Genomic DNA, 56,684 nt, shown 5'->3' on the forward strand with positions numbered 1-56,684 from the left:
CTCGCGCATGCGGACGCCCTTGCAACGATACATCCGCTGAACTTGCGCGGTACCGCGCGTCGCCTGAAGCAAGGCACGAGACTCGCCCTGGATTGGGCATCGGGACAGAAGCCGGAATCGAACAGGCGCTGACAGCAAATATGGCCCGCAGCCCGGTCAATGACGGGCAGCCGATTCCCGGCGGATCGAACCGGCGACGTGAAACCAGCGCGATTCAGGCAGTTTTCCGACGTGGACGCGCACCAATGGCGCTCTTTGTCTTGTAGCTGACGCCGTGCTGCTCAAGGTACTCGCGGATCAGTTGCCGAATCACCTGTGAGGGCGTCAGGTCCTGCGCTGCGCACAGTTTCTCGAACGCTTCCTTCTTCACAGGATCGATTAAAATCGTGAGCCGAGCGCTTTTCGTTTCCATGACGGGCAGAGTCCAGATATGTTAATTTGATTATAATACATCGAGATGACTCGAGTCATCTTCGTCGCGCGATAGCATGCCTACCTAAACGGTGTCGGCCATAAGCGTGAAATCGTCTGCACACAGCGGGTAATTTCGTTCATTCCGCCTGTTCATATCGGCTCCAGTTAAATCTTTTGCCGTACTCGATGCGCGTGGCCGTGGCATGAAGATTCAGCGCGTGCCGGGCCTGAAGCGCGCGCGCCCGATCGAGCATCGCCGGAAATGACGGAAGCCCGTCAGCCCCCTTCCACGCAAAAACGGTAAGGTTGTGCTCGCTCTCTTCCGACGGCGCCAAAGCAATTGCGCCGGCAAAGACTTCCCTGAGCGAGCGCAGGTAGCGATGGAAATCGGGTTCGTCCGTCACCAGATTGGCCACCAATACACCGTCGTCGCTTAGCCTGCGGCGACAGGCTTCATAGAATTCGCTGCTGCCCAGCCTCGCCGGCAGACCGTCGGCATTAAAGCCGTCGACCAGCAGCACGTCGGGCCGATGATTCGGAACGGCGACGTACTGTGCACCATCCGCGCAGACCACCGTGAAACGCCCATCGTCGCGCGGCACGTGGAACCGGTCACGCAGCGCGATGACATCCGGATTGATTTCGACGGCGGTAATCGCGGTATCCGGCAGATGGCGATAGCAGTATTTCGCCAGTGAACCGCCGCCCAGGCCGATCATCGAAATGCGGCATGGGGATGGCCGGAATAACAGAAAGCCCATCATGGTCCGCGTGTACCCCAACGCAAGCGCATAGGGATCGTGCCGCAGCATTGTGCTCTGGACCCCACGCGCATCAAAGTACAACGAAACAACCTGATCGTTTTCTATGACCAGCGGCCTGTTTGGATTTCTCTTTCCTATCTTGAGCATCTCTTGAGTGTCATCAGGTGCGAGTCATGGCGTGATCGGTTGGCGAGCGAGTGAAAAATGACAGACAGTGCCTCGAGCGCTGCTATTTCGTCGTGCCCTGTGACCCGGCTACGTAGGCGTGTACCGGGCTTCATCTTGAGAGACATGACCCCCACTCAATGCATGGAACTTGCGGCCCGCTGCGCAAGGAAAGCGCGCAACTGTGGGTCCCAGCTTTCATCTCCCACCGCAATGTCGACCTTCCCGACCCGCTTCATTTCCCGATCCAGATGAACCACCCGAAGCGACTTGGGACGCAGTGAAGCACGAAAGAACTGCCCGTCGTCGTCCAGAAACAGACAGGGCCGTTGTCTATATCGCGCCCCGAAAAGCGAGGTCGTGTCCTGGACATGGCGGGCCGATTCCTTCTGATAGACGAAGATGACATTGATCCCGCAATCTTGCAGGCTGTCGCAGATGTCGGAGAACCGGTACAGCATCTGGAATCCACGCTCGCCCGCACTGCCCACGCCGATGACAATCAGTCCGCGGCTGCCCATCAGGTCGCGCAAGAACCGATGCGTGTAGTCATGGGAGAGAAGAGAAATACTGGTGTCAATCATGTCAATCTTCCTTCGAGGCGCGGGCGAACACCCCGTCTCGCACGATCCGGGCATTCAGGTTCGGAAACATGAATGGCACCCGTCAACAACCGTCGTTATCGTATTAGATAACTTTAATGTGCATTACATTATCATACTATGTGCATGACGGTCGGGCAGCACATTCTTGCTCCCGGCGGTGACTCCCGCGCGCGGCGGCGCAAGCGCGACCGGAAAAAATAAAGGGGCCGCAGCCCACTGCCTCAGCCTCATCAGCGGTCGAGCCGGTAGATCCGGCTGCGAAGATCGTCAATCAACGGCACGATTGCCAGCGCGATCAACAGGGCCGCGAGCGGAGTCGTCGCCGCATACCCCACATGCCTGAACCCCACCGCCCCCGTAAGGCCTCCGACAAGGAACAGGACCAGCATCGTCCCGTGCACTTTCAGCTTTGCACGATTCGCCAGCACATGAGGCGCGGCAACGTCCTCCCGCGATGAATTCCAATAGAAGAGCTTGCCGAGCTCGATACCGATATCGGTCACGATGCCCGTCATGTGAGTGGTACGGATTTCAGCACCGGACAGCTTGGTGATCATGGCGTTCTGCAAACCCATGATGAAGCAGAGAAGCACAACCGTTGCAGGCACAAACAGCGTTTCCCACAACGCAAGATGGCTGCCGAGCACGCCGAAACACAGAAGCAGGCTGGCTTCGATAAACAGGGGCAAAGCGAACTGGCTATTCAGCCGCCTGCGCCGCCCCCAGTTGACGAGCACCGCCGAACAGGCTGCACCCAGCAGGAACGAGATCAGCGACCCGGCACCTGCCAGGACCAGCGAAAAGTCGCCCAGCGCAGCCTGGTCGGCAATCGCGGATACCACGCCGCTCATATGCGACGTGTATTGCTTCACCGCAAGAAAGCCGCCGGCATTGGTCGCGCCGGCCACGAACGCAAGCGAAAAACCGAGCTGCCGGTCGCCCCTGGCAGTCCGGTCCTTCCCCGTGAGGGTCCGGAAATAGTCTGCTGGCATCAGGTATCGACTCCTGTGTTTGCATGCACCGAGCCGCGCCGGCGCATGCAGGAGCCGGTGCGGCAAGCTGTTTCTGAAATTCCATGCGTGATGTGAGGTCCGTGTCGGCGATGGCCCGAACGGACGCGATGACTTTCCCACGGAGGTCGCCGGGGCGTCATCTGTGGAACCATCTCGATAAAGCTGCTAGGATGATAACGCTATTATCATAAACTGGTAACTCGATTCACCTGCCGGTCTGGTGATGCGGCGGAATACCTTCAGGACAAGCCTGGCGTCGCGGACGTAATCCCGCTCGATGGCTTCGACGCGTCCCTTCATCCGGCAAGCGGGCCGTCGAACCAGACGTTTAACAGCATCGGAGACAACGGTGGTGGAACACCTGCTGGTCATCCATTACGTGCTACTGGTCGTCGCAGGCTGGCTGGTCGTGGGCGCCCTCGGGCTCGCCAGCCTGCGGCGAACGCGGCTGGTGGCGCACGGGCTGTTTCCGGTCGGCGCAATGCTTGGCCTGGTTCTGTTCGGACTGGGATTGACTGGCGTTTTTGCCGGTCCTCAGGAAATCGTCCTGCCGCTCGGGTTGCCCGACCTCTCCTTTCATCTTCGGCTCGACGGCCTGTCAGCGTATTTCCTCGCTGTGTTGGGCGTGGTGAGCACCGGCGTGAGCGCGTTCTCGGCCGGCTATTTCCGCAAGGGTGAAGGCACGCCGCCCGGATTGCTCTGCTTCGAATATCACGTGTGCCTCGCGAGCATGGCGGCGCTGCTGCTCGCAGACGATGCGTACAGTTTCATGGTCGCATGGGAAACGATGACCGTGTCGGCGGTTTTCCTTGTCATGACCAATCACCGCATCGCGGAGATCCGCCGGGCCGCCTACCTCTACTTCCTGATCTCCCACGTCGGCGCGCTAGCGCTCCTTTTGTGTTTCGGCTTGCTGCAAGCCAATACCGGCGACTACACGTTCGCCAACATGCGTCAGCAGCATCTCGACGTATTCTGGGCCTCCGCCGCATTCCTGCTGGCGCTGTTCGGCTTCGGCGCCAAGGCGGGTATCTTCCCCCTCCATGTGTGGCTACCCGAGGCTCATCCGGCTGCACCATCGCCGGTATCGGCCCTCATGAGCGGCTTTATCCTGAAGGCGGGTCTCTACGGCATCCTGCGCACGGTGTTCGACCTGCTGCATATCCAGCTGTGGTGGTGGGGCGTTTTCGTGCTGGCGCTCGGACTCTTCACCGCCCTGTTCGGCGTGGTGTTCAGCGCGATCCAGACGGACATGAAACGGCTGCTCGCGTACTCGTCGATCGATAACATCGGTTTGATGTTCGTCAGCATGGGACTGGCGATCCTGTTTCGCGCGTACGGCATGAACACGCTGGCCGCGCTCTCGCTGACGGCCCTCTTCTACCAGATCGCAAGCCACGCGACCTTCAAGAGTCTGCTGTTTCTCGGTACAGGTTCCGTCCTGCATGCCACCGGCGAACGCAATCTCGGGCGTCTGGGCGGATTGATCCGCGTCATGCCGTGGACGGCATGGGCGGCGCTGGTGGGCGCATTTGCGAGCGCCGGGCTACCGCCGTTGAGCGGCTTCGTCTCCGAATGGCTGCTGCTGCAGAGCTTTCTGTTCACGCCGGGTTTGCCGAATCCGTTTCTGAACATGGTGGTGCCGCTCGTTGCGGCGTTGATCGCGCTGGTGGCCGCGCTTGCGGGTTACACGATGGTGAAGTTCTTCGGCATTGTCTTTCTCGGTCAACCGAGAGAGACGAAGCTGGCCGAAGCACGCGACGCGAGCCGCTGGGAACGGATCGGCTTCGTCTGGCTCACAGCAATATGCGTACTGCTCGGGCTTCTGCCGGTGCAGTTCGTGGCCGTGCTGGACCGCGTCACCCAGATGCTGGTGGGAACCGGCATCGGCGCAGCCGTCGCCCGCAATGGCTGGCTGCTGCTTGCGCCTACCAGCGTGGACCGGGCCAGCTATATGCCGGCGGTTTTTCTGCTGTTTTTCTGCGCGTGCTGCGGGCTCGCCTGGCTACTGGTCCGCCGTCTTTACCATGGACGCCTGAGGCGCGCGGCGCCATGGGCCTGCGGCTATCCGTTCGTGACCGCGCGCATGCAGGACACCGCTGAAGGGTTCGGGCAGCCCATCCGCGAAATCTTCACGCCGCTATTCAAAATAGAGCGCAGGCTGCCGTCGCCGTTCGACTCACACCCCGTGTATAGCGTCACCGTGACGGATCGCGCGTGGACCCTGATCTATGCGCCGCTGGAACGGTTGGTCATGCGCATCGCCGCACTCGCGGGGCGGCTTCAGACCGGCCGCATCGCCCTGTATCTGATGCATAGCTTCCTCGTGCTGATCGTGCTTCTGATGCTGGTGAGACGATGATCACGCTCTCCGGACTGATCTCGCAAGGACTCGAGATCCTGCTCGCACTCGCGGCCGCACCGTTGCTCACGGGCTGGGTCAACATGTGCCGCGCCCGGTTGCAAAACCGTCGCGCGCCGAGCATCTGGCAGCCCTACCGGATGCTTCACAAGCTGTTCAACAAAGAATCCGTGGTCGCCGGCCACGCCAGCCCGATATTCCGCGGTGCGCCTTACGTTGTCTGGGCATGCATGACGCTCGCGTGTGCGATCGTGCCGACGCTTTCGACCGACCTGCCACTCTCACCTGCCGCAGATGCAATCGCGCTGGTCGGCCTCTTCGCGCTGGCCCGCGTGACGCTTTCGCTGGCGGCGATGGACATCGGCACCGCGTTCGGCACGCTCGGCGCGCGCCGCGAAATGCTGGTGGGCTTCCTCGCGGAACCCGCCTTGCTGATGGTGCTGTTTTCGGCGTCGCTCATCACGCAGTCCACCTTGCTGACCAGCATCGTTGCCACGCTCAGTCATCGCGAACTGGCGATCTACCCGAGCCTTGCCTTCGCCGGCATCGCGTTCACGATGGTCTCGCTCGCCGAGAACGCGCGTCTGCCGGTCGACAACCCGACCACGCATCTCGAGCTCACGATGATTCACGAGGCGTTGATCCTCGAATATTCGGGCCGCCATCTCGCGCTCATGGAATGGGCCGCCAGTCTCAAGCTGTTCGCCTACTCCTGCATCGGTCTTGCCCTGTTCATTCCGTGGGGCATCGCCGAGGCCGGCAATCCGACTGCGCTGCTGTTCGCGATTCCTGCGCTCTTCATCAAGTTGCTGGTGGGCGGCGCGGCGCTTGCGGTCGTCGAGACGAGCAACGCGAAAATGCGTATTTTCCGCGTCCCTGAGTTTCTCGCGACGGCTTTCCTGCTGGCCGTGATCGGGATGCTCGTCCATTTTCTGCTGGGGGCGTGAATGCACGGATTCGCCACGCAGATCATCAACTTTCTGGCCGCCATCCTGCTGCTGTTGTCGTTTGCGATGCTCAGCCAGCGGCGGATCCTGTCGCTGATCCACCTCTACACGCTGCAGGGCATGACGCTCGTCTCCGCCAACCTGATCCTCGGATACGTCACCGCCGACACGCACCTCTATATTTCCGCGCTGTTGACCCTGGTGCTCAAAGTCGGACTGATTCCCTGGATTCTCTACAAGCTGGTGCAGCGCCTCAACGTCAGGACAGACGTCGAGACGCTCCTCAATATTCCCGCCACGCTGCTGATCGGTATCGTGCTCGTCATCGTCGCGTTCAACGTCGCCTCGCCGGTCAGCCAGCTCGCGTCATCGGTTGCGCGCGGCACGCTCGGCATCGCGCTTGCCTGCGTGCTGCTGTCGTTCATGATGATGATCACGCGCGCAAAGGCAATCCCTCAGGTGATCGGTTTCCTGTCGATGGAAAACGGCCTGTTTTTCGCTGCGGCTGCGGCAACGAACGGCATGCCGATGGTCGTCGAACTCGGCATTGGGCTGGACGTGCTGGTAGGCATTCTGATCCTCGGCGTATTCATGTTCCAGATCCGCGAGCAGTTCGACAGTCTGGACATTCACCACCTCGAAAAACTCAAAGATGACTGAGGCCTGGGTACTGCTGCTGGTTTTCGCCATCCCGCTCTTCGCAGGCGCAACGCTGGCGCTCGTGGGACAACACCATGCCGCCGCGGAACTCAACGTGGGGTTCAGTTTCCTGACCTTTGCAGCCGCCGCGCTGCTCGCCGTGCAAACGGTGGCGCACGGGCCCGCATTCGCGCTCGGCAAGCTCTTCTTCGTCGATCCGCTCAACGTATTTCTGGTTACGCTGACGGCCTTCGTCGGCTGGACCACGTCGATCTTTTCGCGGCCGTACATGCGCATCGAGCGGGACCGCGGCCGAATGAACGGCCCGCGCATGCGTCTTTACCACTGCATGTACCAGCTGTTCATCTTTGCGATGCTGCTCGCGCTGCTCACCAACAACATGGGCATCCTCTGGGTCGCCATGGAAGCCGCCACGCTCGCGACGGTGCTGCTGGTCAGCGTCTATCGCACCGCAGCCAGCCTCGAAGCCGCGTGGAAGTACTTCATTCTGTGCGGCGTCGGCATCGCCCAGGCGCTGTTCGGCACGATCCTGCTCTATCTTGCCGCGAGCCGGCAACTCGGCGGCGACGAAGCACTGCTCTGGACCAGCCTGAACGCGGTCAAAGGAAGTCTCGACCCGACCATCATGTCGCTCGCGTTCGTGTTTCTGCTGATCGGGTATGGCACCAAGGTCGGTCTCGTGCCCATGCACAACTGGCTGCCCGACGCGCATGCCGAAGGGCCTACGCCGATTTCGGCCGTGCTGTCCGGCCTGCTGCTCAACGTCGCGCTCTACGCGGTACTGCGCTGCAAGGTGCTGGCCGACGGCGCACTCCATAACGGCCTGGCGGGCAACCTGCTGATCGGCTTCGGGCTTGTTTCGGTATTGGTCGCGACGTTTTCGCTGTTCCGGCAAAAAGACGTCAAGCGGCTCTTTTCGTATTCGTCGATCGAGCACATGGGGCTGATGACGTTCGCCTTCGGGCTTGGCGGCCCCATCGCGACCTTTGCGGGCCTGCTTCACATGACGGTACATTCGCTGGTGAAGTCGGCCGTTTTCTTCACCGTCGGGCATGCGGCCCAGAAAGCCGGCACCCAGGTGATCGACGACATCCGCGGCCTGATACGTGTCAGCCCGACCGTCGGGTGGGGGATGATGCTCGGCACGCTCGCGATCCTGGGGATGCCGCCATTCGGCGTCTTCGCAAGCGAGTTCCTGATCCTGACGACCGCAATGCGCCAACTCCCATGGGCCACGCCCTTCCTGCTGCTCGCGCTCGCCGTCGCGTTCGCGGCAATCTTTGCGCGGGTGCAGGGCATGGTGTTCGGCGAGACGACCGTCAAGCCCCTGGAACACTCGCCGGCGCTGCTGCCGGTGTTCGTCCATCTCGGCATCGGCTTGATGCTGGGACTCTACATTCCGCCCTATCTTGCGACGTGGTATCGGCAGGCGGCGGCCATGATCGCAGGGTGACATATGCGCATCGAGGCACTCGGGCTTCCCAATCTGGTTCGCCTGTCCGCGTTCACGGGCAGGTCTTCGGCTTTTCTGGCGAGCGTGGATTCCGACGCATGGACAAAAACGGCAAGGACAGCGCGGGAGAGCGGCGGCCGGCTGATTTCCCTGTGGGGCGCTGAAGCGCTGGCGGGCGCATTCGTCATCTCCGCGGCGTATGCGCTGGAAGACGGCATTCTCTGGCTTGAATTGCCAGTGGAAAAACACGGCTACCCGGACCTGTCGACCATCTTTCCGTGCGCGGCACGGATGCAGCGAACCGTCCGCGATCTGCTCGGACTGCACGCAATCGGCGCAGCCGATACACGGCCATGGATGAATCATGGCAACTGGCCGAGCTTCTACCATCCGCTGCAAAAACTGGCCTCGGGCACCGAGCGATTCCAGTCCAGAGAGGAAGACTACCCCTTCGTCCGCGTCGATGGCGACGGCGTCCACGAGATCGCCGTGGGGCCGATCCATGCGGGCGTGATCGAGCCCGGGCATTTCCGCTTTTCCGTGGTCGGCGAAAAGGTGTTGCGGCTTGAAGAGCGGCTCGGCTATGCGCACCGGGGTATCGAGAAGCTGTTCGAACGGACGCCGCTGTTGCTCGGCCATCGGCTGGCGGGGCGAATCGCGGGAGACACGACAGTCGCCTTTTCGTGGGCTTATTGCATGGCGGTCGAACGCGCATTGAATGGATGGGTGCCGCCACGCGCGCAGTGGCTGCGCGCACTGATGCTCGAGCGCGAGCGCGTTGCCAACCATCTGGGCGACCTCGGCGCGCTCGGAAACGATGCCGGATTCGCATATGGACTCGCACAGTTCTCACGCCTGAAGGAAGACTGGCTGCGTCTCAACGACCAGGCTTTCGGGCATCGCTATCTCATGGACCGGATCGTCCCTGGCGGCGTATCCACGGATATCGATATCCGTTTCATCGCAGCGATGCAGACGCAGTGTGACCGGATCGATGCGGAAGTCCGCGTGATGCAGCGCATCTACGACGATCAATCGGGACTGCAGGATCGCTTCGCGGGATCAGGAATACTCTCCGCGGAAGTGGTGGAGCACTTCAGTGTGTGCGGACTCGTGGGTCGGGCAAGCGGCAAGAAAATCGACCTGCGCGTCGATCACCCCTATGCGCCCTATCACGAAGTTCAGACGCAAATGGTCAGCGACGCACGGGGTGACGTGGCAGCGCGCGTCGCGGTCCGCTTCGGTGAAATCTACGAGTCCATCCGGCTGATCCAGACCCTGCTCGCCGGCCTGCCCGACGGCGACATCGTCACCGCGCTCGAACACGACCAGCCGCCGTCGCGCGGCGTCGGCTGGATCGAAGGCTGGCGCGGTGACGTGTTTGTCGCCCTCGAGACCGGTGTCGACGGGACCATTTCCCGCTGCCACTGCCATGACCCGTCATGGCAAAACTGGCCCGCGCTGGAACATGCGATCATCGGCAATATCGTTCCCGATTTCCCGCTGATCAACAAATCGTTCAATCTGAACTACGCGGGACACGACCTGTAATGTGGCAACTTCTCAAACAGATCGCACGGACCGGCACGCCGGACGAACGCGCGCCGCAAGGCGACGACGCATGGCACACCGAAAGCCAGCAGATCCAGCAGGAGATCCTCGACGTGCTCGGCCGCGCGCTGTGCATCCGCGAGATCGACGGCGGTTCATGCAACGGCTGCGAACTGGAAATCCATGCGCTCAATAATCCTTACTACAACATCGAAGGCCTGGGTATCCGCTTCGTCGCGAGTCCCCGTCATGCGGACATGCTGCTCATTACCGGCCCGCTGACGCTGAACATGAGGGATGCCGTATGGCAGGCCTACGAGGCGACGCCCCACCCCAAGCTGGTTGTCGCCGCCGGCGAGTGTGCATGTACCGGCGGCATCTTCAGGGATAGCTATGCCGTCTGCGGGCCACTTTCCACGCTCCTTCCTGTCGACGTGACGATCCCCGGATGTCCACCACCGCCCATTGATATTCTGAGAGGTATTCGCACCGCGCTTCGGGTCAAACACACAACGCTCACGCCATAGCGTATCGACAGTCTTCGCAAAAACTCTCTCTCATGTCACCCGTCAAGTTCATTCTTCGTTACACCGCAGTGCCGCTGATGGCGATTATCGCCGTTGTGTGCTGGGCCTCGTTTCGTACATCCGGCGAAATCGATGCGCGCCAGTACGCGTCTCTCTCTGCTGCTTTTGCGAGTTTCCCTCCCGATCTCCGGCGCGACATCGCGGATGCGATGAAATCTGGGAAGCTGAGCAAATGGGACTATTCATCGCTCGTGCGGGAATCGCTGGACGATGGAATTGTTCTGGATTGGCCACAGACAGCCAGCACGGATGTCGCAGCAGAACGAGCGGCGCTCGCCGCGCTTGTCAAGGCGGACAGGTTCTGATTCGTACCAAGGCCGGTATTCCTGTTGCGCCGCTCCTGAGAGACCGGCGCAGGGTCGGGAGCCGCCCTTAGATCACGCCGAGCATGTCCTTCAACTTTGCCGCCCTCGACCGGCTCACGGGTACGGCTGTCCGTTGCGCATCGTCCATGACGAGGTTGACGCTCTCTTCAGCCTTAACCAGTTCCACCGCATGCGCAAGACTGACGATATGGCTGCGGTGGACGCGCAGATAAATGCTGCTATCCAGCCGGAGTTCCAGATCCGTTAGAGACAGATTGGAGAGGTAAAGATCGTCTTTCGTGACGATCGTCGTGTAGTGGCCGTCGCCCTGAAACCGGACGACGTCTTTCAGATCGATCAGGATGACACGATTCTTTTGATAGACCGGAATCTTGAATAGCCGTCGTGGCGCCGGATCAAGATTCCCCTGCCGGTACTCGGCCGGTTCAGTCGTGATATCGGTAACGTCGTAGAAGATCATGCATGTGCCGCATATTCCGTTACTGTCCGTCATTTTGGACACCTTGATCATCAGTATCCGGTCAGGAATATTGATCATCATCGCAACGGGCGCCGGCGACTTGACCGGGCAGCCGCCCGGATCCTGCGATTGCAGCAGGAAGCGCAGTTTGTCCCGGCTCTTCTCCGGGTGGAGATTGACCACGTCGATGCCGTACAGCCGGTCCTGTTTCACGCCCAAAGATTGTTCGCCCGCCGGCCCGAGTATCTGCACCGCCACGTCGTTAAACGCGGTCACATGCCCCTGCGCATCGAGCCAGACCATCCCCGGATTGAACTGTTCCAGCTTGTGCTGGAAGGTCTCATTGCGGCGTGGCTCGGGCGCGGGCAGCGTCGATGTCGGGGCTGGGTCCAGCGGGTTCATTCGGCGTCTCCTGCACAAGTAGGATTTTCTTCGCTTGCATGGCGATTTTTAACTTTTGTATGCCTTTTCCAAATTTCACGCAAGTTTTCCGGCAACTGGTGCAGGCAAAGCGGCGCTCGGGAAAATGGCATTGAATTGCTGCATTGCGTTGTGAAACGCTGAGTGGAGTGTACTGCTTCGTCAGTCGAGTAAACCAGTTCTCTTCTCGATCAGACACAGGCCGCAGCGATGCGATCAGCGGACACCACGTGACCGCTGGCCTCGTCTGCCTTGCCTTTCGACGCCGGCGGCCGGTAGCGACACGTCCTGAAAAATAAAGTCCGACTGGGGAGACAAAATGAAACGCCATCCGATTGCCAGATGCGTCACCGCAGTTGTATTGGCCGTGGCCGGCACAACCTGCGCGCAGGCAGAGCAAGGCGATATATTGGCCCGTTTCCGGGTATTGAGCATTGAACCGGATGTATCGACTTCGGGGACGTTATCGACGCTCGGCACGAACGTCAACAACTCCATCGTCCCGGAGCTCGATTTCACCTACATGGCGACGAATAACATTGGTGTCGAACTGATTCTCGGCATCACACGCCATACGGTGACGTCCAGTCTCGGCGAACTCGGCCGGGTCAGCCTGCTGCCTCCCACCCTCACGGTTGCGTGGCATTTCAATCCGCAAGGAATGATCCGCCCTTACGTCGGCGCCGGGTTGAACTATACGTTGTTCTACAACAATTCCCTGCAGGCGGGCGGTCAGGGCGTCGGGATCAGCAACCACAGTTTCGGGCCGGCATTCCAGGTCGGCGTTGACGTGCAGGTGACAAAGAAGATCTTTGTCAATGCGGACGTCAAGAAACTCTTCGTCAGGACGGACGCGACGCTCGGCGGCGCGCCTATCGGCACCCTGAAAATCGATCCCTGGATTATCGGCCTCGGTTTTGGCGTGAAGTTCTGATTTCCGGCGTACAGGTTTTCCCGCCCCCGCCCATGCTGGACGCGCAACGGACTAGCCGTATTTCACGCCGGTTAGCCGACCGTTGGCGCACCTATTCCGCCGTTGAAGAACTTGCGTTGAATTGCTGCGTCGTCCTGTGAAATGCTTACGACATACAGGCCGATGACGCGCCCGTTCGCCGACCGATAAAAACCAGGAGACCCACGTGATACCTCGTCCTTTCGAATACCACGCTCCCCGCAGTCTGTCCGAGGCCATCTCGTTGCTGAACGAGCATGGCGACACCGCGAAACTGCTGGCAGGCGGCCATAGTCTGTTGCCTATGATGAAGCTCCGGTTCGCCGAGCCGGGGCATCTGATCGATCTTGGAAAACTCACCGAGCTCAAGGGCATCCGCGAAGTCGGCAACGAGATCCGTATCGGCGCGATGACGACGGAGAACGAACTGGTCTGGTCGACCGTGTTGCAGGAGAAATGCCCGCTGCTCGTGGAGGGCGCGCGCCAGATTTCCGATCCGCAAGTGCGTTACCGGGGCACGATCGGCGGAGACATCTCGCACGGAGATCCCGGCAATGACCATCCCACGCTGATGATCGCGCTGGATGCGTCGTTCGTGCTCACCGGCGAACACGGCGAGCGCATTGTGGCGGCCGACGGTTTTTGCCTCGGCACCTACATGACGCAACTCGAAGCCGGCGAGATCATGACCGAAATCCGCATTCCGGTGCCCGCGCCGGGAACCGGCTATTGCTACGCCAAGCTCAAGCGCAAGACCGGCGACTTCGCCACCGCCGCCACGGCGGTCACGCTTCGCCTGCAAGGCGGAAATGTGAGCGACGTGCGCATTGTGCTGACCAATGTCGGGCAAACGGCGCTTCGCGCGACCGGCGCGGAACAGTCGCTGCTGGGCAAGCCGCTCGACGAGGCCGCCATCGACGCAGCCGCGCGGCTCGCCATGAGCATCTGCGAGCCGACGGAGGACCTGCGCGGCGATATCGAATACAAGACCGCGATGGCGGGCGAGATGACGCGGCGCGCGCTGCGCACGGCGCTCACGCGGGCTAAGCAGTGAGACGCGTACCGACACATATCAAGGGGACATGAGATGAGCAAAAAGGTCATGGTGTCGTTCAAGCTGAACGGTACGCAAACAGACGTGGTGGTCGAGCCGCGCGAGCTGCTGATCCACACGTTGCGGGAAAAGTGTCTGCATACAGGCCCGCATATCGGTTGCGAAACATCCCATTGCGGGGCGTGCACGGTGGACGTGAGCGGCATGTCGGTCAAGTCCTGCACCTTCCTGACGGTACAGGCCGACGAGGCGGAACTGCTGACGGTCGAGGGACTGGCCAAAGGCGGCGAGCTTCATGCGCTGCAAGAGGGCTTCATGCAGGAACACGGTCTGCAATGCGGCTTCTGCACGCCGGGCATGCTGACGCGCGCCTACCGTCTGTTACAGGAAAACCCGAATCCGACCGAAGAGGAAATCCGCTACTGGATGGCCGGCAATCTCTGCCGCTGTACCGGATATCAGAACATCGTGAAAGCCGTGCAATATGCCGCCGCCAAGCTGCGCGGCGAAGCGGTCCAGACTTCGCATCCGCTCATGGCGGAAGTGTCGGCACACTGATATCGGGAGAAACGCAATGGGAAATATCGACGCCAATCTCGATCGTCTCGCCGCGCTGGAAGGCATGGGCTGCTCGCGCAAACGCCGTGAGGATCCGCGCTTCATCCAGGGCAAAGGCACTTATGTCGACGACGTCAAGATGCCTGGCATGCTGTTCGGCGCCATGGTGCGCAGCCCGTACGCGCATGCGCGGATACTGAAAATCGATAAGTCGCGCGCGCTCGCCCATCCGGGCGTGCACGCGGTGCTGACAGCGGACGACCTCAAACCGCTCAAGCTGCACTGGATGCCCACGCTGGCGGGCGACGTCCAGGCCGTGCTCGCCGACGAGAAAGTCGTGTTCCAGAATCAGGAAGTCGCGTTCGTCGTCGCCGATGATCGCTACGTCGCGGCCGACGCGGCCGAACTGGTGGAAGTGGAATACGAGGAACTGCCCGTGGTGGTGGACCCGCTGAAGGCGCTCGAACCCGATGCGCCCGTGATCCGGGAAGACATCCGCGACAAGCAGACGGGCGCGCACGGCGCCCGCACGCATCCGAACCATATCTTCACCTGGAACGTCGGCGACAAGGACAAGACCGCGCGCGCGTTCGACAACGCGGACGTCACCGTCCGGCAGGACATGCTGTATCCGCGCGTGCATCCGTGTCCGCTCGAAACCTGCGGCTGCGTGGCGTCGTTCGACAAGGTCCGCGGCGACCTCACGGTCTATATCACCTCGCAGGCGCCGCACGTCGTGCGCACGGTGGTCGGCATGTTGTCCTCGATTCCCGAGTCGAAAATCCGCATCATCTCGCCGGATATCGGCGGCGGCTTCGGCAACAAGGTGGGGGTTTATCCTGGCTACGTGGTGGCGATCGTGGCGTCGATCGTACTGGGGCGGCCTGTCAAATGGATCGAGTCGCGCGCCGAAAATCTCAGCTCCACCGCGTTCGCGCGCGACTATCACATGACCGGCGAACTCGCCGCGGACAGCAACGGCCGGATCAAGGCGCTGCGCGTACACGTCACCGCGGATCACGGCGCGTTCGACGCCTGCGCGGACCCGACCAAGTGGCCCGCCGGCATGTTCCATGTCTGCACGGGTTCCTACGACATTCCCAACGCGTTCGTGTCGGTCGACGGCGTCTACACCAACAAGTTTCCGGGCGGCGTGGCCTACCGGTGTTCATTCAGGGTGACCGAGGCGGTCTATCTGATCGAGCGCATGGTCGACGTCCTCGCGCAGAAGCTCGGCATCGACAAAGCCGAAATCCGTCTGCGCAATTTCATCCGCAAGGAGCAGTTTCCGTTCTCCACGCCGCTCGGGCTCGACTACGATTCGGGCGACTATGAACCCGCGCTCAGGAAAGTGCTGGCCGCCGTCGACTACCCTGCCCTGCGCGCCGAGCAGGCCGCCCGCCGCGCGGATCCGAACGCGGAATGGCTGATGGGAATCGGCATCGTCACCTTCACGGAAATCGTCGGCGCCGGCCCTTCGAAGATGTGCGACATCCTCGGCGTCGGCATGTTCGACTCGTGCGAGATTCGCGTGCATCCCGACGGCTCGGCAATCGCGCGAATGGGCACGATCACGCAGGGCCAGGGCCACCAGACCACCTACGCGCAAATCATCGCCTCCGAGGCCGGCATTCCCGCTTCGGTGATCACGGTCGAGGAAGGCGATACGTCCACCGCGCCCTACGGGCTCGGCACCTACGGATCGCGCTCCACGCCGGTCGCCGGCGCGGCCATTGCACGGGCATCGCACAAGATCCGCGAGAAGGCCCGGCAGATCGCCGCTCACCTGCTCGAAGCGAGCCCGGACGACGTCGAGTTCGATCTCGACCGCTTCGTGCTCAAGGGGTCGCCGGAGCAGTTCAAGACGCTCAAGCAGGTCGCATGGGCCGCCTACAACAACGTGCCGGAAGGCATGGAAATGGGCCTGGAAGCGGTCGATTACTACGATCCGCCCAACTTCACGTTTCCGTTCGGCGCTTACCTGTGCGTGCTCGACGTCAATCGCTATACGGGCGAAACGCGGGTGCGGCGCTTCTACGCGCTCGACGACTGCGGCACGCGCATCAATCCGATGATCATCGAAGGGCAGATTCACGGCGGCCTCACCGAAGGCTTCGCGGTCGCGATGGGGCAGGAATTGCCGTACGACGAGGCGGGCAATCTGCTGGGCGGCACGCTGATGGATTACTTCGTGCCGACCGCGGTGGAAACACCGCATTGGGAGACGGATTTTACGGTGACGCCGTCGCCTCACCATCCGATCGGCGCGAAGGGTGTGGCGGAATCGCCGCACGTCGGCTCGATTCCGTGTTTCACCTCGGCCATGGTCGATGCATTCGCGCACCTGGGCGTCACTCACATGAACATGCCTCACAACGCGTACCGCGTGTGGCAGCAAAGCCGCTCGCTCGGACTCGCCCGGTAGTAGCGTGCGAGTCCGGACGGACGATCCGGACATACAGGGGATGATTCAATGAAAGTCGTCATCGAAAAGGTATTTCCTCTGGCAGCCACGGCGGATGCCGCCTGGCAGTGCCTGCAGAACATCGAGGCGGTGGGCGGCTGCATGCCCGGCGCGAAGATCACCGAGCGCGTGGACGCAACGCATTACAAGGGCACGGTCACCGTGAAGATCGGGCCCGCCGCGATGTCGTTCAAAGGCACGATCGAAGTCCTGGAACTCGACGCCACACAGCGCACCCTGCATCTCGTCGGCAAGGGTTCGGATTCGACGGGCACGTCCGGCGCATCGATGGATCTCGTCGCGACCGTGCAGGCGAGCGGCGCAACGTGCGAGCTGGTCGGTAAAAGCGAAGTCGCGATGAGCGGCAAGGCGGCCGCATTCGGCGGCCGGATGATGAACACGGTGGCCGACCAGATCCTCAAGCAGTTCGTCGCCAACTTCGCCGCATTAGCCCAGAGCGCGGATGCGCCGCAAGCCGCGCCGTCAGCCGATGATCCGGCTGCGGCGGCGGGAACCACCGCGCAAGCGGCAGCCGCCGCGCCCGTCCCAGCGCGCGCCGCCGAGCTGAACGGACTCGCGCTCGCGTGGGCGGTCGTGCGCGACTGGCTGCACGGACTGTTCTCCCGCAAGACGGCCTGAGCGACGAGGCCCGCCATGTTCACGGACCGCATGAGCAACGTGCTGGATTTGCAGCAGCGCCTCGAGCACCACGGCTACATCGCCGAGCGCAGCCTCGCGGCCACCTTGCTGCTGACGCTGGAAATGCGGCGGCCCCTGCTGCTCGAAGGCGAGGCTGGCGTGGGCAAGACGGAAGTCGCCAAGGCGCTCGCGCGGCTGTCGGACACGCGCCTGATCCGGCTGCAATGCCATGAAGGTCTGGATGTCCATTCGGCGCTGTACGAGTGGAATTACCAGCACCAGTTGCTCGCCATCAAGCTGCTCGAACAGGATGACCGGCCGCTCTCGAGCAAGGAGCAGGACATTTTCTCCGAGCGCTATCTGCTCAAGCGCCCTCTGCTGGAAGCGATCACGACAACGCCTGCCCCGGTTCTGCTGATCGATGAAATCGACCGCACGGACGAAGCGTTCGAAGCTTATCTGCTCGAGTTGCTGTCCGACTTCCAGATATCGATTCCGGAACTGGGCGTGATTCGCGCGTTGGAGCGGCCTATCGTGATCCTGACCTCCAACGGCACCCGCGAGATTTCCGACGCGCTGCGCCGCCGCTGTCTGTATCACTACGTCGACTACCCGGACTTCGGGAAGGAACTGGCGATCGTGCGCGCCCAGGCGCCGGAGATGCCGGCGAAACTGGCGCAACAGGTGGTCGAATTCGTGCAGGCGGTTCGGCAGATGGACATCCAGAAAAAACCCGGTATCGCCGAAACGCTGGATTGGGCGGCAGCGCTCCTGCGCCTCGGCGTGAGCACCTTCGACGAAGAAGGTATCGACCGGATCATGGATTCGCTCTCGGCACTGGTGAAGACCCGCGAAGACCAGGCGGGCTTCACGCGTCCGGTGGTCGAACGACTGGCGGCCGCATGCTAACCGATAGCCTTTGCGCCGCCGGCACGGCGCCGCAAGAACTGGCCGACGCCATGATGTCCCGCTATGTCGGCTTCGCGGGATGGCTGCGCGAAAACGGTTTTCACGTGACGAGCAGCGACATGGCTGCGGCGATGGACGTCGCGCAACGCACCGGACAATTCGATAGCCTGCTGTTGCGCTGGAGCCTGCGCGCATGGCTTTGCTCGCGCGCCGAAGAATGGCGGCGTTTCGACGCACTCTTCGATGCCTATTTTTTCGCGCCGAATCGCCACGCACTCGTCGAAACGCGTGTAGGCGGCGCAGGCAAACTGACGACCCATGGCGAAGGCGCGGCGCGCGATGGCAGCGAAGGCACGCCGCTCTCGCTGGTTGGCCACGGGGCCGACGGCGCCCAGGCGGATGGCAAGACCGCTGAGCACGGCATGAGCCGTGAAGCATCCCTCATGCACGCGGATTTTCGCCACCTGAATCAGCCCGACGAACTTTTCGCCATCGACGAAGCCATCAGACGCTTCGTGCAGCGGCTGCGCGGCATGCAGATGCGGCGCGAACGGCGCGCGGCGTCAGGCCGTGCCATCGACATGGCGCGCACCATCCGCCTGAGCGTGGCTCATGGTGGCGTACCGCTGGAACTCGCGTGGCGCCGCAAGCAGCGCGTCCGGCCGCGCATCGTCATGCTGCTGGACGTGAGCCGCTCGATGAGCCTGTACAGCTTCTTCTTTCTGCGCCTCGCGCGGGTGATCAGCGCGCGCCTGTCCGACGTGCATTGCTTCATTTTCCACACGCAGCTCGTCGGTATTGCGCAGGCGTTGCGCGACCCCGACCCGTGGCGCTCGCAGGAGCGGCTGCAACTGCTCTCGGCCGGCTGGGCCGGCGGCACGCGCATCGGCGACAGTCTCGACGAATTCAATCAGCGGCACGCGGCCGCGCTGCTGCACTCGCGCACCGCCGTCATGATTGTCAGCGACGGCTACGACGCCGGCGATCCGACGCTCCTGCAGCAGGCGCTGCGCAGGATGCGGCGCCGTTGCCGGTGCATCGTCTGGCTGAATCCCCTGGCCGGCCGTCCCGGTTTCACGCCGAGCAGCGTCGGCATGGCGGCTGCCCTGCCTTATCTCGACCTCATGACCAGCGCAAGCGATCTCGCCAGTCTCGAGCGCGTGCTGCCGCACGTGTTGTCCGTTTTGCAATGAGCCGCGCCATGAACGCCACCCCTAATTCCACCACTAATTCCGCCACCCCGCCCACGATCAATTCCGATGAGCTGATCCGGCTCGAACAAAGGCTGACCGAAGAAGCGCGCCTGTTCGCCGTGACCACCGTGATCCGGGCGCTGCCGCCCACGTCGACGTGGGTCGGCGCGCAAGCGGTGGTGGAAAGCGACGGCACGCTGCATGGCTGGATCGGCGGCGGCTGCTCCCGGGCGATCGTAATCCAGGCCGCGCAGGAATCGATGCGATCGGGTCAGCCCAAGCTGATTCGCATCAGCAATTCGGAGGTCTTGCCGGAGCCTGGCGTCGAACATCATGCGATGCCCTGCGCGAGCAACGGCACGATCGAACTCTTCATTCAGCCGTCGGTGCCCGCACCGGCGGTGCTCATACTCGGCTCGGCGCCGGCTGCCCTCGAAGCCTGCGTGCTCGCGCAACGGATGGGCTTGCGCGTTCATGCCGCCGCGAGCGTGACCGAGCCGTTTGCGCCGCTCGGCATCCCACGGGTCATCCAGGGTTTCGATGCCGACGCGTTGCGCCTGCTGAAGCCGCTATTGATTCTCGTCGCCACCCAGGGCGACAGCGACGAGGAAGCGCTCGAGGCCGCCTTGCGAACCTCGGCGGCAGCCGTGCTGCTGATCGCGAGCCAACGCAAAGCGGACAAGCTGCGCGACACGATGCGCGCACGCGGTATCACGGAAGAGCGGCTCGCTGCGCTGCATGCGCCCGCCGGACCTCACATTCATGCCCGCACCCCCCAGGAGATCGCGCTCGGCGCCGTGGCGGGGCTCGTGACGCTGCGCCGGATCCTGGAGCAGGCCGCAGCCGATACGACGGACCTGCACGCCGCCGGGGCCGACGTACTGCCCGTGCTGCCCGCGGTGCCGCCGTGCGAATCGATGGCGTCGGTCGAACCGCCCGCACGGTACGTCAATCCCGTATGCGGGATGGCCGTCGATATCGCATCGGCGAAGCACGTCGTCGAGGCCGGCGGACAACGCGTGTATTTCTGCTGCGACGGCTGCAAGCTGGAGTTCGAACGCACACCGGACAAATATCTGGCGATCGTCGAGGATCGACGACAACGGGAGGTCGTATGAACGCTACAACGGCACCGACATTCTCCGCCGTGATGCTGGCGGCGGGCACCTCGTCACGGATGCAGGGTCGCCACAAACTGCTGCTGCAGATCGATGGCGAACCCGCAGTCAGGCGTTCCGTGCGCGCGCTGCTCGAGGCAGGCCCCGAAGAAATCGTGGTCGTCACCGGTTTCAACGGTCGTGCCGTTATCGAGGCGCTCGACGACTTGCCAGTGAGATTCCAGTTCAATCCGTACTACGAACAGGGGCAAATGACCTCGGTCGCGGCGGGCGTGGCCGCGCTCAACGCGCCGTGCAACGTCGTTCTGGTGTGCCTCGCCGACCAGGTCCTGCTCGAGCCTCGCGACTACCGCGAGCTGATCGACGCCTACAGCACGATGCCCTACGGCTCCATTCTGGTGCCTTCGTGCAACGGGCAGCGTGGCAACCCGGTGGCGTTTTCGGCAAGCTATGCAACGGAGGTCGTCAGCGGACATGTGAACCCCGGCTGCAAAAAGCTGATCGCGGAGCATCCCGACGAAGTCTTCGTCCACGAAGCAAAGCATGATCGGTTTGCGTTCGACATGGATACGCCCGAGGACTACGCTCGCGTGCTCGCGCGGCTGGAATTTGCGCCAGAGCCGGTTCCTGACGGGCTGTCGACATGAAACCGCGTTTCCGGGCCATGCCGACGGCGTTCAGGCGAGCGCGGGATTCGAGTCCTGCGTGGGTAGCGGTTGTCGTCGGCCCGTGGCTTGCATTGGCTGCGCTTCGGCCGGGCGAAATAGAACTGCCGTGGCTTGCGCCCTGCCTCGCCATTGCCGGTTGGATGGTGCTGCGCCGTCTGCTATCCACCGATCCCGAAGCAGACGTGTCGCGAAACATGGTGCTGCTCGGCACGCTCGGCATGCTCGCGGGATTGGCTCTGGATGTCCGCGGCGCCGGCCTGGCGTTGATCACATCGCAATGCGGCTCGGGTGGCATGCCCGGTGTTCTCCAGGTTGCGTACCTGCACTGGAACGGGTTGCCCGCGATGCACATCGGCATGTTGTCCGCCGGAGTGAGCGCCGTGTCCCTGAGGGGACTGACAGGGCCTGGCACGCGTCCATCGCTGGGCGTCGACGTCCTGCGTCACGCGGCCTGTTCGGCATGGATGCTCGCCGGTATGACCGTCGGCTCGATGCTTTGCGAGCGTGGGGCGATGGGACTCATCGGAACGCCGGCATCGGGGCAACGCGCGATCGTCATGCTCGGCGGCATGTTCGCGGGAATGGTCTGGGGCATGGCCGCTCATACGGCATTCAATCGCGCCGGCAAACGACTGCGCGGAATCTCGCTTCTGGCCGCCTGATCGCCTATGGACAGCACCGATCACGCCGTCCTGAAGACCTGCATCGAATGGCTCGCGGCCGGGCGCCGCGTTGCGCTCGCAACCGTCGTACAAACCTGGGGCTCGGCGCCAAGGCCGCTGGGCGCGTGGGTCGCGATTCGCGATGACGGCCAGCTAGTCGGCTCGGTGTCCGGCGGATGCGTGGAGGACGATCTGATCGATCGCGTCAGTCACGACATCCTGGCCGCCACGTTGCCGCAGAGCGTCCTTTACGGCGTCTCCCGTGAAGAAGCGGCGCGCTTCGGCCTGCCTTGCGGCGGGACGCTGCGTCTGGTCGTCGAGCCGCATCCCGAAGCCGAGGTGCTGCGAATGCTGCTCGACCGCACGGCGGCCAAGAAACTCACCGCGCGCGTCCTGGATATGGACACAGGCATGTCCACCTTGTGCGACGCGGACCGTACCGACACGCTGTCTTTTGACGGCCACATCATGCGGGCAATTCATGGGCCGCGCTGGCGCCTCGTGCTGGTCGGCGCAGGCCAGTTGTCGCAGTATGTCGCCCAGATTGCGATCGGCGCCGACTACGAAGTCGTGGTGATCGATCCGCGTGAAGAATTCAGCGCAACCTTCGGCGTACCCGGTGTCACGATGTCGCGCGGCATGCCCGACGATGTCATTGCCGAACTGCAAATCGATGTTCATACGGCGATTATCGGTCTGACCCATGATCCGAAGCTCGACGATATGGCTTTGATGGAAGCGCTGAAATCACCGGCTTTCTATGTGGGTGCGCTGGGCAGCCGCATCAACACCGAAAAGCGCAAGGAACGTCTGTTGGAGTTCGATCTGACGCGGGCACAGGTGGAGCGGTTGCAGGGACCGACCGGCCTGTTCATCGGCTCGCGCACGCCGGCGGAAATGGCGATCTCCATCCTGGCAGAGATCACCGCGGCCAAATATCAGGTGCCGATCTTGCAGCGCCGGTCGATTCCAGAACGGCAACTGATAGAGCGCGCACGGTGCATCGATTCGCTTTCGACCGCGTAGCGAATCCGCTTAATCGGCGTCGGGCGCCGGTGACGGGTTCGTTACCAGGTACGTGAGCCCGTGCAGTTCGCCCAGGATACGCTGGCGCAATTCGCGCGTCGCATGTGGATGCGTCATCAACGCCCAGTAAGCCCCGGCCGTATCACCGTTGCGCCGGCCCGCGCGCCACAATTGACACAATTCGTTTTCACTGGACGCCTGATCGAAGCGCTTGATTTCTCCATCGTAACGATGGTCCAGCACCTCATGCAGGACCTCAGCGCCCTGTCCGCCTTCGGCGGCGATTTGCACCGCAGCATGATGCATCTCGAAGTCGCTGGCCCGATCCCGGTCGAGCCCGGCAAAGCGCGCAACGATATCGCGCAGATCGACGCGTGTGAGGCAGGTACCGATTACCGAACAGTGGATATAGGAATCGAGCTCGGCCAGTCGCGTACGCAGGGCGCCATTGCCGGGCGCCTGTCCGGATGCTGACTGATTCAGGTATTCCGCACTCGGCGTGGGCACACCATAAAATCGTTGAGCATGCATGAGCGTTCTCACCTCAGGTAGCCGGTGTCAATCGGAACATGACATCGTAATATACAGCCGAATATAGCGGCTTGTACAGATTACCTGAGTTGCGCGACAACGTTCATTCGTGACCAAACGCTCGACGCGAGCTTCCAATCAAACCATCTACCCGCGAAGGGGCGATCCAGAACCGGTGTCTGCCCAGCCGAATCTCGCGTTTGGGTGAGTCAGCACGTATTGGCCGGAATCCGTGTCGAGCGTAAACCCATTGATTCCGCCGGCAGTCTTTAGCACGAGCATGGCGGGCGGATCGTACCGTGCGTACCCTGCGGCCATCTGTTGATGGCCTGGCTCCACGACGTCGTGCGTCTTAGGCTCCGGCATGTTTTCGGGGCAGTGCAGGACCGAGAAAATAATACCCGCGGAAACCCCGATGCCGATGTCAGGCGAGCGGTCAATCCGATCGACCACCAGCAGATACCTGCCTTGCGGTGAGCGGCGTGGGATTGGACGGACCTTATCTCTGTCTTCCGCTGCTATTCGCACGAGGCATCGGGTGAGTTCGTCGACGCGCACGGAGAAATCCGCAGTGTCCGTATGCAATCTCTCCCGGCTTACCCGCTGAATGTTCTGGCGCGCCAGGTCAGCCGGCAACTCCTGCAACAACCCTCTGGAGACGGAGTCGGATATTCTGCTGCACGCAAGGGAGACATCAAGCAGCAGCGCGATCAGATCCGAATCAACGGTGCCGGAGCCATGCTGTTCCGCGATAACCAATCGGGCGAAGGTCAATTTCTCGGTCATGGGGACCCTCTCCAGAAATTGTATCGAGGTGCTATGGGTCTCAAAGCATCGCGTGTCTACGACGCTCCATCATTCGCAATACGATGGGCGTGAAGATCAGCTGCATCGCCAACTCCATCTTTCCGCCAGGCACCACAATCGTATTGGCGCGTGACATGAATGAGTCATGGATCATTGACAGAAGGTATTGGAAATCGAATCCTTTCGGATTTGCAAAGCGGATGACGACCAGACTTTCGTCAGGAGAGGGAATCTCCCGCGCAATGAAAGGATTGGATGTGTCGACGCAAGGTACCCGCTGGAAATTGACGTGAGTACGCGAAAACTGCGGACAGATATAGTTCACATAATCCGGCATACGGCGCAGGATGGTATCGGTCACGGCTTCGGTTGAGTATCCGCGCTGGGCCTTGTCGCGCCACAATTTCTGGATCCATTCGAGATTGATCACCGGCACCACGCCGATCAACAGGTCGGAATACTTGGCCACGTTCACCTTGTCCGTTACGACTCCGCCATGGAGACCTTCGTAAAACAGAAGATCGGTATCCTGCGGCAACGGTTCCCATGCCGTGAATGTGCCAGGCTGCTGATCAAACCCCGCGGCTTCCTCGGCATTGTGCAGATAAAAGCGGTGGCTCCCGATGCCGGCCTCGGCATAAGCCCGGAATAACTGCTCCAGTTCGCTGAACAGATTGGTGTCCGGTCCGAAATGGCTAAAGTTCATATCGCCGGTTTTCGCCGCTTCCGCCAGCCTCACTTTCATTTCAGCGCGGTCGTAACGATGAAAGCTGTCGCCTTCGATCACGACTGATTTCACCCCCTCGCGCCGAAAGATGTTTTCGAATGTGCGCGTCACCGAGGTAGTGCCAGCGCCCGAAGAACCCGTAATGGCAATGATAGGGAAACGCTCTGACATGATTCATTCCTCAAGCAGGGGTTCGAAACAGGCCACGCTCGTTGAATAGTGGGTCTGGCAATTCAATACCAGGCGGATCGGTGTAGTACCGCTCGATTCGTTCAACTTCGTTCTTCGAGCCGAGAATGACGCCGATGCGCTGGTGCAACGACGATGGCTGGACCGAGAGGATAGATTGCCGACCGGTGCTAGCCCGCCCCCCCGCCTGTTCCATGATGAAGGCGATGGGGTTGGCTTCGTACAACAATCGAAGGCGCCCCGCCTTGTCCAGATTCCGGTTGTCGCGTGGATACATGAAAACGCCACCGCGCATCAGAATGCGATGTGCCTCGGCGACCATCGAGGCAATCCAGCGCATGTTGAAATCCTTGCCACGAGGCCCCGTCTTACCAGCCAGGCACTCGGAAATGTAGCGCTTGACGGGCGCTTCCCAGAAGCGGCTGTTGGACGCGTTTATGGCGAACTCGTGCGTTTCCTCGGGAACCGTCAGGTTTGCATGCGTCAGGAAGAATTCACAGAGGTTCGGATCGAGCGTGAAGGCACTGACGCCGTTTCCAACCGTGAGTACAAACATCGTGCTGGGGCCATAGAGTGCGTAACCGGCCGCAACTTGCTGATAACCTTGCTGAAGAAAATCCTGCTCAATGACTTCGCTCTCTTTCCCGTCGATACAACGCTCAGGGGCGCGCAATACGGAAAAGATACTGCCCACGGACACGTTGACGTCGAGATTGGAAGAACCATCTAATGGATCGAATGCCAGCAGGTACTTGCCGCGCGGGTAATGCGGGGGAATGGGGTAGGGAAACTCCAGTTCTTCCGACGCCATCCCCGCGAGATGGCCACCCCATTCATTAACGCGCAGGAAAACCTCGTTGCTCAGCACATCAAGTCGCTGTTGCACTTCTCCCTGCACATTGATGGCGCCCGCGTCGGCGACCTGCACCTCTCCCAGTGCGCCAACGGCAATCGTGCGTGCAATCTGTTTGCAAGCCATCGCCACGTCGAGAATCAAGGCGTTGAAGTCTCCAGTCGCATCCGGATAGCGGCGCCGTTCTTCGATGAGAAATTGCGTCAGGGTTTTTCTCGGCAGGATCTGCATGATGCCTCTCCAAGGTGATCTGTTACCAGTCCGCTCTCGCTTCTGCGGGTAACGCCAGCCCGCCCCGCAATCGCCGTGTTGGCGAACGGCCGTGACTTTCATGTCAGATCTGACGTAAATACACGGCTGGCCAGAAGATCGGCGGGGGTAATCGTGGTAAGTGAATCGTCATCGGCGACACCGCCGGCGCTGTTAATCAACCGCGAGGCATGACGCAACCGCGCGCGATCAAGCGCATTGCGAACGCTGCGCGCGTTCGCAAAGTGAGGCATCGCCTTGCGTCTTTCCAGATAGTCGGCAAATACGTTCCGGCTACGCTCGTCGAACTTGTATTGCATCGCCTCAAGCATCAGATCACCAATCCGGCACAACTCGTCAAGGCTGTAATCCGGGAAATCGATGTGGTGCGCAATGCGTGATGACATCCCCGGATTGGATTCGAAGAAACGTTCCATCCGGTCCTTGTAGCCAGCCAGAATGACTACCAGATCCTCGCGGTTGTTCTCCATTACCTGCAGCAGCATTTCAATGGCTTCCTGCCCATAGTCGCGCTCGTTTTCAGGCCGGTACAGGTAGTAGGCTTCATCGATGAAAAGCACGCCCCCCATTGCCCTCTTCAGGACTTCCCGGGTCTTCGGCGCGGTATGGCCGATGTACTGGCCAACCAGGTCGTCACGCGTAACGGCCACGAGATGCCCTTTGCGGACGTAGCCCAGCCGATGCAGGATCGTGGCCATCCGCATTGCCACCGTCGTCTTTCCTGTTCCTGGGTTTCCGGTAAAGCACATGTGCAAGCTCGGCGCTCCCGAACTGAATCCTCGCGCCGCACGCAGCCTGTCCACGAGCAACAGCGCAGCGACGTCACGGATGCGCGCTTTCACGGGCGCCAGCCCAATCAGCTCGTTATCAAGCTGGGTCAGCATATCGGCGACGCCCGAAGTAGCGAGCATCGCGGCCAAAGTATCTGGCGCCTGCTGCTGGATAGTTTCTGGACTGGACATGTGCTCTTCCGGGAACGACGATGAGAAGGTGCCTGTGCCGCTATGCAGCGTGCGGGGAACCGTTGTCAATAACGGAAGCCTTCCGGGCGGGCCTGGACAGCGTAGCTCTCGAGCGAGTAGCGAATCGTGCGGCCTGGTTCCTCCTGCCTGACCAGGCGGAAGCCTGGTTCGGCGTCGGGTCGATTGACAATGAACGACATCACCACCGATTCGACGGTGTGTGTCGAGTCGAACGCCGTCACGCGGACGTAATGGTTCGGAAACGTCTTGCGGGCGCTGTTGATTTCGAGCAGGATGCCGGCGGCGTCGCGCAGGTCGAACAACGGCAGACCGAACATCTCCCAGTACGTGTTGCGTGGATGAGGATCGTCGGTATATTCGACGCCGACCGCCCATCCCTGGTCCAGGCAATACTCGAGCTGGCGGGTGATCTGCTCGTCGGTCAGTTCGGGCAGGAAGGAAAAGGTGCCTTGAGTAATACGCATGGTTTTCTCGCATCAGGTAGCACTATTTGTGTTTCGCCGTTCGCTGCACCGACACACGCCGATCCCGGCTCGCGCTCACGCCACGGAGACGCTCGGCATGAAATCAGAGGTATCGGTGGACGTGTAGTTAAACGTGACATCGCCCCACGTATCGAGTGCCGCCTGCAACGGCTTGCACCAGCGGGCAGCTTCGCGGAGGATCTCAGGACCCTCGCTCCTGATGTCGCGCCCCTCATTGCGAGCCAGGACCATCGTTTCGAGTGCGACGCGATTGGCCGTGGCTCCCGCTTGAATTCCTTGCGGATGGCCAATCGTGCCGCCGCCGAATTGCAGCACGACATCATTGCCGAACAGATCGAGTAACTGGTGCATTTGCCCGGCATGAATGCCGCCGGAAGCAACCGGCATCACCTTGCGCAAAGCGGCCCAATCCTGGTTGAAGAACAACCCGCGCGGCAGATCCATTTTTGTGTATGAATCACGGCACACGCTGTAGTAACCCTGCACGGTCATGGGGTCACCTTCGAGCTTGCCGACCGCCGTCCCGGCATGCAGATGGTCCACACCTGCGAGGCGCAGCCACTTCGCGATCACCCGGAACGATATGCCGTGATTCTTCTGACGCGTGTAGGTACCATGCCCTGCGCGATGCATGTGCAGGATCATGTCGTTCTGGCGGCACCAGTTGGACATCGACTGGATTGCAGTCCAACCGACAATCAGGTCGATCATGACCACGACCGAACCCAGTTCCCTGGCGAACTCCGCCCGCCGGTACATTTCCTCCATCGTGCCGGCGGTAACATTCAGGTAACTCCCCTTCACCTCACCCGTTGCAGCCGAAGCCCTGTTCACCGCATCCATGACGAAAAGAAAACGGTCGCGCCAATGCATGAACGGCTGCGAGTTGATGTTTTCGTCATCCTTCATAAAATCGAGGCCGCCTTTGAGGCCCTCATAGACAACACGACCGTAGTTACGGCCCGAAAGCCCGAGTTTGGGCTTGGTCGTCGCGCCAAGCAGCGGCCGGCCAAACTTGTCGAGGCGCTCACGCTCAACAACGATGCCGGTCGAAGGCCCCGCGAAGGTCTTCACGTATGCGACAGGAAAACGCATATCTTCCAGACGGATAGCTTTCAGCGGTTTGAAGCTGAAAACATTGCCGATGATGGAAGCGGTGAGATTGGCGATTGAGCCCTCCTCGAACAATGAGAGGTCATACGCCACGTAGCAGAAGAATTGCGCGGGATTATTCGGCACAGGGTCAACCCTGTATGCCTTTGCACGATACATATCGCAGGCCGTCAGACGGTCCGTCCAGACTACCGTCCATGTTGCGGTTGACGATTCGCCCGCCACTGCGGCGGCGGCCTCGACTGGATCAACGCCGTCTTGCGGGGTAATGCGAAATAGCGCAATGAGGTCGGTATCTTTGGGTTCGTAGTCCACATCCCAGTAGCCCATCTCGCGATACTTCATTACGCCGGCGTCATAGCGCCTGCGAGAGGGGATCGAAACGTCTCCAGCTTCCGGGGCATTCATCCTCAAGTCCTCTCACGTTGGCCTGTCGATGAAGCAAACGATAGGGGGATACAGAGGTAAGGTAAATTCAGATATATTTACCGGACGCATAAGGTCAACCTTAAGTAGGCATCCGATGTCGCTCATCCGCTCACTGACCCTTCGCCAGCTTCAGATTTTCGTGATTGCTGCAAGGCACATGAGTTTTGCGCGCGCCGCAGAAGAGCTTCATCTGACACAGCCCGCCGTGTCGATGCAGATAAAGCAACTGGAGTCCGTCGTCGGCTTGCCGTTGTTTGAGCGCGGTACGCGCAAACTGATGTTGACTGAAACGGGAGACCGTTTTCTGCATCACGCCTCCCGTATCCTGAGTGAGGTCAAGGATGCGGAGGATGGACTGCAGGCGCTCAAGGGTATGGATCAGGGCTCGATCTGCATCGGCCTGATCAGCACAGCCAAATACTTCGCGCCCAAGCTGCTTGCGCAATATGCCGCCCTCTACCCTGGCGTCGACGTGCGCATTGTCGAAGGTAACCGGGAAAATCTGCTGCGCCTGCTGCAGGATTATTCGATCGATCTTGCGCTGATGGGCCGCCCGCCGCGAGAGCTCGATACCGTGTCGGAACCGATCGCGCCCCACCCATACGTGATCGTGGCGTCCGCACATCATCCGCTCCGTGACGCCCGGCGTTTTGACTTTCAGGAGCTACGTCACGAGACTTTTTTGCTGCGCGAACCGGGTTCCGGAACACGAACCGTGAGTGAGCACATGTTCAAGAATCACCTGTTTACGCCAGCTAAAACGGTGACATTCGGAAGCAACGAGACAATCAAACAGGCGGTCATGGCGGGAATGGGTATCAGCCTTCTGTCGTTGCACACGCTGTCTCTTGAATTGCGTGTCGGTGAAATCGCATTACTGGACGTGACAGGAACGCCGATTGATCGCGTATGGCATATCGCTCACATGGCAAGCAAAGTGCTGTCCCCTGCCAGTAACGGCTGCCGTATGTTTCTGATGGAGCATACAGCGCCGTTTCTCAAGCAGGAGTATTCGTGGCTTACTCAGTCGCCGGGTTGATCGAGTGCCAGGAAGGTATTGAACGAAAGGTGGTCAAACAGGAGGAAGCAAAAAAAGCTTTGTATTGCTTCCCCGGCGATAAACGGCCGAACACCGGGGAAGCTGGCGCGCATTCGCGCCGCCGTCCGAACTGCTATTGCGAAAGTTGTGCGCTGACCGTGACGGATACCTTCAACTCCTCTTCCAGACCGCCAATGCGTCGGCCGCGCACCGGCGCGGCGGCTTCGTAATCGCGCGCCACCGCGAGCCGGCAGTAGATCTCGCTGGCGAACGCGGCGTGCGTGACGTCAACGGAAATCCAGCCATTGCCGTCGAGCCACACATCGACCCATGCATGGCTTGCCCCGTGAGGCACGTCGCCGGGTTCGATATAGCCGCTCACGTAACGCGCCGGAATGCCGCGCGCACGGCAGCAGGCCAGCATCAGATGCGCGTGGTCCTGACACACGCCGTTGCCGAGCGCGAGCGCCTGGGCGGCGGTGCTGGTGACTTCGGTAATGCCCGGGTTGTACTTCACGCGCTGCACGATCTGTTCGGACAACGCGATCAGATCGCTCGAACTCGCGAGGCTCGGCACCGTTTCAGCCAGCTCGCGGATCGCCGCGTCGGCCTCGGTAAGACGCGTCGAGCAGGTGAAATGCTCGAGCGGAATCGGGCCAACAGCGTCGCGCAAGCGGCCGTCGATTAGCGGAATCGTGTCGACTTCGCCCGCTACATGCAGACGGATCTCGCCGTGCGGCTTGTTGATGACGAGCGTATGCAGCACATTGCCGTAGGCATCGGTGGTCGCGTCGAGCTTGCCGGGCGCATCGATACTCCAGCGCCGCACCACCTGCGAGGCGCCGCTTGCCGGCGTCAAACGCAATTGCAGGATCGAATAATGGACCGTCGCTTCATAACGATAGGACGTGTCGTGGCGGATCGTCAGGTACATAAAAGAACTCCGTCAGGCGACTGGCAGCATCAGATAGGTACGCGCAACCAGATTGCCGAGCTCGAACACGCGAGCAAGGAACTGCGTCAGATAGGCGTGCAGGCCGGCTTCGAAAATCTGCCGGATGTCGGAGTACAGCAATTCGGCACGCAGCTTGCCGGCGAACCGTTCGCACTGGTTCGAGCCCGAGGTTCGCAGCATCGCCAGATTCGCGCAGACGCCTTCCAGCGACGCGAGCAGCGAACGCGGCATCTGCTGGTTCAGGATCATTAATTCGACCACCCGCGCCGGCGTGACGACATCGCGATACACCTTGCGATAGATCTCCAGCGCCGACACCGAACTGAGAATCGAGGTCCAGTAATAGAAGTCTTCAAGCTGGCGTGCGGCGTCGCGTGAATTCGGCTCGACGTCGGCAAAGCGCACATCGAGAATCCGTGCGGTGTTGTCGGCGCGTTCGAGGAAAGTGCCGAGCTGCGTGAAGAAGAATGCATCGTCCTGCAACGCCGTGCCGATCATCACGCCACGTGACAGGTGCGAGCGGAACTTCACCCACTCGAATAGCGCGCCGGGATTGCTCAACGCCTGGCCGGACAAACTCCGTTCATTGAATTCGAGCCACGTATCGTTGATGGTTTCCCACCATTCGGTGGTTAGCGTGCCGCGCACTGCGCGGGCGTTTTCACGCGCCGCCTGCAAACACGAGTGGATACTCGACGGATTGGTCGCGTCGGCCACCATGAAATCGAGCACATGTTCGCGAGTCGGTTCGTCGTAGCGCTGCGCGAAGGCGGTTTCGAGTTCGGAGATGCGCAGCACCGAGCGTTGCGCGCGCGCCTCCTGTTCGGGCGTCTGCGGTAACAGCAGCGCCTTCAGGTTGATGTCGAGCATGCGGGCGGTATTCTCCGCGCGCTCCACGTAGCGGGCCATCCAGAAGAGGTGATCGGCGGTTCGGCTTAGCATGACGGCGTTCCGTATCTGATGGCGCGAGACCTTTGCAAAAGTAAAAGGCTCGCGCTGGTTATCCGGCTGGTTGTCCGTGTATGCCGGCGGCGGTTTGACCGCTGTGCCGGCGCGTCAGGTTGCGGGCGCGCTTGCTTCATGGCGACAGGCGTTGCCGCATGAGCTGTTCACGTGAGCAAGCGCTTGAGCAACCGCGTCAGTCGACCATCCACGTATCTTTGGTCCCGCCTCCCTGCGACGAATTGACGACGAGCGAACCCTCCTGCAACGCCACGCGCGTGAGACCGCCCGCGCACATCGTCACGCTCTTGCCGGACAGCACGAAGGGGCGCAAGTCGATATGGCGCGGCGCAATGCCCGCTTCGACAAAGGTCGGGCACGCGGAGAGCGCCAGCGTGGGCTGCGCGATATACCCCGCGGGCCGCGCAATCAGGCGCTCACGGAACGACTCGATTTCGGCTTTCGTCGACGCCGGTCCCACCAGCATGCCGTAGCCGCCCGCGCCGTGCACTTCCTTCACGACCAGCTCGGGCAGATGCGCGAGCGTGTAGGCGAGATCGTCCGGCTTGCGGCACTGGAACGTCGGCACGTTATTGAGGATCGGTTTCTCGCCGAGGTAAAACTCGATCATTTCCGGCACATACGGGTAGATCGATTTGTCGTCGGCAATACCGGTGCCCATGGCGTTCGCGAGCGCCACACGTCCGGCGCGATACGCGGTCAACAGACCCGGCACACCCAGCGCCGAATCGGCGCGGAAGGCGAGCGGATCGAGAAAATCGTCGTCGACGCGGCGGTAGATCACGTCGACACGCTTCGGCCCCTGCGTGGTGCGCATGAACACGTAGTTGTCGTCGACGAACAGATCCTTGCCTTCCACCAGTTCGACACCCATCTGCTGCGCGAGGAAGGTGTGCTCGAAATACGCGGAGTTGTACATGCCCGGCGTGAGCACCACCACGACCGGATCGTCGACGCCTTCGGGCGCGACCGAGCGCAGCGTGTCGAGCAGCAGATCAGGATAATGGGCGACCGGCGCAATGCGGTTCTGCACGAACAGCTCGGGGAAAAGCCGCATCATCATCTTGCGGTTTTCCAGCATATAGGACACACCCGACGGCACCCGCAGGTTGTCTTCGAGCACGTAGAACTCGCCCTCGTCGCCCGCGCGCACCACGTCGACCCCGGCGATATGCGCGTAAACACCGAGTGGCACGTTGACGCCCTGCATTTCAGGCCGGTATTGCGCGTTGGTATAGACCTGTTCGGCCGGCACGATACCGGCGCGCACGATATTGCGATCGTGATAGACGTCGTGGATAAACAGATTGAGCGCCTGCACCCGCTGGCGCAAACCGGCCTCCAGCGTCTGCCATTCGCTGCGCGGAATGATGCGCGGAATCAGATCGAAAGGGATCAGCCGCTCGGTGCCGGACAAATCGCCGTTCACCGCGAAGGTGATGCCGACCCGGCGAAATAGCAGGTCGGCTTCCGCACGCTTGCGTGCGATCGCCTCGTTGCCCTGCTTCACCAGCCACCGCTCAAAGCGCGCGTAGTGTGGCCGCACGGCATCGTCATGATGACGCATCTCGTCATAGCATCGCATGTCACGCCCCGCTCTTGTTGTCGGATAGAAGGCGAATGCGCTGCGCATTCGGTGTTCGACAATCGTTGAAGCAAGCGCTATGCCATTGAGCTTTTCGCGTGCCAAACACAGTGCATGCACGCCAACAGCGCATCCCGACCGGCATGGCCTCGCTGCCATCGTACTGCGGCGGCTCATGATGCGCTAGTACGGTGCATAAGAGGCACCGTGGCGGGCGGCGGCGGCCGGTGAAAATCCGGGCACGCGGCGCCGGCGAAGCAGAGCTGAACGCGCGCCGGCTTCGTCGCGCGTTTCCGGCAAACTCGCAAAACCCACCGGCAACGCGCATAAAAAATCCCCGTGGATTTGCATCCACGGGGATTCTGACAACTTGCACTGCGGATCGGCTTAAACGTTAACCAAGGTTAAAGGCGCAGGGTTAAAAGCACAAGGTTAAAAGCGCACGGCTAAAAACACACCGTTAAAAACCCACGCCCGGAAACCGCGGCAACGCCTGAAGCACGATCAGCCTGCTGCTGCGTCTTTCAGCTTCTTCAGCGGACGTGCCTTGATGCGCACGCTAGCCGGCTTGGCCGGGAACCAACGCTCTTCACCCGAGAACGGGTCTTTGCCGAAGCGCTTCTTCTTCGCCGGCACAGCTTGCACGACGATCTTCAGAAGACCCGACAGCGTGAATTCGCCAGCGCCCTTCTTATGCACAGCGCCGAGGATCGTGTCTTCGAGCGCGGCCAGAACAGCCTTGGCGGCCTTCGGTTCCACAGCGGCGCGTTCAGCGACGTGTGCAGCCAGCGAGGCCTTCGTGAAGGTGTCCTTGATCGGCGACGGAGCGCTGGACGCCTTCACGGCGACCTTCTTAGCTGCGACGGCTTTCTTCGCAGGAACTTTCTTTGCAGCAACCTTCTTGGTCGGTACCGGGGCAGCAGCCTTCTTGGCCACCTTTTTTGCGGAAGTCGGCATGTTTCTCCTACCTGTAGTGGTCAGTGAATTGCACGAAGCGCGCACGGTATGTGCACGCTTCAACGCCGGATTCTACAAGCGCTAATACGATTTGCGCGACTCTTTTGTGTATAACAGCGAAGGTTTGTTGCGCGGCGCAGACTCCGCAACACATTTTGATCCTTGTTTTAGCGGGTAAACGTGCGTCGGCGAGCGTCGGACGGGTCTGCAACACGAACACGTAACGTGCGTTACAAGCCGTTTCGATACGTGAATAGAGGCACTTTCGGTCCCGGACGATCGCAGACGGATGGCGACTCGATGGCGAAACTCCGGCTTGCCGACGCGTTCGCCACACCGATTCACGCGGCGGAAAAAACACGCCCCCTGCAGCGAAAGTCTCTGCAGGGGGCGGCTAACATTGCTCTGCGGCAGAAAATCGCAGACCTTTTCAACGCGCGATCATGGCAGGTTGAATTGCCTGACCGTGCTGTTTCTGTCGAGGACCACCTGGCGCGAGTGGCATGCGGAGCTCGTTTGGTCAGCGGGCGACGCGCGGCAGAATGCCGGCGAGCCGGGTCAGCGCCGCGTCGATATGGTCGACAGCGATGTTGCCGTAGCCAAACATCAAACCGGGCTGCGGCTTTGCGCGCTGATAAAACGGCGCGAGTCCATACAAACCGACCGACGCCTCACGCGCGGCGCTCATCAGCGCCTCCTCGGTCAACGGCGCCCTCAGCCACGTTGCCATATGGATGCCGGCGGTCGGCACGATCGGTTCGAACCACGGCGCGAGTTCGCCCTGCAGATGCTTCAGCAGCATCGCGCGGCGCGCCGCATAGGTCTTGTGCATGCGTCGCAGATGCTTGGCGAAATCGCCGTTGAGCATGAAGGTCGCGAGCGCGGTTTGCGTGAGCGTGCAGCCGTGGCAGTCGGATATCTGGCGGGCCTTGAGAAGCGGCCCATAGAGGGAGGCCGGCGGCACCACGTAGCCGACCCGCAGTTCCGGGAAAATCGTCTTCGAAAACGTGCCCACGTAAGCGACCAGACCGGCGCGGTCGAGACTTTTCAGCGGCTCCATCGGCCGGCCTTCGAAGCGGTACTCGCAGTCGTAATCGTCTTCGATGATCACGGCGCCGCGTTTCTGCGCCCATTCGAGCAACTCGACGCGCCGCTCCAGACTCATCGGCATGCCGAGCGGAAACTGATGCGAGGGCGTCACGTAGACGAGCCGCGCCTTGTCCGGGAGCTTGCTCACGATCAGGCCTTCGGCATCCACCGGCACCGGCACCACGCGTGCGCCCGTGGCCGTGAAGCACGCCTCGACCGGTGGATAGCCAGGGTCTTCGAGTGCCGCGATCTCGCCGGGCCGCAGCGTGATGCGCGCGATCAGATCGAGCGCATGCTGCGCGCCTTGCGTGACGATCACGTCGTCCCAGTTGCTCGCGACCGCCCGGTTGAACGCCAGGTAGCGCGAAATCGCGAGGCGCAATTCCTGCTCGCCGGCCACGTCGCGATACGTGCCTGGACCGCGCGCCTGCACACGCAATGCGTGGTTCACGCAGCGGCGCCAGACGTCGAAGGGAAACAGCGATTTGTCGGTCGCGCCACCGACGAAATCGTGCGGCGAGGCTACCGTGGGCCGCGGCAACGGCAAGGTCTCAGGCATCTGCTCCCACAGCGGCTGGGCGCGCGCCGCGGCTTTCGGTTTCGCCCGCTCGCGCGCCGACTCGGCGGCGAGAGCATGTGGCGAGCGTTCCACCGGCAGACGCTCCAGACCATCGGCGACGAAGGTGCCGGAACCGGCGCGCGCGCTCAGATAGCCCTCGGAGAGCAGGCGTTCGAATACTTCGAGCGTAGTCTTGCGCGAGACGCCCAACTGCGTGGCGAGATCGCGCGTGGATGGCAAGCGCGTGCCGCCGGAAAGGCGCCCTTCGAGTATGCCGGCACGCAACTGCCGGTAGATCTGTCCGGACAGATCGTGACGCCCGTCGACCGAGATATGGATATCCATCCGGGTGGCTACCTTAAGTATCCGGGAAAGGGTTATTCAGCAAGACCAATACTGACCGTAAGCTTACCCAGCGTGACCGATTCGGTCCACTCGCAAAGAGGCGCAGCGCATGAAATGCAAAATGGCGCGCCCGCATAATGCGAGGCGCGCCATTCCTGTCGATCTGCCGGGAGCGGTTACTCCGCCACTACCCCATTCAATGCAGCGGTTTCCCGCGCATTCTCACGCGCTTCGTCGCTGCAACGTTGATGTTCACGCGACAGCTTGCGCATCAGCGGCAGCAGCAGCACGGCAACCAGTGCGCCCACCGCCGCGAGCCAGCCCAGCCCCGTAAACAGCTTGGTGTACAGCGGCAACGATTCGAGCGGATCCATATCCCCCGCCGGCATCTGCGCGAAATTCGCGACCACGCTGCCCAGATACTGCGACACACCGGTCGCCACGAAGTACGCGCCCATCATGAAGCCGCTCATCCGCGCCGGCACGTAGCGCGCGATCATCGCGAGACCGAGTCCGCTCACCAGCAATTCGCCGAGCGAATACAAGCCGTAACCGCCCACCATGAACCACGACGACACGCGCCCGTTCACCGCGTAGTTGCCGCTCGCCGCATACACGAAGAAGCCGGCTGCCACCACCGCGAAGCCGAACGCGTACTTGACCGCCACGGGCACGTCCTTGCCGCTCTTCGCGAGCTTCGTATAGAGCAGTGCGAGCACCGGGCTCAGCAACATGATCCAGATCGGATTGAGCGCCTGGAATTGCGCGGCGCTCCACGTGAACAGCGTCTCGCCGAACAATATGAAGCGCGGATCGACGTTGCGCAGCGCAAACAGCGTGAGCGAGGTCGACATCTGCACGTAGAACACAAAGAACAGGATCACCTGCGCGGTCAGGATCAGCGCGGCAACCAGACCCGAGCGTTCCGAGCGTTCGCACTTCACCAGCATGTAGCCGAAGATCGCCAGAATCGCCACGCCGGCCGTGTACACGCAAGCCACCGCAATCGCCTTGTGCTGCAGCACGAACATCGTGACCGTGCCAAGCACGATCCCGCCCAGCGCGACCGCGCCGACGCGTTTCCAGCGGACCGGTTCGGCGTCCGGCGCGGAACCGATATGCGCGAGCGTGCGGAACATGATGAAGTAGTTCAGCACCGACAGCAGCATGCCGGCGCAGCAGACCGCGAATGCCGTGTGCCAGCCCCAATGGTCCTTGATCCACGGCGTGGCGAGCATCGACGCCGTCGAGCCGATGTTGACCGCCATGTAATAGATCGTGAATGCGCTGTCGATGCGCGCGTCGTCGCCTTCATAGATGCGGCGCACGAGGTTCGCGGCGTTCGCCTTGAACAGCCCGTTGCCCACCACGATCACGCCGAGCGACGCGTACATATAGCTCAATTGCTCGTTGGGCAGCGCCAGCATGAAATAGCCGGCCGCCAGCACGCCGGCGCCGAAGATCATCGTGCGGCGCGCGCCGAAGATCTTGTCGCCGATCCAGCCGCCGATCGACGGCGATGCATACACCAGCGCCGTGAACGCGCCCCACGTGAGGGTGGCGTGGCTGTCGGTGAAGTTCAGCTTGTCGATCATGAACAGGACCAGCAGCGCGGCCATCCCGTAGTAGCCAAAGCGTTCCCACATCTCGATCAGAAAGACCGTCGAGAACGAACGGGTCTGCGAGACCGGTGCGCCGGGCGGATTGGACGAATTCATCATGTACCTCTTGTTCTTACGGTTGCAGCGGCGCGCGGGCTGGCCACGCGGCGCGAAAAACTGGATCTGGGACTCGGCCGGCGAAACACGCACGACGCGGCACACGCATTTACATCAGCGTGTGCGTCGTCAGCGGCATGCTCGTCGACACCTTCATGTGCGCGCACATCGGCAAACCAGATTGCCAACTGAGACGCCTGTACCAGCAGAAAAACCAGGGGATGGGATGGAGGCCCGCCACGCGGGACGCCCCGAAGGAAATGCCCTTGGGGGACGCTGCGCCACATCGGTCTCGGGTTCCGGCAAGCGGAACGGGCTCAATGATAAAGCATTGCGGGGAACGGCTATCCGGCGGGCGGCAGATGGCGGCCGCGCCGGGTGGCGGGCACACAGCCCGCAGCGGGAAAAATCGGCAGTGATAGTCATGTCCTCATGCCGGCCAGCGTTCTGATGGAACGTGCCGGACAATGCTCCGCCGCGCAGGATCGCTGCGCGCGGAATGGAAAACAGCGGTCGGCGTCGCGTCTGATACAAACACGTGCCGCATCCGCCAGGCGGGGCTGATTCTGCAAACTGAAGCACGGATCGTCACTCAGGGAATTCACTGATACCACGCCAATTACCGGTTCTTACACGCCCTGGTCCTTCGTTGCGCAGCCGTATAGGGCTAAAAATAGTCTTTGATGTCATACCTTTAACGTCTCCTGATACTCAATCTGCATCAATGCCGGCCCCCTTGAACGCAGAGCAGTCTTTACCGCCTTCGCTTTCAGTTTCTCGTCGATTACCGGTCAAAACGGCTAACGCACATTTCGGTTCTGGCAACATAGAGCGTTGTCTCGAATTGCGGCCCCTTGCACGACCGGGCGCTGAACGGCCCGCCACCCCGGCCTGGACCGCAATCAAACCATATTTACTTATATCAAACAAATTTTGACGGGCTAATTTCCTCCTGCTATGGTCACGACAATTCAAAAGAAGAACCCGGCTCTCGAACTCGGCAGCAAGATCCGCGCGCTGCGGCAACGGCTCAAGCGCACGCTGGATGACACGGCAACAGCGGCAGGTATTTCCAAACCGTTCTTGTCGCAAGTCGAACGGGGTCTGGCGTCACCGTCCATCACGTCGCTGGCCGGGATTGCGCACGCACTCGGGGTCACAGTGCAGTATTTCGTCGACACGCCAAGCGAAGAACGCTCGGTGTGCCGCGGCGACCAGTTGAAGTTTTTCGGTTTTGCGGACTCGGCCAATCTGTTTGCACGGCTGACCAATCTGACGGGCGGCCGTCAGCTCGAAGCCATCCTCGTGAGGATGCCACCCGGGCAGAAACGCTCCGAAGTGACCACGCACGCTGGGGAAGAGTTTGTTTATGTGATCGACGGCGAAGTGTCGTTGACGCTGGAAGGCAAGACGTTCGTGCTGCATGCGGGAGACAGCGCGCATTACGAATCGACGGTGCCGCACAGCTGGGCGAATACCGCGCGCAAAGAAACGGTAGTCGTCTGGGTGGGCACACCAAGACTGTTCTAAGAGGCAGGCACCTTTTCCGGTTGATCCGGCCAGGGTTTGCCTGCATTACGAAATGTAAGGAATCCTGCATGTCGCGCAATCAACACGGGCAACAAGGGCCTCCCCGGCCCGAGCACCGCAGATAACCGGGCGCCCTGGCGCCTGCGCGTTCTTCTCTCGACCTTTCCTGCGATCTCAACCGATGAAAACCCCGTTCGTCTACGCGACGGCGCTGACCGCGCTCGCCCTTACGTTTCAGCCCTCCGCCTTCGCCGTCACGGTACCTGCGGGTGTCACGCTCGCTGCCAGCCAGGAGATGACCCGCCAGGTGCCGGCCGAAACCGAATCGCTCGACCCCGCGCATATTGAATCGTGGACCGGCAACACGATCGGGCTCGACCTGTTCGAAGGCCTGACGCGCATGGACGCGAGCGGCGCGATCGTGCCGGGCGTCGCGGAATCATGGGCGCGCACCGGGCCGACGACGTGGGTGTTCAAGCTGCGCCACGATGCGCGCTGGAGCAACGGCCAACCGGTCACGGCCGCGGACTTCGTCTACTCGTGGCAACGCGTGCTCGATCCGAAGACGGGTTCGAAATATACGGTACTGGTCGAATTCGTGAAAAACGCGAAGGCGATTCTCGCGGGCAAAGCGCCGTTGACGAGCCTCGGCGCGCGCGCCATCGATCCGTACACGCTCGAAGTCACGACCGAGGTGCCCGCCGCCTTCTTTCCGCAGTTGACCGCCATGTCGACGATGGTCCCGGTCAATCGCGCAGTCGTGGCGAAGTTCGGCGGGGACTGGACCCGCCCCGGCAACTTCGTGGGCAACGGTCCCTATGCGCTGACCGACTGGCAGCCGAGCAACCGCCTGGTGGCAAGCAAGAGTCCCACGTACTGGAACACCGCCAAGGTTGTGATCACGAAAGTGACCTACCTGCCGATCGAAAACGACGAAACGGCAATGCGCATGTATCAGGCCGGCCAGTTCGACTACACGTATTCGATTCCGTCCGGTATCTACACGCAGGTGAGCAAGCAGTTCGGCGCCGAGCTGAAAACCGGCCTGCAGATCGCCACGTACTATTACAGCCTGAACAACGACGACCCGGCCTTCAAGGACAAGCGCGTACGCCAGGCATTGGCGATGGTGCTGGACCGCGACCTGCTGACCAAACGCCTGACGGCCGACGGCGAAGTGCCGATGTACGGCCTGATCGCCAAGGGCACCGAAGGCTCGGGCGTGTTTACGCCTGACTGGGCGAGCTGGCCGATGGCCAAACGTGTCGACTACGCGCGCAACCTGCTGAAGACCGCCGGCTATTCGGACGCGAAGCCGCTGACTTTCACCCTCACCTACAACACCAACGACCTGCACAAGAAGGTCGCGCTGTTCGCCACCTCGGAATGGCGCACCAAGCTCGGCGTCACGGCCAAGCTCGAAAACGTCGAATACAAGGTGCTGCTCAAGCAACGCCACGACGGCAAGGTGCAGGCCTCGCGCGACGGCTGGTTCGTCGATTACAACGACGCCAACTCGTTTTTCGATCTGATCCGCTGCAACAGCGTGCAGAACGATCAACACTACTGCAATCCGCAAGTCGACAAACTGATCGAGCAAGGCAACCAGCAGCTCGACGACGCGAAGCGCACCGCGCTGCTCACGCAGGCGCACGATCTGGCGATGAACGACTACCCCGTGGTGTCGCTCTTCCAGTATTCGGCCGACCGGCTGGTCAAACCGTATGTCGGCGGCTACACGTCGACCAACTACCTTGACCAGCGCGCCACGCAAGACATGTATCTGATCAAGCACTAAGCGCGGGAGCACCGTCATGCTGGCTTACACGTTGCGCCGCACGCTCTGGGCGATCCCGACGATTCTCGCCGTGATCACCGCGTGCTATCTGCTGCTGCACCTCACGCCCGGCGGCCCGTTCGACACGGAGAAACACCTGTCGGCGGCCGTGCTCGCGAACCTCAACGCCAAGTATCACCTCGACGAACCGTTGTGGCTGCAGTACCTCCATTACCTCGGCTCGCTGCTGCACGGCGATCTCGGTCCGTCGTTCCGCTACGCCGACTGGTCGGTCAACGATCTGGTGTGGAAGGCGTTGCCGGTGAGTCTCGGCGTCGGCGGCGTATCGGTGCCGATCGCGGTCGTGATCGGCGTCACGCTCGGCACGCTGGCCGCCGTGCGGCGCGACCATTTCATCGATCACCTGGTCATGGTGCTCGGCAATATCGGCAACGTGGTGCCGCCGTTCGTGCTGGGTCCCGTGCTGGTGTGGATCTTCGCGATCCTGCTGAAGACTTCCGAAGGCCACGGCTGGCTGCCGGCCGGCGGCTGGGGCGAGGGCGAGTGGCGCTACCGCGTGCTGCCGATCGTGCTGCTCGTCATCATCAACGTCGCCGGGATCGCGCGCGTGATGCGCGGCAGCATGATCGAAGTGCTGTCGGGCAACTTCATCCGCACGGCGCGCGCCAAGGGTCTGCCGGGACGCACGATCGTATTGCGCCATGCGTTGAAGCCCGCGCTGATGCCGGTGGTGTCGCTGCTCGGCTCGATCTGCATCTCGTCGATCACGGCGGCGGTGGTCACCGAATCGGTATTCGCGCTGCCCGGCCTCGGCCAACTCGTCGTCAACGGCGCGATCAATCGCGACTACACCCTCGTGCTCGGTCTCGTCGTGCTGACCACCGCGGTCGCCGTCCTGTTCAATCTGCTGGTCGATCTGGCGTATGCCTGGCTCGATCCGCGCATCCGGTACTGATCCATGCCCCGCTCAATTCAATCGACTGCCGCGGCGCTCGATCCGCTCGCGGCCATTGCAAGAGCGCCGCGTTCGCGCGGGCCGCTCGCCACCGCTGCCGCGCGCTTCGTGCGCAATCGCGCGGCGTTCGCCGGATTTCTCGTCCTGCTGCTGATCGTGATTGCCTGTGTGGCCGGTCCGTGGCTCCTGCCGAATAATCCGATCGATAGCGACTGGAACGCAATCAGCCTCCCGCCGACCCTCCTGAACATGCACTGGTTCGGCACCGATGAACTCGGCCGCGACCTGCTCGCGCGCACGCTGCAAGGCGGACGCGTGTCGCTGGAAGTCGGCCTGCTGGGCACGCTCGTGTCCGGGCTGATCGGCGTCGCGTATGGCGCAACCGCCGGCTATCTGGGCGGCCGCGTCGATGGGGTGATGATGCGCATCGTCGACATGATGTACGCGATCCCCTACATGCTGATCGCGATCCTGATGATGACGATGTTCGGCCGCGCGTTCTATCTGGTCGTGCTGACGATCAGCGCGTTCTCGTGGCTCGACATGGCACGTGTGGTGCGCGGCCAGACGCTGTCGCTGCGCTCGCGCGAATTCATCGACGCCGCCCGCGCGATCGGCGTGAGTTCACGCTCAATCATCGCGCGCCACATCGTGCCGAATCTGCTCGGCGTGGTGGTGGTATACGCGAGTGTGACGGTGCCGAATATCGTGCTGACCGAATCGGTGCTGTCGTTCCTCGGCCTCGGCGTACAGGAACCCATGACGAGCTGGGGTGTGCTGATTCAGGACGGCGCGCAGAAGCTCGATTCGATGCCCTGGCTGCTGTTGTGCCCGGCCGTGATGCTGTGTATCACACTGTATTCCGTGAATTTCGTCGGCGATGGTTTGCGCGACGCGTTCGACCCGAAGGACCGCTGACATGCCGCTACTCGAAGTCAAAGACCTGAGCGTGCGCTTCACGCGCCGCGAGGGCGCGCCCGTCGACGCCGTGCAGCGCGTATCGTTTTCGCTTGAAGCGGGCCGCACGCTTGGCATCGTCGGTGAATCGGGTTCGGGCAAAAGCCAGACGGTGATGGCGCTGCTCGGCCTGCTGGCGGCTAACGGCAAGGTGTCAGGCACCGCAACGTATCGCGGCGAAAACCTGCTGACGATGAACGAAGCCGCGTTGAACCGGATTCGCGGCGACCGCATCGGCATGATCTTTCAGGATCCGATGACCTCGCTCAACCCGTTCCTGACGATCGAACGGCAGATGACCGAGACGCTGCAACTGCATCGCAAGATGTCACGCCGTGAAGCGCGCCGCCGCGCCATCGAAACGCTCGAAACAGTGCGGATTCCCGATGCCGCGCGACGCATCAACATGTATCCGCACGAATTCTCCGGCGGCATGCGGCAACGCGTGATGATCGCGATGGCCCTCCTCTCCGAGCCGGAAATCCTGATCGCCGACGAGCCGACCACCGCGCTCGACGTGACCGTGCAGGCGCAGATCATCGAACTGTTGCGCGAACTGAACCAGGAACGTGGCACTGCGATCATTCTGATCACGCACGACATGGGCGTCGTGGCCGGTTTGTGCGACGACGTGATGGTGATGTACGCCGGCCAGACCGTCGAACAGGCGAATGCCGCCACGCTGTTCGCCGCACCGACTCATCCCTACACGATCGGCCTGTTGAACGCGCTGCCGCGCCTGACCGATGACGACGATCGTCCGCTGCAAACCATTCCCGGCAACCCGCCGTTGCCCGGCGAGGTCGGCGAGGGTTGCGCATTCGCACCGCGCTGCGCGTATTGCAGCGACCGCTGCCGCGAGTCGCGGCCTGTGCTCACGGCGTCGCCCACCGCTATCGATGCGTTGCGCGCATGTCATCGTCCGGTGCAGGAAATCATGGAGGTACAACACGTATGAGCGCGATTTCCATTGCAAGCCAGTCCCAGGGTCAGGGCCACAGCCAAGGTCAAGGTCCGGCAACGCTGTTGTCGGTCGAGAATCTCAAGGTGCAATTCGGCGTGCCGCGCGGCGGCTTCCCATGGTCCGGCAAAGCGACGCTGCGCGCGGTGGACGGCGTGTCATTCAGCGTACGGCGCGGCGAAACCGTGGGACTGGTCGGCGAATCGGGCTGCGGCAAGTCCACCCTGGCGCGCGCGATCATCGGTCTCGCGCCGGTGGCGAGCGGCAGCGTCCGCTGGCTCGACAAGGAAACCGTGCTGCCGGACGCGCGCCGCGATACCTCGCGCTTGCGCCGCGACGTGCAGATGATTTTCCAGGACCCGCTCGCCTCGCTCGATCCGCGCATGACGATCGAACAGATCGTCGCCGAACCCTTGCTCACGCATGGTCAGGATATTGCCCGCGCCGACGTGCAACGGCGCGTCCTGACGATGCTCGAACGCGTCGGCCTGAATGCGCAGCATCTGCGCCGCTATCCGCATGAGTTTTCCGGCGGCCAATGTCAACGCGTCGGCATTGCGCGCGCGTTGATCGGCGAACCGCAACTGGTAATCTGCGACGAGCCGGTGTCGGCGCTCGACGTCTCGATTCAGGCACAAATCGTCAACCTGTTGCGCGATCTGCAGCGCGAGTTGTCGCTGTCGCTGCTGTTCGTCGCACACGATCTCGCAGTCGTCAAGGCGATCAGTCATCGCGTGCTGGTGATGTATCTGGGACGTGTGATGGAGTTCGGCGACAAGCGCGACGTGTACGGTACGCCGCGTCATCCGTACACGCGTGCGTTGCTGTCTGCCGTGCCGGTGCCCGATCCGGTGGTTGAACGCGCACGCCGTCATCTGCTGTTGCGCGGCGAGATTGCGTCGCCGCTCAGCCCACCCTCCGGTTGCGCGTTTCGCACGCGCTGCCCGGATGCGATCGAGGCCTGCGCCAATGAAATTCCGCAGCCTGTCACGCATGGTGCGAGCGCAACGCGCGTCGCATGCATTCGCGTGAACGACGCCCTGTAGGGAATGGCCTTGGGGACACGCGCTGGAACAGGCAGATCGAACGTTAATCAGAAAATCACCGAAATCGCCACGCCTAGCCAGATCGACAGTACGCCGGCAAGAAGCATGTGCCGCGCAATACGGATGCGGGAATCGCTGGTTTCCGGCTCGACCGGGCTCGTCGCCATCCACGGCACGAGCCCGAGGCAGCCGAAGCCGATCATCGCAAACACGAAGACAAAGACGTCCGACACGCGCCACTTCGTCTGATCGTACAAGCCCCAGTAGCCGAGAAAAACAATGCCGATCGAGAAGATCGTCGCCGAGGCGGCACTCAGCGCGGGTACGGATCCGGTTGGACTCGGCATTGCTTCACCTCCGATCGTTTCAGGCTGCTGTGGCCGTCCCCATCGCGCGCGTTCCGGTCATTCAGGACGTACGGGTCTGCCTCGCTTCATACGTCTTCAGATGACTATAGGCGATACGCAGCAGCGACAAGCCGTGCTCGCCCTTCTGCGCATCGCCGCCGCGCGAGATCAGATCGCCGAGAATGTGATCCGCCTCGGTATGCGAGTGGTTTTCGACGTCGCGCAACATCGAAGCCGTGAGCGGCGACGGCGTAAAAAGCGTTTGGGTCGCGCGAGCGTCGAAATCCTGGCCCATCGTGAACCCGTTGTGCTCCGCTACGCCACGGCACTCGCCGAGCATGTTTTCGATAATGCGCTTGCCGTCCGGCGCAGCCAGAATATCGCCGACCGAACCGCGCATCAAGCACGTACTGGCCGCGAGTGTGGCCAGGAACACCCACTTTTCCCACATGCGCAGCAGGATATTGTCGCTGACCACCGCATCGAAATTCGCGCCGGCCATCGCGTCCGCAATCGCCTGAACGCGCCCGGACGTGCCGCCGTCCAGTTCGCCGAACGTAATCGCGTGCATTTCGTTCAGGTGGACGATGTGCTGCTCGGGGTTGAGCGTCGCCGCGATCACGCATTGGCCGCCGAGTACGCGTGATGCACCGAACTTTTCCTTGAGCACGTCAATATGGCGCATGCCATTGAGCAGCGGCAGAATCAGCGTGGATTCGCCGACCAGCGGCGCAAACGAATCGATCGCGTCGTCGAGACTGTAGGCTTTGCAACTGAGCAGCACGAGATCGAACGGCTCCGCGCCGACACCGGCGAGTATCGTCTTGACGTCGTGCAAGGCGACATTGCCGCGCGCGCTGTTGATGACGAGACCGTCACGCGCGAGTTTTTCCGCGCGGCCGGGGCGCACGAGGAAGGTCACGTCCTGTCCCGCCGCTGCGAGACGTCCGCCGAAATAGCCGCCCACGGCGCCCGCCCCTACGACTAGAATTCGCATCTTTTGCCTCTTGATAGATTTGGGTCACACGCGCCGGGTCGATCAGCGAAGACTTCAAGAACCGCGTGCGCAGCACGTCTGCAGAAATGTAGCAAAGATTGACGATACGCATCAGTCACAATGGCGGGCCGGTTTGCTGCAATGCATCGCGGCGCTGCTGTTTCCGCGTTGCTTCTTACTTCAGATCAATCGCCGCGCCGCCAGCCGTCCGCTACGCCATCGGGCCGCCTGAAAGGAAGCGCTCGGAGGGGCTTCACCGATCAAGCGGCCGCTGCCATGCAAGACCGTCTTACAGCGTGCCGCAGAGGGTCCGTTCGTAAAGCGCGAGCATCCCGGGCACATCCACGCCCAGACAGACTGCGCACTCGGGCCGGCTGTCCCAGTCCGGCGCGGGCACCGGCATCGTAGAAGGCTTCTGGATAGCCTGGCCCACGGCGATGCCATCCGTCAGCACGCGCACGGGGCCACGACGGGTCGTATAAAGATGCGGCGCAAGCACATAGGCGACCGCCGACGAATCGTGCACGTAAATACCCTTGAGTTGCGCGCTTTGCTCGTGAAACGCCTGGTAATGCCGCGACACGTCCCACACGAACTGCCCCGCTACGCCGCCACGCTCGCGGAGCAGCGCCAGATAATCCTCGCTCATGATGGTGCGCTGCGTGACGTCGAGTCCAACGACCGCAACCGGCCACCGCGCGCCGAGCACCCTATCGGCGGCATCGGGGTCGCCGAGAATGTTCGCTTCGGCGGCGGGGGTCACGTTGCCGAGCACGCCGTCCGTGCCGAACGCGCCGCCCATGATGACCACCTGCTTGACGAGCGAAGCGATCTGCGGATCGTCGGCCAGCGCCAATGCCAGGTTCGTCAGCGGGCCGACGGCGATCAACGTGACTTCGCCCGGATACGCGCGCACTGTGTCGATGATGAAGCGGTGCGCGGGGCGTGCATCGAGCGTGGCTTCAACACCAGCCTCGATCGCGATGTTGCCAAAACCGTTGTCACCGTGAATCCAGGCAAGCGGCTCGGGCGCGGCACGCGTGAGCGGTGCAGCGGCGCCCTGCGCCACCGGCACGCCCGGCGCGAACCGTCCGGCCAGGAAACGCGCATTGCGCGTGGTGGTCCCGATCGTGGCATTGCCGAATACGCTCGTCAGACCGAGCAATTCGATATCCGGATGCAGCGCCTGAAAAACGAGCGCCATTGCATCGTCCACGCCGGGATCGGTGTCGTAGATAACCTTGTGCTTACTCATAGATAGAACGCGTCCGGCAATTGCTCACGCGCAGTGGTATCGCGAGTGACGCCATGCAGATTGCCAAGGCGGATCGGCAATTCCGGACCACCCAGTTCGATGATTACCTGACGGCACGCGCCGCACGGTGCGATCGGTCCATCCGTATCGCCGATCACAGCAAGTGCGGCGAACTGGTCGCGCTGATAGCCCGCGGCAATCGCGCTGAAAAACGCCGTACGTTCAGCACAATTGCACAACCCGTACGAGGCATTCTCGACGTTGCAGCCGTCGAATACCGTGCCGTCTTTGGTCAGCAGCGCGGCGCCGACCTTGAACTTCGAATAAGGCGCATAGGCCTTTTCTCGCGCGACACCCGCGCGTTCCAGCAGTTGTTCCATGTTCATGCAACCATCCTCATTTCAATTCAGCGTCAGGAACATGCCCGCAATCGTAGCGCTCATCAGGTTGGAAAGCGTCGCGGCGAGCACGACACGCAGGCCATAGCGCGCGACTTCGGCGCGGCGTTCGGGCGCGACGGCGCTAAAACCGCCCGTCAGCACCGCGATCGACGCAAAGTTCGCAAAGCCGCACAACGCAAACGACAGGATAGCAAGGGTACGCGGATCGAGCGCCTGCAAACCGGCCGCGCTCACGCTCGCAGCATCTTTCAGATACGGCGACAGCGACGCATAGGCGACGAATTCATTCAGAATGATCTTCTGGCCAAGAAAATTGCCGGCGATTGCAGCCTCGTTCCAGGGCACACCGATCAGATACGCGAGCGGAGCGAAGACCGTGCCGAGCACCGACTGCATCGACAGTTGCGGATGGCCGAACCAGCCGCCTATGCCGCCCACAATGCCGTTGAGCAACGCGATCAGGCCAACGAATGCGATCAGCATCGCACCGACCATCACGGCGATTTTCAGACCCACTGTCGCGCCGGAACTCGCGGCTTCAATCACATTGGCGGGGCGCTTTTCGTCGAAGCTCAGGTGCTCGAGGTGGACGCGGCTCGGTTCCGTGGTCGGGTGAATGATCTTGGCGAACAGCAAGCCGCCCGGCACCGCCATAAACGATGCGGCCAGCAGATATTCAACCCGCACACCGAGGCCCGCATAGCCCGCCAGCACCGAACCGGCAACCGCCGCCATGCCGCTCGACATCACCGCAAACAGTTCGGCGCCGGTCATGTCGCGCGTGAACGGTTTGACCACGGCCGGCATTTCGCTTTGCCCGAGGAAAATCGTGGTAACGGCCGAGAAAGATTCGAGCTTCGATACGCCGAGCAACTTCTGGAATATCGTCCCGAGCACGATCACGATCCAGCGCATCACGCCGATGTAGTACAGCACGGAGATCAACGCGGTCACAAAGATGATGGCCGGCAGCACGCGCACGGCGAAAACGAAGCCGCCGTCGCCGAAGACCTGGAACATCTTTGCTTGCACGAGGCCGCCGAACAGGAACTCGATGCCCGCGTTGCCATAGCCGAGTACGTGATTGACGCCGGATGCAGCCGCCGCAAGGACCGTCTTGCCGATCGGTACGAAGAGAATGAAGGCGCCGATGCCGATCTGCGCGAGCAGCGCCGCAATTACAGTCCGTAAGCGGATGGCACGCCGGTTAGTCGAAAAGATGAAAGCGATGAGCAACAGTACGGCCATACCGAGGATGTTTCGAGCGATCAGTGCCATGTCTCTTGATGTTCTTGTGAAAGTGGCAATGATGCTAATCGAAACTCGCGCTGGAGGAAAAACTTTAGATAGAGAGCGACGACCATTTGCCAGGCAGCATAGCGCGATTGATGCACGCCGCATCTAACCGGCATTGATATGGCTGCGGCACGTTAGCGGTTCCGCGCACCGCAACGCGCCGCAGCAGCCGATCTCAGATCACTTCCAACGCCAGCGCAATCCCCTGCCCGCCACCGATGCACAACGTCACGACGCCGCGTTTCAGGCCGTCGCGGCGCATCGAATGCAACAGGCGCGTCGTCAATACCGCACCGGTCGCGCCGATCGGATGCCCGTGCGCGATTGCCCCGCCTTGCACGTTGATCAACTCCTCCGCAATGCCGAGTCTGCGCGCCACCGCGAGCGGCACGGCGGCGAATGCTTCATTGATCTCGAAGCGTTCGACGTCCTCGAGTTGCCACCCTGCGCGAGCCAGCGCCATCTGCACCGCCGGCACCGGACCCAGACCGAACATGCCTGGCTCGACGGCCGCGACACCGTACGCCACCAGCCGCGCAAACGGCTCAATACCGCGCGCCTCGGCAAATCCACGTTCAGCGACCAGCATGGCGGCTGCACCGCTGTTCAATCCCGGCGCGTTGCCTGCGGTAATCGTGCCGTCCGGGCGGAATGCCGGACGCAATCTGGCGAGCGTTTCGACGGTGGTGTCCGGACGCGACTGTTCATCGCTCGTAACCTGCTGCGGACCTTTGCGCCCCTGAATCTCGACGGCGACCCGTTCGGCGTCGAAATCGCCGCGCGCCTGCGCTGCGGCAAAACGTTGTTGCGAACGCGCGGCCCAACGGTCCTGCGTTTCGCGTGTGAGATCGAACTGCGTGACGAGGTCCTCCGTATGCCAGCCGGAATGCTCGCCGGAAAACGCGTCGTTCAGGCCGTCGCGCAGCAGGCTGTCGTGGATTTGCGCGTTGCCCATCCGGTACCCCCAGCGGCCGCCGTCGAGCAGATACGGCGCGCGGTCCATGTTTTCCATGCCGCCGGCCACGGCCGCATCGCCGAGGCCAAGCCAGATTTCCTGGGCTGCGGACGCAATCGCCTGCGCGCCGGAACCGCACACACGATTGACCGTCAACGCCGGCACGGCCACCGGCACGCCGGCGCCAATCGATGCCTGACGCGCCGGGTTCATCTTATTGCCGGCCTGAATCACGTTGCCCATCACCACCGAGGCCAGCGCGGCCGGATCGAGGCCGCTGCGCCGCAGCGTCTCCCGCACCGCGACGGCGCCGAGTTCGGTTGCGGGTACATCTTTCAGCGATCCGCCGAATGCGCCGATCGGCGTTCTCACCGGATTGCAGATCACTACTTCTCGCGTACTCATCGTTCCTCTCCAGTTGGACTACTGCTTTCGCCACCCCGTCACGCCCATCAATTCGCCGATGCCGCCGTGACCGTGCCGGGCACATCCCAGCCGCCGCCGAGCGAGCGGTACAGCGCGACGGCTGCGAGCGCATGCTCGCGTTTGGCCTGATTCAGCGATTCCGCGTCACGCAGATACGCTTCCTGCGCGGCGAGCACGTCGAGAAAATCCGTCGCACCGCCCTTGTACAGTTCGCTCGACAGACGCAACGCATGATTCGACGCATCGAGCGCGCCGCCCAGGCGTTGCACCTGCACCGCGCCGTTCACCAGATCGCTGCGGTTGTCCTCGATTTCCTTGAGCGCCTGCAGCATGGTTTGCTGCAGGCCGAGTTGCGACTCGCGCATCCGGCTCTCGCTCGCGTCGATGTTCGCGGTGATGCGGCCGGCGTTGAAGATCGGACTGGTTGCATTCAGTGCGGCGCTGAAGAGGTTGTCGGTCAGCGTCGGCAAGCCAAGATACGACGACGCCAGCAAGCCATCGGCGAGATTGAGCCTGAACTGCGGATAGCGCTGCGCTTTGGACACACCCACCTCCGCCGCGCGTTGTTCGACCGTGGCGTAAGCGTTGCGCACGTCGGGCCGCTGCAGCAACGCGTCGGACGGCAGCATCTGCGGCACGCTTTGCGCAGGCACCGGAATGTCGCGTGCGTTAGCGAGCAGCAGACTATCGACGCTCTCCGGCGTACGTCCCGAATACACCGCGATCAGACTCAGTTGATGCTGCACGGCCGACTGCATGCGCGGGATCTGCGCTTGCAAATCCTCCAACTGGTTCTGTGCGCGTGCGACGTCGAGTTGTGTCGATAGTCCGTAATGCAAGCGCTCCTGCGTGAGTTTCAGGGCGCGCGCGCGAATCTGTTCGTTATCGCCAAGAATCTGCAATTGCGATTGGGCCCAGCGTAGATCGATATACGCCGCCGCGGCGTTCGCCGCGAGTGCCAGCCGCAGCTGATTCAAGGCCGCCTGCCGACCTGACACTTGCGCTTCGGCGGCCAGCACAGCAAGACGTTCGCCGCCGAAGACGTCCGGCGTCCAGCTCGCCGTCAGGCCGATTCCGGCCTGACGCACATAGCCGAGCGGTGGCGGTGTGTTCTGGCGAGAGTCGGACGCGGTCGCGCTGGCGTTCAGCTCCGGCAGCAATGCCGCGCGATTTTGCGTCGCGAGATCCTGCGCCTGCTTGACGCGCTCCACCGCAGCCTGCACGTCGAGATTGCCCGTCAGTACCGATTCCACCAGTTGATGCATCACAGGGTCGCCGAACTGCGCCCACCACGTATCGGCGCTTACGCTGTCTTGCGGGGCATCGACATTCCACGCGGTCGGCGCGACGGTTTGAACCGTATGCGGCAGATCCGCATGCGGCTCTGGTTGCACCGCGCATGCCGCGAGCGTCAGCAGCGCTGCGCCCGCCAGTACGTTAATAACGATTGATTTCATGCTGAATTCCTCAATGAGCATCGGGCGGCGGCGCGGTATTGCCGAACGGGCGCGAGAACAGCACGCTCAGCAAACCGACGACAAAACAGAGCGACAGCACAAAGAAGGTGTCGGAGAACGTGAGCACGAGGGCTTCGCGCATCAGCAACGCATGCAACTCGCCGAGACCTGCATTGGCCGCATTCAGCGCATCGCCGCCGACCGCCGCGAAGTGCGCGCTTTGCTGCTGCAAAATCGACTCGACCACTGGCCGGCCCGCGCTCAAATGCTCGTCGAGCCGCTCGTAATGAAGATTCAAACGATCGTTGAGCATGGTGCTGCTCACGGCAATGCCAATCGCGCCGCCGAGATTGCGCATCAGATTGAACAACCCGCTCGCGGAGCGCAGACGCGAAGGCGGCAAGGAGCCGAGCGCCATCGTGACGATGGGCGGAATGCAGAACTGCTGGCCGATGCCGCGCAACGCCTGCGGTATCAGCAGTTCCTTCCAGCCCCACTGACTGGTCAACGGCACGTAGAGATAGCATCCGACACCGAACAGAACGAGGCCGAACACCATCAGCCAGCGCATATCGATGACACGGGCCAGCGTCGAATACGCCACCAGCGCAAGCAACTGAAAGCAGCCGACCGACAGCAACGCCAAGCCGGTCTGCAGCGAATCGAAGCCACGCACGCGTGAGAGAAACACCGGCGTCAAAAACACCGTGCAGAAAATCCCGATCCCGGTAATGAACGACAGCAGACTGCCGATGCCGAAGTTACGAATCGCCAATGCGCGCAAATCGACGATCGGTTCTTTCGCGGTAAACGCATGCACGAGGAACAGGAAACCGCAGATCGCCGACACCCACGTGCACAGCACGATCACGTCGTCGCCGAACCAGTTCTTGCGTGGGCCCTCTTCCAGTACATACTCGAGGCAGCCGAGAAAACCGGACATCAGCAGGATGCCGAGATAATCGCCTTTTTTCAGCAAGGAAAGATCGGCTTTGTCGATGTGGACATATTTCGGCACCAGCAGCGTAACGGCGATGCCCGGCACAAGGTTCAGATAAAACAGCCAATGCCATGACCATTGCGACGTGATCCAGCCGCCAATCACCGGGCCGATAGTCGGCGCGAGCGTGGCCAGCGCACCAATGGTAGTAGATGCAATCAGCCTTTGTTTGCCGGGAAACAGCACGAACGCTGTGGTGAAAACGGTCGGAATCATCGCCGCGCCGAGCGCACCTTGCAAACCGCGAAACAGGATCATCGAGTTGATGTCCCATGCGAGACCGCACAGCATGCTGGTGATCGTGAAGCCGAGCGCGGAAAACGCAAACAGCCAACGTGTGGAGAACACCCGCGTAAGCCAGCCCGACATCGGAATGACGAGGATTTCGGCGATCAGATAGGACGTCTGGACCCACGAGAGCTCGTCCTGACTCGCGGACAAACCACCGCCGATGTCTTTGAGCGAGGATGCAACGATCTGGATATCGAGCGTCGCCATGAAAAACCCGAGGCACATCAATGCGAACGCGAAGAACTTGGTGCGCGTCGGCTGGTCGGCGGGATTGGCGAAATAAGCAGGGGCTTGAGCCATGATCGATTTATCCCTGCTCCGGCGCGTTGCGGGCGCCGACATGCACCTTCACCGTCGCGGAAAGCCCGGGGCGCAGCGCGTCTTGCATGTCCTTCGGCACATCGAGGCGCACCCGCACCGGCACCCGCTGCACGATCTTCGTAAAGTTGCCGGTGGCGTTCTCCGCCGGCAGCACGCTGAAGGTCGCGCCGGTCGCAGGCGCGAGACTCTCAACCACGCCGTGAATCCGCTTGCTCGATGCATCGAGATCGACGTCGACGCCATCGCCGACATGCATCTCCTTCAACTGGTCTTCCTTGAAGTTGGCGTCGATCCACAGGCCACTCGAGGGGACCACGGTCAGCAGCGACACACCCGTGTTCGCCAGCAGCCCGACCCGCGCGGTGCGATTGCCGACGTAACCGTCAATCGGCGAGCGGATCGTGGTGTATTCCACGTTCAATGCCGCGACGCGCTGCGCCGCCTGGGCGGTGGCGATGCGAGCCTGGGCGTCGCCGATCTGGGCGTCGAGCACGGCGATCTGCCGTTGCGCCGCGATCAAGGCCGCGCTGCTGCGGTCGACCGCGGCATGCGCCTTGGTCAGATCGGCGTCCGCGCGTTCCACGACCTGGCTCGATACCGCATCGTCCTTCACCAGTTCGCGATAGCGCGTCTGATCGGCGGCGCTGCGCGTCAACTCGGCGCCGGACGCGCGAACCTCGGCGGCCTGCTCGTTGATGGTGGCAAGCTGCAAGGACTTCTTCGCCTGCAACTCGGTGACGGCGGCCTGTGCACTCTCGACTTCCGCGCTGGCCTGCGCGAGGCGCGCGTCGTAGTCGCGCGCATCGAGCCGGATCAGCACCTGATTCGCATGGACGAACTGGTTGTCGCGTACCAGCACGTCCGTGACGAAGCCGTTCACTTTCGGCGACATCACGGTCACATCGCCGCCGACATAGGCATCGTCCGTCGTTTCGACAAAGCGGCCGACAAAGAACCAATACGACACCGCAAGCGCCAGCACGGCGAGCACCGTGATGACCGCGAGCAGCATCCACGGAATGCGCCGTGCCGGCTTGGCGGCGTTTGCCACGCTGGGCGGTGCAATAGTCGAGGGTGTAGTGGACATGATGTTCGTATGTGCGTATGCACTCGTTGAGCTAAAAAAACGGCGCGTTATATTGCGCCGGGCGTGGCCCGCTTCGCACGGGCCTGATTCAAACAGGATCGCTGGTGATCGCTAATAACTCGGAACGCAATGCCGCTGCGCGCTGCTCGCCAAAGCGATTTTCGAATTCGGCTTGCGCCGCATACCAATGCTTGCGCGCTTCCTGCAAACGCTCGTCGCCGGCCGCCGTCAGCGCAATCGAGAACGCCCGAGCGTCGGCCCCGAGTGTCTCGCTCGACACTAAACCGTTGCGCCGCAGCGGCTGGATCGTGCGGACCAGCGTGGTGCGCTGCATGCGCATGGCTTCCGCCAGTTGCTTCATGGTCATCGGACCCACGCGTTTCAGGCGCCCCATCAGCGAAAACTGCGTAATGGTGAGGCCGACATTCTCCAGGTGGCGGTCGTAAAGCTGCGACACATAACGTGCGGCCTGGCGGATCGCAAAGCAGTCGTCGTCTAAAAGACCTTCCATCGCTGCGCTTCCTTTTCGTGAGTGCGTATGCACATAATCAGGCATACCAACGCTCGTCGAAACGAGCTCGTAGGTCTCATCTATCCCGTGATGTTGAAAAGCTCGGCGCGCAGCGCCTTGGCGCGCGCGTGGCCGAACTTTTCTTCGAACTCGTCTTGCGCGGCGCGCCATGCAATGGCCGCTTGATCGAAGGTCGTTTCGCCCTTCTCCGTCAGGCTGAACAGAAAGGTGCGGCCGTCATGCTCCGCCGATTCGGAGACCACCAACCCGTCGCGCTGTAGCGGCTTCATGGCGCGGACCAGCGTGGTGCGCTCCATGACCATGGAATCCGCGAGCTCCATTATCGGCAGGTTCGGCGTGCGCGCGAGCTTGGCGAGAATCGTGAACTGCGCAGCCGTTAGCCCGACCTGGCCGAGATGGCGCTCGTAGATCTGCGTGACGTGCCGCGCCGCCTGGCGCAGCGCGAAACAATTGCATTCGTCGTAAGAGAGAGGACGGTTCATGTTGGGCAGTGTATGAGTGCATA

55 protein-coding genes (1 of these 55 cut by a window edge) are annotated in these 56,684 nt (G+C 61.9%); 26 read left to right on the top strand and 29 right to left on the bottom strand.

Annotated features, from left to right (window positions below):
* A protein-coding gene (locus PQQ95_RS06250) for a spermine/spermidine synthase domain-containing protein (protein WP_408435845.1) crosses the window boundary here: on the top strand, positions 1-132 show its final stretch. It extends 693 nt beyond the left edge of the window; the window shows 132 of its 825 coding nt (coding positions 694-825); the start codon falls outside the window, past its left edge; its stop codon occupies positions 130-132.
* Positions 133-214: 82 nt separating this feature from the next.
* On the opposite strand, the gene PQQ95_RS06255 is transcribed toward PQQ95_RS06250, so the two are convergent.
* The 4 genes from PQQ95_RS06255 to PQQ95_RS06270 all read right to left on the bottom strand — a co-directional run bounded on the left by PQQ95_RS06255 (position 215) and on the right by PQQ95_RS06270 (position 2,940).
* On the bottom strand, positions 215-412 hold the full coding sequence (locus PQQ95_RS06255) for a ribbon-helix-helix protein (protein WP_408435846.1): 198 nt from the start codon (positions 410-412) through the stop codon (positions 215-217).
* Positions 413-551: 139 nt separating this feature from the next.
* On the bottom strand, positions 552-1,325 hold the full coding sequence (locus tag PQQ95_RS06260; RefSeq protein WP_408435848.1) for a fused MFS/spermidine synthase: 774 nt from the start codon (positions 1,323-1,325) through the stop codon (positions 552-554).
* Positions 1,326-1,480: 155 nt separating this feature from the next.
* Positions 1,481-1,927, bottom strand: a complete 447-nt coding sequence (locus PQQ95_RS06265) for a hypothetical protein (RefSeq protein ID WP_408435850.1) — start codon at positions 1,925-1,927, stop codon at positions 1,481-1,483.
* Positions 1,928-2,178: 251 nt separating this feature from the next.
* Positions 2,179-2,940: a YoaK family protein gene (locus PQQ95_RS06270; protein WP_408435852.1), complete on the bottom strand. Its 762-nt coding sequence runs from the start codon at positions 2,938-2,940 to the stop codon at positions 2,179-2,181.
* A gap of 373 nt (positions 2,941-3,313) precedes the next feature.
* Between PQQ95_RS06270 and hyfB the strand changes: the two genes are divergently transcribed.
* Genes hyfB through PQQ95_RS06305 form a run of 7 tightly spaced genes read left to right on the top strand, consistent with a single transcriptional unit; the run spans position 3,314 to position 10,826 of the window.
* The gene (hyfB, locus tag PQQ95_RS06275; protein ID WP_408436130.1) at positions 3,314-5,323 is read left to right on the top strand and encodes a hydrogenase 4 subunit B; all 2,010 of its coding nucleotides are present in this window, start codon (positions 3,314-3,316) and stop codon (positions 5,321-5,323) included.
* Positions 5,320-6,270: a respiratory chain complex I subunit 1 family protein gene (locus tag PQQ95_RS06280; RefSeq protein WP_408435854.1), complete on the top strand. Its 951-nt coding sequence runs from the start codon at positions 5,320-5,322 to the stop codon at positions 6,268-6,270. The genes hyfB and PQQ95_RS06280 overlap by 4 nt, the downstream gene beginning before the upstream one ends.
* Complete coding sequence (locus PQQ95_RS06285) at positions 6,271-6,930, top strand: formate hydrogenlyase (RefSeq protein ID WP_408435856.1); 660 nt, start codon at positions 6,271-6,273, stop codon at positions 6,928-6,930.
* Entirely contained in the window at positions 6,923-8,383 is a 1,461-nt protein-coding gene (locus PQQ95_RS06290; protein WP_408435858.1) for a hydrogenase 4 subunit F, read from the top strand. Before PQQ95_RS06285 ends, PQQ95_RS06290 begins: the two co-directional genes overlap by 8 nt.
* A gap of 3 nt (positions 8,384-8,386) precedes the next feature.
* The gene (locus PQQ95_RS06295; protein WP_408435860.1) at positions 8,387-9,934 is read left to right on the top strand and encodes a hydrogenase large subunit; all 1,548 of its coding nucleotides are present in this window, start codon (positions 8,387-8,389) and stop codon (positions 9,932-9,934) included.
* The gene (locus PQQ95_RS06300; RefSeq protein WP_408435862.1) at positions 9,934-10,461 is read left to right on the top strand and encodes an NADH-quinone oxidoreductase subunit B family protein; all 528 of its coding nucleotides are present in this window, start codon (positions 9,934-9,936) and stop codon (positions 10,459-10,461) included. The genes PQQ95_RS06295 and PQQ95_RS06300 overlap by 1 nt, the downstream gene beginning before the upstream one ends.
* A 32-nt stretch (positions 10,462-10,493) precedes the next feature.
* A complete protein-coding gene (locus tag PQQ95_RS06305) occupies positions 10,494-10,826 on the top strand; it encodes a hypothetical protein (RefSeq protein ID WP_408435864.1) in 333 nt (110 codons plus the stop codon).
* Between the two features lie 67 nt (positions 10,827-10,893).
* Here the strand turns inward: PQQ95_RS06305 and PQQ95_RS06310 are convergent, their stop codons facing one another.
* Positions 10,894-11,709, bottom strand: a complete 816-nt coding sequence (locus PQQ95_RS06310; RefSeq protein ID WP_408435866.1) for a LytTR family transcriptional regulator DNA-binding domain-containing protein — start codon at positions 11,707-11,709, stop codon at positions 10,894-10,896.
* Between the two features lie 337 nt (positions 11,710-12,046).
* On the opposite strand from PQQ95_RS06310, the gene PQQ95_RS06315 reads away from it, so the two are divergent.
* The 11 genes from PQQ95_RS06315 (at position 12,047) to PQQ95_RS06365 (ending at position 22,970) form a co-directional block, all read left to right on the top strand.
* Positions 12,047-12,661: an OmpW/AlkL family protein gene (locus tag PQQ95_RS06315; RefSeq protein WP_408435868.1), complete on the top strand. Its 615-nt coding sequence runs from the start codon at positions 12,047-12,049 to the stop codon at positions 12,659-12,661.
* Positions 12,662-12,866: 205 nt separating this feature from the next.
* Complete coding sequence (locus PQQ95_RS06320; RefSeq protein ID WP_408435870.1) at positions 12,867-13,733, top strand: FAD binding domain-containing protein; 867 nt, start codon at positions 12,867-12,869, stop codon at positions 13,731-13,733.
* Positions 13,734-13,766: 33 nt separating this feature from the next.
* A complete protein-coding gene (locus PQQ95_RS06325; protein WP_408435872.1) occupies positions 13,767-14,291 on the top strand; it encodes a (2Fe-2S)-binding protein in 525 nt (174 codons plus the stop codon).
* A 16-nt stretch (positions 14,292-14,307) separates the two neighbouring features.
* Positions 14,308-16,716: an aerobic carbon-monoxide dehydrogenase large subunit gene (locus PQQ95_RS06330; protein ID WP_408435874.1), complete on the top strand. Its 2,409-nt coding sequence runs from the start codon at positions 14,308-14,310 to the stop codon at positions 16,714-16,716.
* 48 nt (positions 16,717-16,764) lie between these two features.
* Entirely contained in the window at positions 16,765-17,394 is a 630-nt protein-coding gene (locus PQQ95_RS06335; RefSeq protein WP_408435876.1) for an SRPBCC family protein, read from the top strand.
* A gap of 15 nt (positions 17,395-17,409) precedes the next feature.
* A complete protein-coding gene (locus PQQ95_RS06340) occupies positions 17,410-18,303 on the top strand; it encodes an AAA family ATPase (protein WP_408435877.1) in 894 nt (297 codons plus the stop codon).
* Positions 18,297-19,496: a vWA domain-containing protein gene (locus tag PQQ95_RS06345; RefSeq protein ID WP_408435879.1), complete on the top strand. Its 1,200-nt coding sequence runs from the start codon at positions 18,297-18,299 to the stop codon at positions 19,494-19,496. The genes PQQ95_RS06340 and PQQ95_RS06345 overlap by 7 nt, the downstream gene beginning before the upstream one ends.
* An 8-nt stretch (positions 19,497-19,504) precedes the next feature.
* Positions 19,505-20,614 carry an XdhC family protein gene (locus tag PQQ95_RS06350; RefSeq protein WP_408435881.1) on the top strand — a complete coding sequence of 370 codons (1,110 nt, stop codon included), beginning with the start codon at positions 19,505-19,507 and terminating at the stop codon, positions 20,612-20,614.
* Entirely contained in the window at positions 20,611-21,261 is a 651-nt protein-coding gene (locus PQQ95_RS06355) for a nucleotidyltransferase family protein (protein WP_408435883.1), read from the top strand. Before PQQ95_RS06350 ends, PQQ95_RS06355 begins: the two co-directional genes overlap by 4 nt.
* The gene (locus PQQ95_RS06360) at positions 21,258-21,944 is read left to right on the top strand and encodes a hypothetical protein (RefSeq protein ID WP_408435885.1); all 687 of its coding nucleotides are present in this window, start codon (positions 21,258-21,260) and stop codon (positions 21,942-21,944) included. Before PQQ95_RS06355 ends, PQQ95_RS06360 begins: the two co-directional genes overlap by 4 nt.
* Before the next feature lie 6 nt (positions 21,945-21,950).
* Positions 21,951-22,970: an XdhC family protein gene (locus PQQ95_RS06365; RefSeq protein ID WP_408435886.1), complete on the top strand. Its 1,020-nt coding sequence runs from the start codon at positions 21,951-21,953 to the stop codon at positions 22,968-22,970.
* Between the two features lie 9 nt (positions 22,971-22,979).
* On the opposite strand, the gene PQQ95_RS06370 is transcribed toward PQQ95_RS06365, so the two are convergent.
* The 7 genes from PQQ95_RS06370 to PQQ95_RS06400 all read right to left on the bottom strand — a co-directional run bounded on the left by PQQ95_RS06370 (position 22,980) and on the right by PQQ95_RS06400 (position 29,336).
* Complete coding sequence (locus PQQ95_RS06370; protein WP_408435888.1) at positions 22,980-23,501, bottom strand: hypothetical protein; 522 nt, start codon at positions 23,499-23,501, stop codon at positions 22,980-22,982.
* A 147-nt stretch (positions 23,502-23,648) separates the two neighbouring features.
* A complete protein-coding gene (locus PQQ95_RS06375) occupies positions 23,649-24,287 on the bottom strand; it encodes a hypothetical protein (RefSeq protein ID WP_408435890.1) in 639 nt (212 codons plus the stop codon).
* A 40-nt stretch (positions 24,288-24,327) separates the two neighbouring features.
* On the bottom strand, positions 24,328-25,206 hold the full coding sequence (locus PQQ95_RS06380) for a phosphoribulokinase (protein ID WP_408435892.1): 879 nt from the start codon (positions 25,204-25,206) through the stop codon (positions 24,328-24,330).
* Positions 25,207-25,216: 10 nt separating this feature from the next.
* Positions 25,217-26,308, bottom strand: coding sequence for a class 1 fructose-bisphosphatase (locus PQQ95_RS06385; RefSeq protein WP_408435894.1), 1,092 nt, complete (start codon positions 26,306-26,308; stop codon positions 25,217-25,219).
* Positions 26,309-26,406: 98 nt separating this feature from the next.
* Positions 26,407-27,309 (bottom strand): CbbX protein, encoded by a 903-nt coding sequence (cbbX, locus tag PQQ95_RS06390; RefSeq protein WP_408435896.1) that lies wholly within the window; start codon positions 27,307-27,309, stop codon positions 26,407-26,409.
* Between the two features lie 65 nt (positions 27,310-27,374).
* Positions 27,375-27,794, bottom strand: a complete 420-nt coding sequence (locus PQQ95_RS06395; protein ID WP_408435898.1) for a ribulose bisphosphate carboxylase small subunit — start codon at positions 27,792-27,794, stop codon at positions 27,375-27,377.
* Positions 27,795-27,869: 75 nt separating this feature from the next.
* Positions 27,870-29,336 (bottom strand): form I ribulose bisphosphate carboxylase large subunit, encoded by a 1,467-nt coding sequence (locus tag PQQ95_RS06400; RefSeq protein ID WP_408435900.1) that lies wholly within the window; start codon positions 29,334-29,336, stop codon positions 27,870-27,872.
* A gap of 115 nt (positions 29,337-29,451) precedes the next feature.
* Here PQQ95_RS06400 and PQQ95_RS06405 point away from each other — a divergent pair, with 115 nt between their 5' ends.
* Positions 29,452-30,396 carry a LysR substrate-binding domain-containing protein gene (locus tag PQQ95_RS06405; RefSeq protein ID WP_408435902.1) on the top strand — a complete coding sequence of 315 codons (945 nt, stop codon included), beginning with the start codon at positions 29,452-29,454 and terminating at the stop codon, positions 30,394-30,396.
* A 133-nt stretch (positions 30,397-30,529) separates the two neighbouring features.
* On the opposite strand, the gene PQQ95_RS06410 is transcribed toward PQQ95_RS06405, so the two are convergent.
* From PQQ95_RS06410 to PQQ95_RS06435, 6 genes are all read right to left on the bottom strand, one after another.
* Entirely contained in the window at positions 30,530-31,330 is an 801-nt protein-coding gene (locus PQQ95_RS06410; RefSeq protein WP_408435904.1) for a transglutaminase family protein, read from the bottom strand.
* A gap of 12 nt (positions 31,331-31,342) precedes the next feature.
* Complete coding sequence (locus PQQ95_RS06415; protein WP_408435906.1) at positions 31,343-32,293, bottom strand: alpha-E domain-containing protein; 951 nt, start codon at positions 32,291-32,293, stop codon at positions 31,343-31,345.
* Between the two features lie 196 nt (positions 32,294-32,489).
* The gene (locus PQQ95_RS06420) at positions 32,490-33,899 is read right to left on the bottom strand and encodes a circularly permuted type 2 ATP-grasp protein (RefSeq protein WP_408435908.1); all 1,410 of its coding nucleotides are present in this window, start codon (positions 33,897-33,899) and stop codon (positions 32,490-32,492) included.
* A 504-nt stretch (positions 33,900-34,403) separates the two neighbouring features.
* Positions 34,404-34,856 (bottom strand): HU family DNA-binding protein, encoded by a 453-nt coding sequence (locus PQQ95_RS06425; RefSeq protein ID WP_028198339.1) that lies wholly within the window; start codon positions 34,854-34,856, stop codon positions 34,404-34,406.
* Between the two features lie 520 nt (positions 34,857-35,376).
* Positions 35,377-36,849, bottom strand: a complete 1,473-nt coding sequence (pdxR, locus tag PQQ95_RS06430) for a MocR-like pyridoxine biosynthesis transcription factor PdxR (RefSeq protein WP_408435909.1) — start codon at positions 36,847-36,849, stop codon at positions 35,377-35,379.
* A gap of 176 nt (positions 36,850-37,025) precedes the next feature.
* Entirely contained in the window at positions 37,026-38,567 is a 1,542-nt protein-coding gene (locus PQQ95_RS06435) for a peptide MFS transporter (RefSeq protein ID WP_408436133.1), read from the bottom strand.
* 957 nt (positions 38,568-39,524) lie between these two features.
* On the opposite strand from PQQ95_RS06435, the gene PQQ95_RS06440 reads away from it, so the two are divergent.
* The 6 genes from PQQ95_RS06440 to PQQ95_RS06465 all read left to right on the top strand — a co-directional run bounded on the left by PQQ95_RS06440 (position 39,525) and on the right by PQQ95_RS06465 (position 45,814).
* Complete coding sequence (locus PQQ95_RS06440) at positions 39,525-40,097, top strand: cupin domain-containing protein (protein ID WP_408435911.1); 573 nt, start codon at positions 39,525-39,527, stop codon at positions 40,095-40,097.
* A 181-nt stretch (positions 40,098-40,278) separates the two neighbouring features.
* On the top strand, positions 40,279-41,895 hold the full coding sequence (locus PQQ95_RS06445) for a peptide ABC transporter substrate-binding protein (protein ID WP_408435913.1): 1,617 nt from the start codon (positions 40,279-40,281) through the stop codon (positions 41,893-41,895).
* Between the two features lie 16 nt (positions 41,896-41,911).
* On the top strand, positions 41,912-42,850 hold the full coding sequence (locus PQQ95_RS06450; RefSeq protein ID WP_408435915.1) for an ABC transporter permease subunit: 939 nt from the start codon (positions 41,912-41,914) through the stop codon (positions 42,848-42,850).
* Between the two features lie 3 nt (positions 42,851-42,853).
* The gene (locus PQQ95_RS06455) at positions 42,854-43,768 is read left to right on the top strand and encodes an ABC transporter permease (protein WP_408435917.1); all 915 of its coding nucleotides are present in this window, start codon (positions 42,854-42,856) and stop codon (positions 43,766-43,768) included.
* A 1-nt stretch (position 43,769) separates the two neighbouring features.
* Positions 43,770-44,765 carry an ABC transporter ATP-binding protein gene (locus PQQ95_RS06460; RefSeq protein ID WP_408435919.1) on the top strand — a complete coding sequence of 332 codons (996 nt, stop codon included), beginning with the start codon at positions 43,770-43,772 and terminating at the stop codon, positions 44,763-44,765.
* Positions 44,762-45,814, top strand: coding sequence for an ABC transporter ATP-binding protein (locus PQQ95_RS06465; RefSeq protein WP_408435921.1), 1,053 nt, complete (start codon positions 44,762-44,764; stop codon positions 45,812-45,814). Before PQQ95_RS06460 ends, PQQ95_RS06465 begins: the two co-directional genes overlap by 4 nt.
* Positions 45,815-45,861: 47 nt before the next feature.
* Here PQQ95_RS06465 and PQQ95_RS06470 read toward each other — a convergent pair whose 3' ends face one another.
* The 11 genes from PQQ95_RS06470 to PQQ95_RS06520 form a co-directional block, all read right to left on the bottom strand.
* Positions 45,862-46,161: a hypothetical protein gene (locus tag PQQ95_RS06470; RefSeq protein WP_408435923.1), complete on the bottom strand. Its 300-nt coding sequence runs from the start codon at positions 46,159-46,161 to the stop codon at positions 45,862-45,864.
* Positions 46,162-46,222: 61 nt separating this feature from the next.
* Positions 46,223-47,158, bottom strand: coding sequence for a 2-dehydropantoate 2-reductase (gene panE, locus PQQ95_RS06475; protein ID WP_408435925.1), 936 nt, complete (start codon positions 47,156-47,158; stop codon positions 46,223-46,225).
* 289 nt (positions 47,159-47,447) lie between these two features.
* Complete coding sequence (locus PQQ95_RS06480) at positions 47,448-48,413, bottom strand: nucleoside hydrolase (protein ID WP_408435927.1); 966 nt, start codon at positions 48,411-48,413, stop codon at positions 47,448-47,450.
* Positions 48,410-48,799, bottom strand: coding sequence for a cytidine deaminase (locus PQQ95_RS06485; protein ID WP_408435929.1), 390 nt, complete (start codon positions 48,797-48,799; stop codon positions 48,410-48,412). The genes PQQ95_RS06480 and PQQ95_RS06485 overlap by 4 nt, the downstream gene beginning before the upstream one ends.
* 15 nt (positions 48,800-48,814) lie before the next feature.
* The gene (locus PQQ95_RS06490; protein WP_408435931.1) at positions 48,815-50,092 is read right to left on the bottom strand and encodes a NupC/NupG family nucleoside CNT transporter; all 1,278 of its coding nucleotides are present in this window, start codon (positions 50,090-50,092) and stop codon (positions 48,815-48,817) included.
* Between the two features lie 193 nt (positions 50,093-50,285).
* Positions 50,286-51,470: a thiolase family protein gene (locus PQQ95_RS06495; RefSeq protein ID WP_408435933.1), complete on the bottom strand. Its 1,185-nt coding sequence runs from the start codon at positions 51,468-51,470 to the stop codon at positions 50,286-50,288.
* A gap of 47 nt (positions 51,471-51,517) precedes the next feature.
* Entirely contained in the window at positions 51,518-52,948 is a 1,431-nt protein-coding gene (locus PQQ95_RS06500; protein WP_408435935.1) for an efflux transporter outer membrane subunit, read from the bottom strand.
* A 10-nt stretch (positions 52,949-52,958) separates the two neighbouring features.
* The gene (locus PQQ95_RS06505; RefSeq protein ID WP_408435936.1) at positions 52,959-54,539 is read right to left on the bottom strand and encodes a DHA2 family efflux MFS transporter permease subunit; all 1,581 of its coding nucleotides are present in this window, start codon (positions 54,537-54,539) and stop codon (positions 52,959-52,961) included.
* Positions 54,540-54,546: 7 nt separating this feature from the next.
* Complete coding sequence (locus PQQ95_RS06510; protein ID WP_408435937.1) at positions 54,547-55,647, bottom strand: HlyD family secretion protein; 1,101 nt, start codon at positions 55,645-55,647, stop codon at positions 54,547-54,549.
* An 88-nt stretch (positions 55,648-55,735) separates the two neighbouring features.
* Positions 55,736-56,158: a MarR family winged helix-turn-helix transcriptional regulator gene (locus PQQ95_RS06515; protein ID WP_408435939.1), complete on the bottom strand. Its 423-nt coding sequence runs from the start codon at positions 56,156-56,158 to the stop codon at positions 55,736-55,738.
* An 80-nt stretch (positions 56,159-56,238) separates the two neighbouring features.
* Positions 56,239-56,661, bottom strand: coding sequence for a MarR family winged helix-turn-helix transcriptional regulator (locus PQQ95_RS06520; protein WP_408435941.1), 423 nt, complete (start codon positions 56,659-56,661; stop codon positions 56,239-56,241).
* Positions 56,662-56,684 lie beyond the last annotated feature (23 nt).

This window comes from Paraburkholderia caffeinilytica, assembly GCF_046030355.1.
In the GTDB taxonomy this organism is placed as follows: domain Bacteria; phylum Pseudomonadota; class Gammaproteobacteria; order Burkholderiales; family Burkholderiaceae; genus Paraburkholderia; species Paraburkholderia caffeinilytica_B.

Excerpts from the sequence above, each read along its gene's own strand:
- PQQ95_RS06255 (WP_408435846.1), bottom strand. The coding sequence starts at position 412 with ATGGAAACGAAAAGCGCTCGGCTCACGATTTTAATCGATCCTGTGAAG.
- PQQ95_RS06260 (WP_408435848.1), bottom strand. The coding sequence starts at position 1,325 with ATGCTCAAGATAGGAAAGAGAAATCCAAACAGGCCGCTGGTCATAGAA.
- PQQ95_RS06265 (WP_408435850.1), bottom strand. The coding sequence starts at position 1,927 with ATGATTGACACCAGTATTTCTCTTCTCTCCCATGACTACACGCATCGG.
- PQQ95_RS06270 (WP_408435852.1), bottom strand. The coding sequence starts at position 2,940 with ATGCCAGCAGACTATTTCCGGACCCTCACGGGGAAGGACCGGACTGCC.
- PQQ95_RS06280 (WP_408435854.1), top strand. The coding sequence starts at position 5,320 with ATGATCACGCTCTCCGGACTGATCTCGCAAGGACTCGAGATCCTGCTC.
- PQQ95_RS06285 (WP_408435856.1), top strand. The coding sequence starts at position 6,271 with ATGCACGGATTCGCCACGCAGATCATCAACTTTCTGGCCGCCATCCTG.
- PQQ95_RS06290 (WP_408435858.1), top strand. The coding sequence starts at position 6,923 with ATGACTGAGGCCTGGGTACTGCTGCTGGTTTTCGCCATCCCGCTCTTC.
- PQQ95_RS06295 (WP_408435860.1), top strand. The coding sequence starts at position 8,387 with ATGCGCATCGAGGCACTCGGGCTTCCCAATCTGGTTCGCCTGTCCGCG.
- PQQ95_RS06300 (WP_408435862.1), top strand. The coding sequence starts at position 9,934 with ATGTGGCAACTTCTCAAACAGATCGCACGGACCGGCACGCCGGACGAA.
- PQQ95_RS06305 (WP_408435864.1), top strand. The coding sequence starts at position 10,494 with ATGTCACCCGTCAAGTTCATTCTTCGTTACACCGCAGTGCCGCTGATG.
- PQQ95_RS06310 (WP_408435866.1), bottom strand. The coding sequence starts at position 11,709 with ATGAACCCGCTGGACCCAGCCCCGACATCGACGCTGCCCGCGCCCGAG.
- PQQ95_RS06315 (WP_408435868.1), top strand. The coding sequence starts at position 12,047 with ATGAAACGCCATCCGATTGCCAGATGCGTCACCGCAGTTGTATTGGCC.
- PQQ95_RS06325 (WP_408435872.1), top strand. The coding sequence starts at position 13,767 with ATGAGCAAAAAGGTCATGGTGTCGTTCAAGCTGAACGGTACGCAAACA.
- PQQ95_RS06330 (WP_408435874.1), top strand. The coding sequence starts at position 14,308 with ATGGGAAATATCGACGCCAATCTCGATCGTCTCGCCGCGCTGGAAGGC.
- PQQ95_RS06335 (WP_408435876.1), top strand. The coding sequence starts at position 16,765 with ATGAAAGTCGTCATCGAAAAGGTATTTCCTCTGGCAGCCACGGCGGAT.
- PQQ95_RS06340 (WP_408435877.1), top strand. The coding sequence starts at position 17,410 with ATGTTCACGGACCGCATGAGCAACGTGCTGGATTTGCAGCAGCGCCTC.
- PQQ95_RS06345 (WP_408435879.1), top strand. The coding sequence starts at position 18,297 with ATGCTAACCGATAGCCTTTGCGCCGCCGGCACGGCGCCGCAAGAACTG.
- PQQ95_RS06350 (WP_408435881.1), top strand. The coding sequence starts at position 19,505 with ATGAACGCCACCCCTAATTCCACCACTAATTCCGCCACCCCGCCCACG.
- PQQ95_RS06355 (WP_408435883.1), top strand. The coding sequence starts at position 20,611 with ATGAACGCTACAACGGCACCGACATTCTCCGCCGTGATGCTGGCGGCG.
- PQQ95_RS06360 (WP_408435885.1), top strand. The coding sequence starts at position 21,258 with ATGAAACCGCGTTTCCGGGCCATGCCGACGGCGTTCAGGCGAGCGCGG.
- PQQ95_RS06365 (WP_408435886.1), top strand. The coding sequence starts at position 21,951 with ATGGACAGCACCGATCACGCCGTCCTGAAGACCTGCATCGAATGGCTC.
- PQQ95_RS06370 (WP_408435888.1), bottom strand. The coding sequence starts at position 23,501 with ATGCATGCTCAACGATTTTATGGTGTGCCCACGCCGAGTGCGGAATAC.
- PQQ95_RS06375 (WP_408435890.1), bottom strand. The coding sequence starts at position 24,287 with ATGACCGAGAAATTGACCTTCGCCCGATTGGTTATCGCGGAACAGCAT.
- PQQ95_RS06380 (WP_408435892.1), bottom strand. The coding sequence starts at position 25,206 with ATGTCAGAGCGTTTCCCTATCATTGCCATTACGGGTTCTTCGGGCGCT.
- PQQ95_RS06385 (WP_408435894.1), bottom strand. The coding sequence starts at position 26,308 with ATGCAGATCCTGCCGAGAAAAACCCTGACGCAATTTCTCATCGAAGAA.
- cbbX (WP_408435896.1), bottom strand. The coding sequence starts at position 27,309 with ATGTCCAGTCCAGAAACTATCCAGCAGCAGGCGCCAGATACTTTGGCC.
- PQQ95_RS06395 (WP_408435898.1), bottom strand. The coding sequence starts at position 27,794 with ATGCGTATTACTCAAGGCACCTTTTCCTTCCTGCCCGAACTGACCGAC.
- PQQ95_RS06400 (WP_408435900.1), bottom strand. The coding sequence starts at position 29,336 with ATGAATGCCCCGGAAGCTGGAGACGTTTCGATCCCCTCTCGCAGGCGC.
- PQQ95_RS06405 (WP_408435902.1), top strand. The coding sequence starts at position 29,452 with ATGTCGCTCATCCGCTCACTGACCCTTCGCCAGCTTCAGATTTTCGTG.
- PQQ95_RS06410 (WP_408435904.1), bottom strand. The coding sequence starts at position 31,330 with ATGTACCTGACGATCCGCCACGACACGTCCTATCGTTATGAAGCGACG.
- PQQ95_RS06415 (WP_408435906.1), bottom strand. The coding sequence starts at position 32,293 with ATGCTAAGCCGAACCGCCGATCACCTCTTCTGGATGGCCCGCTACGTG.
- PQQ95_RS06420 (WP_408435908.1), bottom strand. The coding sequence starts at position 33,899 with ATGCGATGCTATGACGAGATGCGTCATCATGACGATGCCGTGCGGCCA.
- PQQ95_RS06425 (WP_028198339.1), bottom strand. The coding sequence starts at position 34,856 with ATGCCGACTTCCGCAAAAAAGGTGGCCAAGAAGGCTGCTGCCCCGGTA.
- pdxR (WP_408435909.1), bottom strand. The coding sequence starts at position 36,849 with ATGGATATCCATATCTCGGTCGACGGGCGTCACGATCTGTCCGGACAG.
- PQQ95_RS06435 (WP_408436133.1), bottom strand. The coding sequence starts at position 38,567 with ATGAATTCGTCCAATCCGCCCGGCGCACCGGTCTCGCAGACCCGTTCG.
- PQQ95_RS06440 (WP_408435911.1), top strand. The coding sequence starts at position 39,525 with ATGGTCACGACAATTCAAAAGAAGAACCCGGCTCTCGAACTCGGCAGC.
- PQQ95_RS06445 (WP_408435913.1), top strand. The coding sequence starts at position 40,279 with ATGAAAACCCCGTTCGTCTACGCGACGGCGCTGACCGCGCTCGCCCTT.
- PQQ95_RS06450 (WP_408435915.1), top strand. The coding sequence starts at position 41,912 with ATGCTGGCTTACACGTTGCGCCGCACGCTCTGGGCGATCCCGACGATT.
- PQQ95_RS06455 (WP_408435917.1), top strand. The coding sequence starts at position 42,854 with ATGCCCCGCTCAATTCAATCGACTGCCGCGGCGCTCGATCCGCTCGCG.
- PQQ95_RS06460 (WP_408435919.1), top strand. The coding sequence starts at position 43,770 with ATGCCGCTACTCGAAGTCAAAGACCTGAGCGTGCGCTTCACGCGCCGC.
- PQQ95_RS06465 (WP_408435921.1), top strand. The coding sequence starts at position 44,762 with ATGAGCGCGATTTCCATTGCAAGCCAGTCCCAGGGTCAGGGCCACAGC.
- PQQ95_RS06470 (WP_408435923.1), bottom strand. The coding sequence starts at position 46,161 with ATGCCGAGTCCAACCGGATCCGTACCCGCGCTGAGTGCCGCCTCGGCG.
- panE (WP_408435925.1), bottom strand. The coding sequence starts at position 47,158 with ATGCGAATTCTAGTCGTAGGGGCGGGCGCCGTGGGCGGCTATTTCGGC.
- PQQ95_RS06480 (WP_408435927.1), bottom strand. The coding sequence starts at position 48,413 with ATGAGTAAGCACAAGGTTATCTACGACACCGATCCCGGCGTGGACGAT.
- PQQ95_RS06485 (WP_408435929.1), bottom strand. The coding sequence starts at position 48,799 with ATGAACATGGAACAACTGCTGGAACGCGCGGGTGTCGCGCGAGAAAAG.
- PQQ95_RS06490 (WP_408435931.1), bottom strand. The coding sequence starts at position 50,092 with ATGGCACTGATCGCTCGAAACATCCTCGGTATGGCCGTACTGTTGCTC.
- PQQ95_RS06495 (WP_408435933.1), bottom strand. The coding sequence starts at position 51,470 with ATGAGTACGCGAGAAGTAGTGATCTGCAATCCGGTGAGAACGCCGATC.
- PQQ95_RS06500 (WP_408435935.1), bottom strand. The coding sequence starts at position 52,948 with ATGAAATCAATCGTTATTAACGTACTGGCGGGCGCAGCGCTGCTGACG.
- PQQ95_RS06505 (WP_408435936.1), bottom strand. The coding sequence starts at position 54,539 with ATGGCTCAAGCCCCTGCTTATTTCGCCAATCCCGCCGACCAGCCGACG.
- PQQ95_RS06510 (WP_408435937.1), bottom strand. The coding sequence starts at position 55,647 with ATGTCCACTACACCCTCGACTATTGCACCGCCCAGCGTGGCAAACGCC.
- PQQ95_RS06515 (WP_408435939.1), bottom strand. The coding sequence starts at position 56,158 with ATGGAAGGTCTTTTAGACGACGACTGCTTTGCGATCCGCCAGGCCGCA.
- PQQ95_RS06520 (WP_408435941.1), bottom strand. The coding sequence starts at position 56,661 with ATGAACCGTCCTCTCTCTTACGACGAATGCAATTGTTTCGCGCTGCGC.